At 47.1% G+C, this 57,671-nt stretch carries 49 protein-coding genes and 1 pseudogene (1 of these 50 running past the window's edge); 15 read left to right on the forward strand and 35 right to left on the reverse strand.

Going from position 1 to position 57,671, the window contains the following annotated elements; all coding sequences use genetic code 11:
- The 5 genes from LU290_RS05810 to leuC all read right to left on the reverse strand — a co-directional run.
- Positions 1-401 carry the 5' portion of a YbhB/YbcL family Raf kinase inhibitor-like protein gene (locus LU290_RS05810; RefSeq protein WP_277807677.1) on the reverse strand. The gene continues 133 nt to the left of window position 1, outside the view, so only the first 401 of its 534 coding nucleotides appear in the window; its start codon is at positions 399-401; its stop codon lies off the left edge, out of view.
- Between the two features lie 113 nt (positions 402-514).
- Complete coding sequence (locus tag LU290_RS05815; RefSeq protein WP_277807678.1) at positions 515-904, reverse strand: type II toxin-antitoxin system VapC family toxin; 390 nt, start codon at positions 902-904, stop codon at positions 515-517.
- A complete protein-coding gene (locus tag LU290_RS05820) occupies positions 888-1,103 on the reverse strand; it encodes a hypothetical protein (protein ID WP_277807679.1) in 216 nt (71 codons plus the stop codon). Before LU290_RS05820 ends, LU290_RS05815 begins: the two co-directional genes overlap by 17 nt.
- Positions 1,104-1,162: 59 nt before the next feature.
- The gene (locus tag LU290_RS05825) at positions 1,163-1,489 is read right to left on the reverse strand and encodes a hypothetical protein (protein ID WP_277807680.1); all 327 of its coding nucleotides are present in this window, start codon (positions 1,487-1,489) and stop codon (positions 1,163-1,165) included.
- Positions 1,490-2,926 carry a 3-isopropylmalate dehydratase large subunit gene (gene leuC / locus LU290_RS05830; RefSeq protein ID WP_277807681.1) on the reverse strand — a complete coding sequence of 479 codons (1,437 nt, stop codon included), beginning with the start codon at positions 2,924-2,926 and terminating at the stop codon, positions 1,490-1,492.
- Positions 2,927-3,176: 250 nt separating this feature from the next.
- On the opposite strand from leuC, the gene LU290_RS05835 reads away from it, so the two are divergent.
- Positions 3,177-4,049, forward strand: coding sequence for a LysR family transcriptional regulator (locus tag LU290_RS05835; RefSeq protein ID WP_277807682.1), 873 nt, complete (start codon positions 3,177-3,179; stop codon positions 4,047-4,049).
- A gap of 52 nt (positions 4,050-4,101) precedes the next feature.
- On the opposite strand, the gene ruvA is transcribed toward LU290_RS05835, so the two are convergent.
- The 4 genes from ruvA to LU290_RS05855 form a co-directional block, all read right to left on the reverse strand.
- Positions 4,102-4,728: a Holliday junction branch migration protein RuvA gene (gene ruvA, locus LU290_RS05840; protein WP_277807683.1), complete on the reverse strand. Its 627-nt coding sequence runs from the start codon at positions 4,726-4,728 to the stop codon at positions 4,102-4,104.
- Positions 4,729-4,822: 94 nt separating this feature from the next.
- Positions 4,823-5,860 carry a class II fructose-bisphosphate aldolase gene (gene fba, locus LU290_RS05845; RefSeq protein WP_277807684.1) on the reverse strand — a complete coding sequence of 346 codons (1,038 nt, stop codon included), beginning with the start codon at positions 5,858-5,860 and terminating at the stop codon, positions 4,823-4,825.
- A 152-nt stretch (positions 5,861-6,012) separates the two neighbouring features.
- A complete protein-coding gene (locus tag LU290_RS05850; protein WP_277807685.1) occupies positions 6,013-6,321 on the reverse strand; it encodes an entericidin in 309 nt (102 codons plus the stop codon).
- 192 nt (positions 6,322-6,513) lie between these two features.
- Entirely contained in the window at positions 6,514-7,719 is a 1,206-nt protein-coding gene (locus tag LU290_RS05855) for a phosphoglycerate kinase (protein ID WP_277807686.1), read from the reverse strand.
- Between the two features lie 316 nt (positions 7,720-8,035).
- Here LU290_RS05855 and LU290_RS05860 point away from each other — a divergent pair, with 316 nt between their 5' ends.
- Positions 8,036-8,413, forward strand: coding sequence for a septal ring lytic transglycosylase RlpA family protein (locus LU290_RS05860; RefSeq protein ID WP_277807687.1), 378 nt, complete (start codon positions 8,036-8,038; stop codon positions 8,411-8,413).
- 238 nt (positions 8,414-8,651) lie between these two features.
- Positions 8,652-9,407 (forward strand): MipA/OmpV family protein, encoded by a 756-nt coding sequence (locus tag LU290_RS05865; protein WP_277807688.1) that lies wholly within the window; start codon positions 8,652-8,654, stop codon positions 9,405-9,407.
- Between the two features lie 38 nt (positions 9,408-9,445).
- Here the strand turns inward: LU290_RS05865 and yghU are convergent, their stop codons facing one another.
- The 8 genes from yghU to LU290_RS05905 all read right to left on the reverse strand — a co-directional run bounded on the left by yghU (position 9,446) and on the right by LU290_RS05905 (position 18,022).
- Positions 9,446-10,246 carry a glutathione-dependent disulfide-bond oxidoreductase gene (yghU, locus tag LU290_RS05870; RefSeq protein ID WP_277807689.1) on the reverse strand — a complete coding sequence of 267 codons (801 nt, stop codon included), beginning with the start codon at positions 10,244-10,246 and terminating at the stop codon, positions 9,446-9,448.
- A gap of 98 nt (positions 10,247-10,344) precedes the next feature.
- Positions 10,345-10,818 carry a hypothetical protein gene (locus LU290_RS05875; protein ID WP_277807690.1) on the reverse strand — a complete coding sequence of 158 codons (474 nt, stop codon included), beginning with the start codon at positions 10,816-10,818 and terminating at the stop codon, positions 10,345-10,347.
- Between the two features lie 27 nt (positions 10,819-10,845).
- On the reverse strand, positions 10,846-11,385 hold the full coding sequence (locus LU290_RS05880; protein ID WP_277807691.1) for a hypothetical protein: 540 nt from the start codon (positions 11,383-11,385) through the stop codon (positions 10,846-10,848).
- 152 nt (positions 11,386-11,537) lie between these two features.
- Entirely contained in the window at positions 11,538-13,223 is a 1,686-nt protein-coding gene (locus tag LU290_RS05885; RefSeq protein ID WP_277809567.1) for a dihydrolipoyllysine-residue acetyltransferase, read from the reverse strand.
- Positions 13,224-13,248: 25 nt separating this feature from the next.
- Positions 13,249-16,077 carry a pyruvate dehydrogenase (acetyl-transferring), homodimeric type gene (aceE, locus tag LU290_RS05890; RefSeq protein WP_277807692.1) on the reverse strand — a complete coding sequence of 943 codons (2,829 nt, stop codon included), beginning with the start codon at positions 16,075-16,077 and terminating at the stop codon, positions 13,249-13,251.
- Between the two features lie 317 nt (positions 16,078-16,394).
- Positions 16,395-16,868 (reverse strand): bacterioferritin, encoded by a 474-nt coding sequence (gene bfr / locus LU290_RS05895; protein ID WP_277809568.1) that lies wholly within the window; start codon positions 16,866-16,868, stop codon positions 16,395-16,397.
- Between the two features lie 36 nt (positions 16,869-16,904).
- Positions 16,905-17,399, reverse strand: a complete 495-nt coding sequence (bfr, locus tag LU290_RS05900; protein ID WP_277807693.1) for a bacterioferritin — start codon at positions 17,397-17,399, stop codon at positions 16,905-16,907.
- Between the two features lie 428 nt (positions 17,400-17,827).
- A complete protein-coding gene (locus LU290_RS05905) occupies positions 17,828-18,022 on the reverse strand; it encodes a (2Fe-2S)-binding protein (RefSeq protein WP_277807694.1) in 195 nt (64 codons plus the stop codon).
- Positions 18,023-18,331: 309 nt separating this feature from the next.
- Between LU290_RS05905 and LU290_RS05910 the strand changes: the two genes are divergently transcribed.
- On the forward strand, positions 18,332-19,744 hold the full coding sequence (locus LU290_RS05910; RefSeq protein ID WP_277807695.1) for an L-serine ammonia-lyase: 1,413 nt from the start codon (positions 18,332-18,334) through the stop codon (positions 19,742-19,744).
- Positions 19,745-19,947: 203 nt separating this feature from the next.
- Here the strand turns inward: LU290_RS05910 and mqo are convergent.
- The 3 genes and pseudogenes from mqo to argJ all read right to left on the reverse strand — a co-directional run.
- A pseudogene (mqo, locus tag LU290_RS05915) lies at positions 19,948-21,555 on the reverse strand (malate dehydrogenase (quinone)); the annotation flags it as partial.
- A 205-nt stretch (positions 21,556-21,760) separates the two neighbouring features.
- A complete protein-coding gene (locus tag LU290_RS05920) occupies positions 21,761-21,943 on the reverse strand; it encodes an NF038104 family lipoprotein (protein WP_277809569.1) in 183 nt (60 codons plus the stop codon).
- A gap of 106 nt (positions 21,944-22,049) precedes the next feature.
- Positions 22,050-23,264: a bifunctional glutamate N-acetyltransferase/amino-acid acetyltransferase ArgJ gene (argJ, locus tag LU290_RS05925; protein ID WP_277807696.1), complete on the reverse strand. Its 1,215-nt coding sequence runs from the start codon at positions 23,262-23,264 to the stop codon at positions 22,050-22,052.
- A 371-nt stretch (positions 23,265-23,635) separates the two neighbouring features.
- Between argJ and LU290_RS05930 the strand changes: the two genes are divergently transcribed.
- Together LU290_RS05930 and LU290_RS05935 are read left to right on the forward strand one after the other, a co-directional pair.
- Positions 23,636-24,889, forward strand: a complete 1,254-nt coding sequence (locus LU290_RS05930) for an NRAMP family divalent metal transporter (RefSeq protein WP_277807697.1) — start codon at positions 23,636-23,638, stop codon at positions 24,887-24,889.
- Positions 24,890-25,295: 406 nt separating this feature from the next.
- The gene (locus tag LU290_RS05935) at positions 25,296-26,297 is read left to right on the forward strand and encodes an IS110 family RNA-guided transposase (protein ID WP_277807698.1); all 1,002 of its coding nucleotides are present in this window, start codon (positions 25,296-25,298) and stop codon (positions 26,295-26,297) included.
- Positions 26,298-26,370: 73 nt separating this feature from the next.
- Here the strand turns inward: LU290_RS05935 and LU290_RS05940 are convergent, their stop codons facing one another.
- Positions 26,371-27,543 carry a S1C family serine protease gene (locus LU290_RS05940; protein ID WP_277807699.1) on the reverse strand — a complete coding sequence of 391 codons (1,173 nt, stop codon included), beginning with the start codon at positions 27,541-27,543 and terminating at the stop codon, positions 26,371-26,373.
- 299 nt (positions 27,544-27,842) lie between these two features.
- Here LU290_RS05940 and LU290_RS05945 point away from each other — a divergent pair, with 299 nt between their 5' ends.
- Positions 27,843-28,604, forward strand: coding sequence for a Nif3-like dinuclear metal center hexameric protein (locus LU290_RS05945; RefSeq protein ID WP_277807700.1), 762 nt, complete (start codon positions 27,843-27,845; stop codon positions 28,602-28,604).
- A 965-nt stretch (positions 28,605-29,569) separates the two neighbouring features.
- Here the strand turns inward: LU290_RS05945 and LU290_RS05950 are convergent.
- The 3 genes from LU290_RS05950 to LU290_RS05960 form a co-directional block, all read right to left on the reverse strand.
- Positions 29,570-32,338, reverse strand: a complete 2,769-nt coding sequence (locus tag LU290_RS05950) for a LysM peptidoglycan-binding domain-containing protein (RefSeq protein WP_277807701.1) — start codon at positions 32,336-32,338, stop codon at positions 29,570-29,572.
- A 390-nt stretch (positions 32,339-32,728) separates the two neighbouring features.
- Positions 32,729-33,286: a DUF4440 domain-containing protein gene (locus LU290_RS05955; protein WP_277807702.1), complete on the reverse strand. Its 558-nt coding sequence runs from the start codon at positions 33,284-33,286 to the stop codon at positions 32,729-32,731.
- Positions 33,287-33,488: 202 nt separating this feature from the next.
- Positions 33,489-34,655 carry a CNNM domain-containing protein gene (locus tag LU290_RS05960; protein ID WP_277807703.1) on the reverse strand — a complete coding sequence of 389 codons (1,167 nt, stop codon included), beginning with the start codon at positions 34,653-34,655 and terminating at the stop codon, positions 33,489-33,491.
- Between the two features lie 238 nt (positions 34,656-34,893).
- Between LU290_RS05960 and yajC the strand changes: the two genes are divergently transcribed.
- The 7 genes from yajC to accC all read left to right on the forward strand — a co-directional run bounded on the left by yajC (position 34,894) and on the right by accC (position 42,482).
- The gene (gene yajC, locus LU290_RS05965; RefSeq protein WP_277809570.1) at positions 34,894-35,223 is read left to right on the forward strand and encodes a preprotein translocase subunit YajC; all 330 of its coding nucleotides are present in this window, start codon (positions 34,894-34,896) and stop codon (positions 35,221-35,223) included.
- Positions 35,224-35,351: 128 nt separating this feature from the next.
- On the forward strand, positions 35,352-37,229 hold the full coding sequence (gene secD, locus LU290_RS05970) for a protein translocase subunit SecD (RefSeq protein ID WP_277807704.1): 1,878 nt from the start codon (positions 35,352-35,354) through the stop codon (positions 37,227-37,229).
- A gap of 9 nt (positions 37,230-37,238) precedes the next feature.
- Positions 37,239-38,375 carry a protein translocase subunit SecF gene (gene secF, locus LU290_RS05975; RefSeq protein WP_277807705.1) on the forward strand — a complete coding sequence of 379 codons (1,137 nt, stop codon included), beginning with the start codon at positions 37,239-37,241 and terminating at the stop codon, positions 38,373-38,375.
- Between the two features lie 413 nt (positions 38,376-38,788).
- Positions 38,789-39,697, forward strand: coding sequence for a DMT family transporter (locus LU290_RS05980; protein ID WP_277807706.1), 909 nt, complete (start codon positions 38,789-38,791; stop codon positions 39,695-39,697).
- 54 nt (positions 39,698-39,751) lie between these two features.
- Entirely contained in the window at positions 39,752-40,366 is a 615-nt protein-coding gene (locus LU290_RS05985) for an LOG family protein (protein ID WP_277807707.1), read from the forward strand.
- Positions 40,367-40,694: 328 nt separating this feature from the next.
- Positions 40,695-41,120: an acetyl-CoA carboxylase biotin carboxyl carrier protein gene (gene accB / locus LU290_RS05990; protein WP_277807708.1), complete on the forward strand. Its 426-nt coding sequence runs from the start codon at positions 40,695-40,697 to the stop codon at positions 41,118-41,120.
- A gap of 15 nt (positions 41,121-41,135) precedes the next feature.
- A complete protein-coding gene (gene accC, locus LU290_RS05995; RefSeq protein WP_277807709.1) occupies positions 41,136-42,482 on the forward strand; it encodes an acetyl-CoA carboxylase biotin carboxylase subunit in 1,347 nt (448 codons plus the stop codon).
- Positions 42,483-42,571: 89 nt separating this feature from the next.
- Here accC and LU290_RS06000 read toward each other — a convergent pair whose 3' ends face one another.
- The 11 genes from LU290_RS06000 to prfA all read right to left on the reverse strand — a co-directional run bounded on the left by LU290_RS06000 (position 42,572) and on the right by prfA (position 56,872).
- Positions 42,572-42,775 carry a hypothetical protein gene (locus LU290_RS06000; RefSeq protein WP_277807710.1) on the reverse strand — a complete coding sequence of 68 codons (204 nt, stop codon included), beginning with the start codon at positions 42,773-42,775 and terminating at the stop codon, positions 42,572-42,574.
- Entirely contained in the window at positions 42,772-44,427 is a 1,656-nt protein-coding gene (locus LU290_RS06005; protein ID WP_277807711.1) for a hypothetical protein, read from the reverse strand. Before LU290_RS06005 ends, LU290_RS06000 begins: the two co-directional genes overlap by 4 nt.
- Positions 44,428-44,436: 9 nt before the next feature.
- Positions 44,437-46,848: a hypothetical protein gene (locus LU290_RS06010; protein WP_277807712.1), complete on the reverse strand. Its 2,412-nt coding sequence runs from the start codon at positions 46,846-46,848 to the stop codon at positions 44,437-44,439.
- A gap of 138 nt (positions 46,849-46,986) precedes the next feature.
- Positions 46,987-47,859 carry a LysR family transcriptional regulator gene (locus LU290_RS06015; protein ID WP_277807713.1) on the reverse strand — a complete coding sequence of 291 codons (873 nt, stop codon included), beginning with the start codon at positions 47,857-47,859 and terminating at the stop codon, positions 46,987-46,989.
- A gap of 311 nt (positions 47,860-48,170) precedes the next feature.
- Positions 48,171-50,312 (reverse strand): DNA polymerase III subunit gamma/tau, encoded by a 2,142-nt coding sequence (gene dnaX / locus LU290_RS06020; RefSeq protein ID WP_277809571.1) that lies wholly within the window; start codon positions 50,310-50,312, stop codon positions 48,171-48,173.
- A gap of 196 nt (positions 50,313-50,508) precedes the next feature.
- Positions 50,509-51,288, reverse strand: coding sequence for an NRDE family protein (locus LU290_RS06025; protein WP_277807714.1), 780 nt, complete (start codon positions 51,286-51,288; stop codon positions 50,509-50,511).
- A 148-nt stretch (positions 51,289-51,436) separates the two neighbouring features.
- Positions 51,437-53,116 (reverse strand): fatty acid--CoA ligase, encoded by a 1,680-nt coding sequence (locus LU290_RS06030; RefSeq protein WP_277807715.1) that lies wholly within the window; start codon positions 53,114-53,116, stop codon positions 51,437-51,439.
- A gap of 212 nt (positions 53,117-53,328) precedes the next feature.
- Positions 53,329-54,846, reverse strand: a complete 1,518-nt coding sequence (lysS, locus tag LU290_RS06035; protein ID WP_277807716.1) for a lysine--tRNA ligase — start codon at positions 54,844-54,846, stop codon at positions 53,329-53,331.
- A 153-nt stretch (positions 54,847-54,999) separates the two neighbouring features.
- The gene (locus tag LU290_RS06040) at positions 55,000-55,428 is read right to left on the reverse strand and encodes a hypothetical protein (protein ID WP_277807717.1); all 429 of its coding nucleotides are present in this window, start codon (positions 55,426-55,428) and stop codon (positions 55,000-55,002) included.
- Between the two features lies 1 nt (position 55,429).
- The gene (locus LU290_RS06045) at positions 55,430-55,795 is read right to left on the reverse strand and encodes a hypothetical protein (protein WP_277807718.1); all 366 of its coding nucleotides are present in this window, start codon (positions 55,793-55,795) and stop codon (positions 55,430-55,432) included.
- A complete protein-coding gene (gene prfA / locus LU290_RS06050) occupies positions 55,796-56,872 on the reverse strand; it encodes a peptide chain release factor 1 (RefSeq protein ID WP_277807719.1) in 1,077 nt (358 codons plus the stop codon).
- Positions 56,873-57,011: 139 nt separating this feature from the next.
- On the opposite strand from prfA, the gene LU290_RS06055 reads away from it, so the two are divergent.
- Positions 57,012-57,659: a putative quorum-sensing-regulated virulence factor gene (locus LU290_RS06055; protein WP_277807720.1), complete on the forward strand. Its 648-nt coding sequence runs from the start codon at positions 57,012-57,014 to the stop codon at positions 57,657-57,659.
- Positions 57,660-57,671: the final 12 nt, after the last annotated feature.

Raw genomic sequence — 57,671 nt, forward strand, 5'->3', positions numbered from 1 at the left:
CGGTGCGGTTTATCGCCCTGCGGGGGAAATGCCCCAATAAAGCCGTCAAGAGAAGCATCATTTTTTAATTCCAAAATGCCATTGCCAAACTCATTGGATTTGCCTTTTGGTAATTCATTCCAATCGGCTGGAATATTAAACGCATTCCAATGCCAAAAACCACAGCCTGTTGGGGCGTCAGGGTCGTACATTGTTAGCACAAAACTTTTGGTATCTTTTGGAGCGTTTTGCCATTTAAGGTTTGGGCTTATGTTATTGCCTGCATACCCCCAAATATTGGCGACATAATCATTAGACAGTGTACTGTTTGGGGCAATCTCATCGCACGATAAAGTCATTTCGCCTTGTGGTTGGGCGGGCTGGCGGACTTCTAAATAGGGGTTTTGGGCTAAATCATTCATAAAATTTTCCTTTTAACAATTAAATTCATCAATTTCTATGGGGTCGGCGATTAGGGTTGTGATAAGCTCGGAATAATTCAGCATTTAAAATCATACAAGTTTTAATGAAAAGTTTACCAAACACAATGTTTATAATGTTTAGTCAAGTTTTCATCTTTGCTGATTAAAACGCTGTTATCTAGCATTGCGTGAGCGACAATTAAACGGTCAAACGCATCACGGGTAAAATCACAAGTTAAAGCAACATTGACAATATCTAGCCAATTCTTTTGGCAAATATTTAAATGCAAAACTTGCTTTAATGAATTTATCACTTGGTCAGGCGGAGCATTTACTCGCTTTTTATCGTAAAGATACTGCAATTCCAATTTAACCATTGGCGAAATTAGCAAATAATTATGCTGTAATATTTGCAACACCTGGTTTGAAAATTTATGCAGTTCTTTGGCATAAAGCCAAACCACTGCGTGCGTATCCAAATAAATACTATCGTGGGAAATCAAGATTTAATTCCTTTTCCCAATTTAAATTTACCAAGTCATCAGAATTACCATTCACATAATTTGGGTGAGCGGTTAATTTGGATAAATCATTTAACGGTTTTTTTGCAATTGATTTTTGTAATTGCTCAATGATTTGCATTTGATGACTAGCATCTAATTGCTGTGCCATTGTAACAATTTGGGCAACTGTAACAGGCATCGCTTACTCCTTTTATTTAATTGAGATTTTGTGAATTTAAAATATTTTACCAATACTAATCAAGTCCACATTGTCCAACGCACATCAATTAGGCGTTTTAGCATTTCATTTTCCAATTCATTATTTTCCCAATTTGGTAAATTTTTAACTTCTTCACTATTGTATTTTTGCCACCAATCATATAAAAACAACATTTCTTGTTTGGCAAGTTTACGATTTTCATCTTCTTCCCAATCAATAAAATCTTCAATATCTTTATTGATAAAGCTGGTTTCTTCGTGAATAAAATTAACGAGCAGTTGAAAACAGGCGTGCAATAACACGCCGTCTTTATCATACCATTCTTGATTGAGCGTATCAATCTTTAAAAGGTTGCTCGGTTTCAATTACGCCACCGTTCTGACATCCACAAAATGCCCATAAATCGCCGCCGCTGCTGCCATTGCAGGGCTAACCAAGTGCGTGCGACCGCCATTACCTTGACGACCTTCAAAGTTACGGTTTGATGTACTGGCACAATGCTCGCCTGATTGCAGTTTATCGGCATTCATCGCAAGGCACATTGAGCAACCTGGTTCACGCCATTCAAAACCTGCGTCCAAGAAAATCTTGTCCAAACCTTCTCGTTCAGCTTGTTTTTTAACCTGTCCAGAACCTGCCACTACCATTGCTTGCTTGATGGTTGGAGCGACTTTTTTGCCCTTGGCGATGGCTGCCGCCTCACGCAAATCTTCAATACGAGAGTTGGTACAAGAACCAATAAAAACTCGATCAAGGGTAATGTCAGACAATGATTGACCTGCCGTCAAGCCCATATATTGATAGGCACGCGTCCAGTCATTTTTTTGCACATCGTCGCGCGCCATATCAAGTGTTGGCACATTGGCGGACACAGGAATGACCATTTCAGGCGAAGTTCCCCACGAAATTTGTGGTTCAATTTCATCACCATTTAGCACCACCACCGCATCAAAATGAGCGTCATCATCAGAATGCAAAGTGTTCCAATAGGCAACGGCTTTATCCCAGTTCTCGCCTGTCGGAGCATACGGACGACCTTTGACATAGTCAATGGTCTTGTCATCAACCGCCACAAGCCCCACCCTTGCACCGCCTTCAATCGCCATATTGCAGACGGTCATACGCCCTTCAATGGACATATCACGGAACACTTGTCCACCAAATTCAATGGCATAGCCCGTCCCACCTGCCGTGCCGATTTTGCCAATAATCGCCAAAATCACATCTTTGGGCGTAACGCCTTTGCCAAGTTTGCCGTCCACACGCACGAGCATATTTTTCATTTTCTTTTGCACAAGGCATTGCGTGGCAAGCACGTGTTCTACTTCACTGGTGCCAATGCCGTGAGCCAAACAGCCCAAAGCCCCATGCGTGGCGGTATGACTGTCGCCACACACCACCGTCATACCTGGTAAAGTCAGCCCCTGCTCAGGCCCAACAACGTGGACAATGCCTTGACGCTCGTCATTGATGCCAAATTGCACGACATTAAAGGTTTTGCAGTTGTCGTCCAAAGTTTTGACTTGAATGCGAGAAGTGTCGTCTTCAATGCCCGAAATGCCCTCTGAACGCTCCTTTGTGGAAGTCGGCACATTGTGGTCAGGTGTGGCGATGTTCGCCGACAGTCGCCAAGGGTTACGCCCGGCAAGTTGCAGACCTTCAAAGGCTTGCGGGCTGGTGACTTCATGCAATAATTGACGGTCAATATAAATAAGCGATGAACCATCATCACGCTGTTTAACCAAATGGTCGTCCCAAAGTTTGTCGTAAAGGGTTTTGCCAGTTGTTTGAGTGCCTGCCATTATAATTCTCCGCTGTTTAAAATTAACTTAAATGGTCTGGGTAAAATTTTCATCATTATATCATAAAATTTTGATAAAAATAGTTTATAATTTTTATCACTTAGAAAAACGATTGGTAATAAATAAAAATGCAGCCAAACCTTTTTTCATGGGATTATTTTGTAACAATAAATAAAAAAATAAAATATTTATTTATTTCCAAACTTTTTTTTATTAAAATAAGCAACATTCAATTTTATGGAAATGACTTATGAACACCATCAATCTCACGACTTTCGCCACGGTCATGCAGACTGGCAGCATTTCTGGTGCGGCTGAAAAGCTGTTCATCACTCAGCCTGCGGTAAGTAAGCGCATCAAAAACCTAGAAAGTGAGTTTGGCGTGACGCTATTTGACACGGTCGGTCGAGGCATCATCGCCACCCCTGCGGCACATGAGCTGCTGCCCTATGCCAAAAAATGGCTTGATGATTATGAATCTTGCCGTGCAAGCTTGCAGCACTCCAAAGAGACCGCCAGCGGCAAGCTTGTCATCGGCACCAGTCATCACATCGGCTTGCACCATCTCGCCCCAGTGCTAAAGCGCTTTATCCAGACTTATCCTGCGGTGCAGCTTGAAGTGCAATTCATGGACTCAGAAGAGGCGCATAAAGCGGTGCTTGATGGCGATGTCAGCTTGGCGTTTTTAACCCTGCCGCCCACTTATGATTTGCGTCTAAATTATCACACGCTATGGAGCGATCCTTTGTACTTTGTGACAGGGACATTAAGCTCACTGGCTCAAAAAAACAATGTCACCCTGCTCCAACTGGCGCATCACCCTGCCATCTTACCTGCGGCGAATACCTTCACGAGTCAAATTACACTTGCCGAATTTAACCGCCACAATCTGCGCCCCTACGCCACCATGACCACCAACCCTTTGGAGTCCATCAGAATGCTTGTTTCCATTGGGCTGGGCTGGTCGGTGCTGCCTGAGACATTGATCAATCAAGATTTGGTGAAAATCGACATGGCAGAAGATTTTGAGCTGCAAAGACATCTGGGCGTAGTTGTCAATCCAAACCTCACACGCTCAGCCAGCACGCAAGCCTTGATGGACATGCTGTCTATCGCAGAATGACGATGAGCGGGCAAGGACTGCGCCCCCTTGCCCAAAAATTACCGCAAGGTCATCAAAAGCCCGACAGCTGTTTTAAGGCGGCTTTTAATAATGCAGAGGTATTGATCTCTTCTAAGTCAACTTGGGCTTTTTTGATGGCAGATTGCGCCTCTTTTTCCTTATAACCCAGCCCAATCAAAGCACTTTCCACCTCGGCGATGGCGTGCATTTGGTTGCTTTGGCTGACATTGGTATCAAAAAACTCGCCCTGTCCGCCAAACTCCACCATGCTGCCGAACTCGCCAAGCTTGCCTTTAAGCTCTATGATGAGTCGTTGGGCGGTTTTTTTGCCAATGCCTGGAATGCGCACCAAAGCAGAATCATCTTCTTGCTCTACCGCACGCTTAAGCTCGCTGGCGGACAATGCAGAGAGCATGGCAAGTGCCATTTTTGCGCCCACGCCATTAATTTTGATGAGTTTTCTAAACACATCACGGTCTTGTTTGTCGACAAAGCCATACAAAAGCTGTGCATCTTCTCGCACATGCAGGTGCGTATGAATCAACACTTCGCCATTTAATGACAACTGACAAAAGGCAGGAATGGGCAATTCAATCTCATAGCCCACACCACTTGCCGTCATCACACACGCCATCGGTGCATTGAGCTGACACACCAAGCCTTTAACCATTCCAATCATTTCACACTCCCAATTCTTACCACGCCACCACAGAACAATAACAACCACAAAATAAGGGCGTAAACTCTTACGCCCTTATGTCATTAGCAATGAATTATTTGTAATATTCTACCATTTTTTCAAGTGAAATTGGGCGAATCTTACTGGCATTACCTGCCGCACCGAAAGCTTCATAACGAGCCACGCAGATCTCTTCCATCGCTTTCATCGATGCCGCCAGATATTTGCGTGGGTCAAATTCTGCTGGATGGTCATTTAAGAATTTACGGATCGCACCCGTGCTTGCCAAACGCAAATCGGTGTCAATGTTAATCTTGCGCACGCCGTGCTTGATGGCATCAACCAGCTGCTCAACTGGCACACCATAAGTTTCGCCGATTTGACCGCCGTTTTCGTTGATGATTTGTAGCCATTCTTGTGGCACAGAGCTTGAGCCGTGCATCACAAGGTGCGTGTTTGGCAAAGCTTCATGAATCTCTTTAATGCGGTCGATTGCTAGAATGTCGCCAGTAGGCGGACGAGTGAATTTGTACGCACCGTGCGAAGTACCCACCGCAATGGCGAGTGCATCGACATTGGTATCAGCGACAAACTGGCGAGCTTCTTCCACCGAAGTCAAAAGCTGGCTGTGATCTAGCACGCCTTCTGCACCCACACCATCTTCTTCGCCTGCCATGCCAGTCTCAAGACTGCCCAAACAGCCGATTTCGCCTTCAACAGACACGCCACAAGCATGCGCCATTTTGACGACTTCACGAGTCACTGACACATTGTAGTCGTAGTCGGCTGGCGTTTTGCCGTCTTCTTTTAAAGAGCCGTCCATCATTACCGAGCTAAAGCCAAGCTGGATTGAGCGCTGGCAAACGGCTGGGCTGGTGCCGTGGTCTTGGTGCATGACGACAGGAATGTGCGGCCACTCTTCAATGGCTGACAAAATCAAATGACGCAAAAAGGGCGCGCCTGCGTACTTTCTTGCGCCTGCCGATGCTTGTACGATCACAGGCGAATCGGTCTTGTCTGCTGCCATCATGATGGCACGCATTTGTTCTAGGTTATTGACATTAAATGCAGGTAAACCATAAGCATGCTCGCCTGCGTGGTCAAGTAGCTGACGAAGTGATACTAATGCCATAAAAAAGCTCCTAAATGCTCGTTATAAAGTTATAAATAAATACCTTTGGAGGATTATAACAAAAATTTAAGAATTTATCAGCATAAATCCGATAAATTCATCAAAAAAGCCCGACAAAATCTTGCGGGCTTTTGGGTGAGTGTACCATAGAATCAGTACTTTTGCTCTTCAGGCACTTGAGATTCGGCGCTGTTTGGGTTGGTGGCGGCATCTGCTCTGGCACCCACTTCTTTGGCAACCTCAGAAGTCGTATCGGCGGCTGCTTGCACGGCATTTTTGGTAGTTTCAGCAGCACTTTGAGCGGCTGACTCTGCCTCTTTGGCGACTTGACTGGTATTGGCTGCGATGTCAGTCTTAGCGGCTTCCACAGTTTCACTAGCCTTATCTTTAGTTTGTTGGCTGCACGCCGACAAAACAGCCAAAATGCCAATGGTAGATGCGGCGATGAGTAGTTTTTTCATAATGACAGCTCTCAAATTTTAATCTTATACGGTCTTATACGACCTATAACCATTTGCTAATCGCACAAAATGGATGTAGCGCATCGCCCATCCATTTTGTGCTTAATTGCTATTAGTTTAGCTTTGTCAATGAAAATTTACAAGACCTAATCTAAAAAATGCAACAAAATTTAACAAAATAGTTTGAATGAGTTAGGCATTTGCGTCATCAAGCGCCTTGATGGCGGGCAATACCTTGCCTTCAACAAATTCCAAGAACGCCCCGCCGCCTGTCGATAGATAGCTGACATCATCCGCCACGCCATATTTGTCGATGGCAGCCAAGGTATCACCGCCACCTGCAATGCTAAATCCTGCGCTGTCTTTGACCGCCTTTGACAAAATCTCGGTGCCTGTGCCAAATTTATCCACCTCAAACACGCCCACAGGACCATTCCAAAGGATCGTTTTGGCAGCCTTGATGGCGTCAGCAATCTGATGGGCGCTGTCTTCTGCGACATCCAAGATCATCTCGTCATCAGCGATGTCATTGACCGATTTGACGATGGCATCGGCGTTTTCAAGCGAGCCTAAGAAATCATCGAAGTTGATTTGAGATTTTTTGGCGACGACGACCTCGCTTGGTAGCAAGATATTGGTTTTTTGCATGATGGTTTTGGCGGTGTCGATGAGATCAGGCTCATAAAGTGACGCACCGACATTCACGCCTGTCGCTGCCAAGAAAGTATTGGCAATGCCGCCGCCCACCACGATGCTGTCGCAAAGATTGGCAAGGCTTAATAGCACATCAAGCTTGGTTGAGACCTTCGAGCCACCCACGATGGCAAGTACTGGCGCCTCAGGATTATCCAGTGCACGAGACAAAGCATCAAGCTCATCCGCCAACAGATTGCCAGCGCACACCGATTTGCCCTGTTGAGCGGCGGCACGAATCACACCCTCAGTCGATGCTTGCGCTCGGTGCGCCGTGCCAAAAGCATCCATCACAAACACATCGCACAGATCGGCGTATTGCTCGGACAATTCGGCTGAATTTTTCTTCTCACCTTGGTTAAAGCGCACATTTTCAAGCAGTACGACCTCGCCTGCTTTGGCATCAACGCCATTATCAAGGTAATCTTTAGAAAAATGCACCGTACAGCCCAACGCTTTTGCCAAATAATCAGCAATCGGCGCCAATGAATATTTCTCCTCAGGCTCGCCTTCGGTCGGACGACCCAAATGCGAGCAGACGATGACCGCCGCACCTTGGCTGAGCGCATCTTTAATGGTAGGCAAAGCCGCTTGCAATCGCACATCGCTGGTGATGACGCCGTCCTTGATCGGCACATTCAAATCCTCACGGATCAGTACACGCTTTCCTGATAAATCCAGATCTTTCATGGCTAAGATTGTCATTTTTTCACCCTCTTATTAAAGATTAAACTTGATTCAAAATTCAATGAACAATTAAATTAAAACTGTCAAATCCAAACATTAAATGAGTTTTATTATAAACAAAACAAAAGAATTAGGCAACCTCTGCCAAGCCACTCATGCAGGCGGCAGTCAGCCATAAAATTATCAAGGCAATATAACAAATAACAATATAATAAACCAAACTCATCTGCATCGTTAGTTTTTTGTAACTTTACAATGTAATGACGTCCAAACTATGGCGTTTTGCTATTGAATGGATTATACTGAGCGCTCATTCTAACCAAATAGGTACTTAATGCGAAATTATATCGGTGCTTTATTATTGACTGCCATTGCAGCACAAGCCGCCCACGCCAACACCACTGCCTCTTACTATGCGGATAAATTCAACGGTCGTAAGACAGCAAGCGGGGAAGTTTTTAGCAATCAAGGCATGACCTGCGCCTTAAATAACTACGCCCTAGGCACTCATGTTGAAGTGACGAATGTCAAAACAGGACAATCCATCATTTGCAAAGTCAATGACCGCATCGGTAAAAAAGGTCGTATTGATTTGAGCAAAAAAGCTTTCTCGCAGCTTGCGCCCTTATCACAGGGTCTGGCGAAGGTGAGTGTACAGCCTGTCAGCAAACAAAAAGCAGATGAAAAAATCAGCTTGGCTTATAGCGAATAAACTATCAGCAAAAAAGCCAAACAAATAAAAAGCCCTAACAATGAAGTTGGGGCTTTTTAGTGATTGCCTCCAATTAATTTGACGCCGCCTACAATAGTAGAAATTAAATAATGTCGTTGAGCCAACGAAACCCACAGATAACTGATATTATCGTGCATCATAATCTACAATCACCACAAGGCATTTGTGAATTTTATGGTATAATAGCAAATACTTTACACCAACATTCAAAAATACTATGAACAAGACTTATTTTTTAATGGCGGCTGTTGGCGCGCTGTCTGTACAAGCCCATGCCGAACGCCTACCTGTTGATACAACTGCCCAGCTCAAACTAGGCTTAAACCTCAGTCATTCCAATGACGCTTACAAATCCGACAGTGCTTTGGCGGTTGCGCCACACGGTTTTTATGACAATCATCGCTGGTACATTGAAGGCGGTGAAGCAGGATATTATCCCTATAAAGACAATCAGCATCACGCCCGCCTTGGCATCGCTTATGATGGCACATCGTTTGACCCTGATGACGCGCATTTGGACATCAAGGGCTTAGATGAGCGCAAAGCCTCTGTCATGGCGCATGCCAGCTATATGTATGTCAGCCCCATTGGCGGATTTAAGGCAAAAATCGCCACCGACGCCCTGTCTCGTCATGACGGTACAGTCGTCACTTTGTCGCACATCAGCCGCTTTAAAAAAGATAAATTCACCATTTATCCATCATTTGGCGTGGCGTGGCAAGACAAGCACTACAACAACTACTACTACGGCGTATCGGCTGGCGAAAGCGTGCGCACAGGCGTGTCAGAATATAAAGCAGGCGACGGCATCAGCCCTTTTGCCTCGGTAATGGTTAATTATGACATGAACGACCGCATCTCTGTATTTGCCAATCAGCGCATCGAATGGCTGTCATCAGCCCAAAAAGACAGCCCAATGACCGATGATAAACTTGCCAGTACGACACGACTTGGGGTAAGTTATCAGTTTTGATAAAAAAATCCGCTGACAACTCATCAGCGGACTTTTTATTATTTAATCGGACTTAGCACAAGGCTCTCGGCACGCTGTACCGCAGGACGCTCGGCAATGTGTCTTGCCCAGCGCTGCACCTCTGGGTAGTCATCAACGCTCAAAAACTTAGCCGCATCATAGTCATCACCGACATACAATTTGCCCAGCACCAGCCAGCCATACCACGGATAAATCGCCATGTCTGCTACGGTGTATTCATCGCAGGCGATGTAGCTGCGGTGCGCCAAGTGTTGATTCAGCACATCCAGCTGACGCTTGGTTTCCATCGTATAGCGATTGATGGCATACTCGATCGGCTCTGGCGCATAAGCATAAAAATGCCCAAATCCCCCGCCAACAAAAGGCGCAGACCCCATCTGCCACATGAGCCAAGACAGCGTTTTGGCGTTTTTGGCGGTATCTGTTGGCAAAAATTTGTGATATTTTTGCGCAAGATGCAACAAAATCGCCCCACTTTCAAAGACATTGACAGGCGCATCACCAGTGTGATCCACCAGCGCAGGAATCTTAGAATTTGGATTGATCGTCACAAAGTCTGAGCCAAACTGATCGCCCGCCATGATGTCAATTTTATAAGCATCAAAATCAAGCAGCCCTTCTGCTTTTAATTCCTCCAAGATGATGTTGACCTTGACACCATTTGGGGTGTTTAGGCTGTACAGCTGATAGGGTTTGTCGCCTTGGGGCAGTCCAAGTTCGTGGCGTGCGCCTGCGGTTGGGCGGTTGGTGCTGCCAAATTTACCGCCCATATTAACGGCGTTGATGCCCCAGACTTTAGGTGGTGTGTATTTGCTCATAATATCACTTGTTGAGTTGGTTAAAAAAATTAGGTATAGTAGGTACAGAATTTATAATTACATTATGTATATTTAGTAAATACAATTCTTACAAAAAATCATTTTAATCGTCGACAATCACCCGTAAAGCCATCTGTAAAGCGATAGCGGTGCTTGTCCTTGCCATCAAATTCAAGATGGTGCCAGTTATTTTCTTGAAAGCTTGCAAGTACAGTGCTTTGTATTGCTGCGGTGGTGGCATCGTCCATTTTTACCAAGCCATTTGGCGTAAATTCATAAAATTCGTAGAAATCCATACTCATCTGGCTCATGTGCAACTCATCGCCCTTTAACTGCCAACGATAACGAGATGCAAGCAAGGCAAGCGATGCATAAGAATTTTCTTGCATGATGGTTTCAGAAAACTCTTCTGCCGTACCATCAGCATGGTAACGCAATAAGCCCGGCTGTTGATAGCCCTCATCTTTTGCCTGACACAGCCAATCGCCCACCAAATCCTCACGGGTAAAGTTCGCCGCATCAGCTGGCAGTACAGACAAGGATAGCATCAAAGGCAATAGTAATTTTTTCATGATTGATTCCGTATTTAAAAACACCTTTTAGCCGTCAAGCCTTGTGCAGTATTGCCGATCTGCTGACATGAAATCCTCGCCAACATCCGCCCAAGTGTAAGTATTTTTGTCAATAAATTTAATATGAGCTGGTAACTCATCCGTCATTACCGCTTCAATTTCTGCACGCCCATAAATCGTTTGCAGCAGCACAAAAGCATCTTTTGACACACCCATGCTTTGCTCATCATAATTTGGCACATCCACTTTATAATGACGAATGATGGTGTCATATGAAGTCATGACATCATCGTCAAGTCGCCATTTTGCCAAAGCATGAACCTGATCAATTTGATAAAACTCAAAATCTTCATCATCCAGATACATGGTGGAATTTTCGCTTTGTGTGCCATCAGCACGGGTTTCCACGACAGATTCGCTGCGAAATTTTAGCTCTGGGTCGTCTGTGTGACAGCGCCATTTGCCAACCAAATCATCTTTGGCAAAAGGTATGTCAGCATGAGCAATACCACCCAAACAAAGAATAGCCAATAGTGAAATTTGATAACAACCTGTATTAAACCGCATTAAACCGCCCTATTTTTAAGCCTCATTGACATGGATGAATGCACTATTAGCGTTCAGTATAGCCAAGTTGCTGGGATTTTACAATGATTTGACAATAAAAAAGACGGCTTATTTCACCGTCTTTTTTGTGTGATTTTGTTGTGATTATTGGATTACAACAAAATCTTGCGTGGATCAGCAAGCAGCTTGGCAATATAGCGGGTAAAAACGGCAGCATCGGCACCGTTGATGGTGCGGTGGTCGTATGACAGCGACAACGGCAACATCAAGCGTGGCTCAAACTCTTTACCATTCCAGCGTGGCTGATAGGTCGATTCAGAGATACCCAAAATCGCCACTTGCGGGTGATTGACCAGCGGCGTGAAGTAAGTACCGCCCATATTGCCCTGCGATGAGATGGTGAATGACGCACCTTGTAGCTCTTTGGCAGTCAGTTTCTTATCACGGGCTTTTTTGGCAAGTTCGCCAATCTCAATGGCAAGCTGACGAATGCCTTTGGCTTGAGCATCACGAATCACAGGCACGATCAAACCGTCATCGGTCGCAACCGCAATGCCCATATGCACCGATTTACGGATGATCATTTGGGTGTTGTCGTCAGAAACATGGCTGTTGAATTTCGGGTGCTGAGTCAGTGCATACGCCACCGCCTTGACGATGAATGCCAAGATGGTCAAGCCAATGCCTTGAGCCTTAAATTCGCCCTTCAATTCATTACGCATCGCTTCGGTATCGGTAATGTCCGCTAGGTCAAACTGCGTTACCTGTGGCAATAGCGTATTTAGGTTCAGTTGTGGAATTGATACTTTTTGTAGGCGTGTCAAATCCACCGTCTCAATCTCGCCCCAGATTTCTTTATTGCTCATGTCTGGCAATGGTGGCAAGCTGATCGCCGAACCTGCATTGGTGCTTGGTGCAGCTTTTGGTGCAGCCGCCACCCCTGTCATGACAGATTTGACATAGCCAAATAAGTCTTCTTTTAGGATACGACCGTGCGCCGCTGTGCCTGTGACGGCGCCGATGTCCACACCCAATTCACGAGCCAACTTACGCACGGCAGGACCCGCATGGACATTGCGTGCTTTTTCATTGACGATGTTTTCTGGCAATTTGTTGCCTTGTGCCAAGCTTTGAGCTTGTGGTTTGGCAGCTTGTGGCTCTGCTTTGGTTTCAACTTTCGCTTCGCCCTTTTGCTCAGCTTTTTGCTCAGTTTTGACAGGCTCGCTCGCTGCCGATGGTGCCGCACCTGCACCTGCGATGGTGATGAAGGCCTGACCATTCGACACGCTGTCGCCTGCTTTTAGCAAAATCGCCTCTACCACACCGCCAACTGGCGCTGGCACTTCCACCGACGCTTTGTCAGACTCTACCAAAAGTAGCGGCTGACCTTCTTCGACGCTGTCGCCAACATTGACCATCAGCTCAGCGACCTCAGCACTGTCCACGCCCAGATCAGGCAGGTTGTAAGTTTGGCTGCCTGTGTTGGCAGACGCAGCTTGCGTTTGAGCACTTTGGTCTTCTGACTTGCTTTCTTCTGGTTTATTTTCTTCGGCTTTGACTTCTTGAACCGCTTGGGCAGGCTCAGACTTGGCATCATCAGAAGCGCCTGCATCTGCCGCCTCGACGCTCATCAAAACACTGCCTTCACTCACACTGTCGCCCACATTGATGGCGATGGCGGTGACTTTTCCAGAGACTGGCGACGGTATTTCTACCGACGCTTTGTCAGACTCGACCAAGACGATGTTGTCATTTTCGCTGATGACATCGCCAACTTTGACCATAATCTCGGCGACTTCGGCGCTGTCCACACCCAAATCGGGGGCTTTGATTTCCATCATATTCTCCTATTATTTGGGTTATTTATTTGCTTGATTCTTGAATGTGGCTGTCATTGAGCAATGCCGCATCAGCCTTATCTTCGCTGCGACCTTCTTGGTCGATGGCATCATCACTTTCTTCAATCAGCTCAGGCACAGGTTTTGGTGCTTGAGTGACTTTCGGTGCTGGCGCATCTGGGAAGAAGTCATACTGTGGCTGTGGCTGCCATGCTGGTGGCTGATCGGCATCAATTTCAAAGCTGTTGATGGCATCTTGCACCAAGCGCACATCGATCTCGCCCTCATCGGCAAGTTTTTTCAAGGTAGCGACCACGATGTGCTCAGCATTGACATTAAAGAAACTGCGCAGCTTAGCACGGCTGTCCGAACGACCAAAGCCATCAGTACCTAGCGTTACATATGGGCGTGCGTCTGGTAGCCAGCCACGGATCTGCTCTGAGTAGTTACGCATGTAGTCGGTGGCAGCCACGACGATGCCTTTGTGCGGTGCCAACTGCTGAGTGACCCACGGCGTCTTTTGCTCGGCGGTTGGGTGTAGGCGGTTGTAGTCATCGCACGCCATGCCGTCACGAGTCAGCTCGTTAAAGCTTGTCACGCTCCACACATTGGCGCTGATGCCAAACTCATCTTTTAAGATGCGCGCAGCTTTTTGAACTTCACGCAAAATCACGCCAGAGCCAAGCAGCTGCACTTGGCTTGCGCCGTTGTCTTCTAGTAGGTACATACCACGCTTGATGCCTTCTTCTACGCCCTCTGGCATGGCAGCGTGCTCGTAGTTTTCATTCATCAAGGTGATGTAGTAATACACTCGTTCGCCCTCGCCATACATGCGGCGCAGACCGTCGTGCATGACGACTGCAAGCTCGTAGCCATAGCATGGATCGTAGGTGACACAGTTTGGTACGGTGCCAAATAAGATGTGGCTGTGACCGTCTTGGTGCTGCAAGCCTTCACCGTTTAGTGTCGTACGACCTGCTGTCGCACCGAACAAGAAACCTTGTGCTTGGCAGTCGCCCGCCGCCCACGCCAAGTCACCGATGCGCTGGAAGCCAAACATTGAGTAATAGATGTACATCGGAATCATCGGCAAGGCGTTCACAGAGTAACTGGTTGCCAGCGCAATCCACGCACTCATCGCCCCTGCCTCGTTGATGCCCTCTTCTAGCATGTGACCATCTTTTGCCTCACGGTAGCCCATGAGAGCCTCAGCATCTTCGGCGACATAGTTTTGACCTGCTGATGAATAAATGCCCAGCTGACGGAACATGCCTTCTAGACCAAAGGTACGCGCCTCGTCTGGTACGATTGGCACGACAAATTTATTCAGTGATTTGTCTTTTAATAGTGCTGACAACAGACGCACAAAGACCATCGTCGTTGATTGCTCTTTGCCTTTTGAGCCTTGCAGCACTTGATCAAAAATAGACAGCTCAGGAATCGGCAGCGGAATGTGACCGCTACGACGAGATGGCAAGTGACCACCCAATGACTCACGACGACCCATCAAATATTTGTACTCAGGGCTGTCCTCGCTTGGGCGATAAAATGGCAAGTCTTTGAGCTGCTCATCCGTCAATGGCAAATCAAAACGATCACGGAAATATTTCAAGCCGCTTTCGTCAATTTTCTTGATTTGGTGCGCTTTGTTCACCGATTGGATTTGGTTTGACAGACCATAGCCTTTAACCGTCTTAACAAGGATAACCGTTGGCTGACCCTTGGTTTTCATCGCCTCGGCATAAGCAGCATAGACTTTCTTAGGATCGTGACCGCCACGGTTTAGGTGCATGATCTCTTCGTCGGTCAAGTCTTTTGCCATCTCTTCAAGCTCTGGATATTTACCAAAGAACTCTTTACGCACAAAAGCACCATCACGAGCGGTGTACAGCTGATATTCACCATCCACCACTTCTTCCATGCGTTTTTTTAAGGCGCCAGAGGTGTCTTTGGCAAGTAGGCTGTCCCAGTGATCGCCCCAGATGACTTTAATGACACGCCAGCCTGCACCACGGAATACCGATTCTAGCTCTTGTATGATTTTACCATTACCACGCACAGGACCGTCTAGGCGTTGTAAGTTACAGTTGATGACCCAGATAAGATTATCCAGCTTTTCACGACCTGCCATCGAGATGGCGCCCAAGCTTTCTGGCTCGTCCGTCTCGCCATCACCCAAGAACGCCCACACTTTACGGTCTTCGTCTTTGATCAGACCACGGTTGGTCAGGTATTTTTGGTTACGGGCTTGGTAGATTGACATCAATGGACCAAGACCCATTGAGACGGTTGGAAATTGCCAATAATCAGGCATCAAATATGGGTGCGGATAGCTCGACAGACCCTTGCCATCGACTTCACGGCGGAAATTCACCAGCTGCTCTTCGGTCAGACGACCTTCAAGAAACGAGCGTGCGTACATGCCCGGCGCACCATGACCTTGATAATAAATCATGTCGCCACCGTGGTTTTCGCTCGGTGCACGCCAAAAATGGTTAAAACCCGTCTCATAAAGGGTCGCACTCGATGCAAAAGTCGCCAAATGCCCGCCCAAATCATCGCTGTTTTGGTTGGCACGCATGACCATGGCAAGCGCATTATAGCGAATCAAGGCACGCAATTTGCGCTCCATGAACAAATCGCCCGGATAAGTGGGCTCATCTTCGACAGGAATGGTGTTGATGTAGGCGGTATCTAGGCGGTTGAATGGCAGCCCCTCTTGCACAGCCATATTGTACAGTGATTTTAATAAAAATTGCGCACGATCTTTGTCGGCGTTTTTGATGACCGATTCAAAAGCATCGAGCCACTCTTGGGTTTCGATGTGATCGGGATCTTTATAGTAAGTTGTCATAAAGTTATCCTAGTTGAAGTTTTGCCAAAATTGGCGACGAAATAAAAGGTGCTGCCAAACTGCCACGCTTTGATGACAAATGGCACGGCTGTGCACTTTAAATACCTACCGAGTATTATAAAGGCTTTTTTGCAAAATGTTTATTGCTTTTAGAAAATACCAAAATTATGACTATTTTTTAAAAAAATACTCTTTGCAAATCAGCCTATTATAGCACATTTTTTGATTTTTAAATAAGAATTATCCTTATTTAAAAGATTTTTTTCAAACAAAAACCGACAAGCAGTAACACTTGTCGGCGTTTGGCAATCATCGTATTATTCATCGCCCACTTGCGATTGAATGTAGTTTTGAATGCCGATGGATTCGATTTTTTCTTGCTGAGTTTCTAGCCAGTCAATGTACTCTTCGTTGCCGTCTTTGAGCTTGGTCAAAATTTCACGAGAGACAAAATCTCGCTTTTGTTCGCACAAAGCAATGGCATCGAGCAAGACATCGTGCTTGCGCTCCTCTAGTTTTAGGTCGCAAGACAAAATCTCCTCTACGGTTTCACCAATCAACAGCTTGCCCAACTCTTGTAGATTTGGCAAGCCTTCAAGCAGCAAAATACGCTCAATCAGCTCATCAGACCATTTCATCTCTTGGATAGACTGCTTATAAAATGCGTCATTGAGCTCTTCGACGCCCCAGTTTTTGACAATGCGTGCGTGCAAAAAATATTGGTTGATGGCAATCAATGACTGACCAAGTACGGCGTTTAACGCACGGATGACTTCTTTATCGCCTTTCATCATTTATCCCCTTAATTATTCAGATTGACCATCAGATCAGTGAGCAGCGCCGACCATATTTGGCTCGGCAGTTTGACTTTGTAGGTAGTTTTGCAGACCCATCAAGTCAATCAGGCGAAGCTGTTTTTCTAGCCAATGAGCGTGGTCTTGCTCGGTATCTTCTAGCTGGCTAACCAGCATATCACGAGTGACATAGTCACGCTCTGCTTCGCACAAAGCAATGCCTTCTTTAAGGTGTTCTTGTACCGCATATTCTAGGTCAAGATCGCTTTTTAGCATGGCTGGCACATCAGCGCCGATGTTGATCTCGCCCACTTGCATGTTTGGCGTACCGCCCAGCATGATGATGCGGTTGATGATTAGGCGTGCGTGCAGCGTTTCGTCTTCCATCTCATGATAGATGCGGTCGTGCAATTTGCCCAGCTCCCACTCAGCGTACATTTGTGAGTGAATGAAATACTGATCACGCGCGCCAAGCTCACCTGCCAGTAGGAAATTTAGATAATCAATGACTTTTTGAGATGATTTCATGGACAGCTCCAACTTTGTGTAAAAATGACGATTGGCAAACTTCACCAATCCAGATGGAGATATATTAACACAAAAACGACAAAAGTCACGGCAAGTTTTGTATCGCTAACGAACTGATAACGAAATGCAATCTGCGAATGGGTCTTAAATTGAGAAAAGCTATGAATTAGCGCAAAGGGATTAACAAAAGAAAGTGATTCTTAATCAATTATATGTAACTAATTGATTTTATTGGTAATTTATATAAAGCAATGGATTGCAAAAGCAAGTATGTATCATTTGCAAGATGATTTTTTAAATTTTTGTTTGATTAAATTGTTAATCAATATTGATTGACAGCATCAATCAATAAGAATGATTGTCAGGTGCGCAAGGTGTGCTGGTAATCAGTAACAATCAAGCAACACATCTGATCGTCAAGCAGCCATTTAGCTTGCCATCACATCAATCGCCACAAAGTTGGCTTGATGTTCATCGATCAAATCCTGCACCATCGGCACGCAGCAGCCACAGCAAGTGCCTACCGACAGGCAATCTTGCAAACCTTTCATGCCGTCTACGCCTTGCTGCAAAGCAGTCTTGATCTGGGTGTCTTTGACATCGTGGCAGATACATACATACATGACTCATCTCCTGTACACGCTGATTGCATGGCAAAAAACTCGCTATTCATCAATCAGCCGAATTTAGCGCTTACTATAACAGCAATAATTCTTATTTGCAACACTTTTTGAGAATTTTTCTTATTTGATAAGGAAAATAAATAACAATCTGCTTAATGATTAAGAAAACCAAACATTCCTGAGTAAACCAGTCGGATATGATTCTTGGTGCGGTTTTATTTTTAAAATATCCTTAAATTTTCACCAAGATGATAAAAAAGGTCGATTTTGTGGCATAATACGCAATAATGAATAACAAAAGGAATGTTCATGATCAGTGTTTTTGATTTATTTAAAATTGGCATCGGTCCATCAAGCTCACACACGGTAGGTCCGATGGTGGCAGCGAACCGCTTTTTGGCACTGCTTGGCGACAAGGTGCATCAAGTGGTGCGAGTGCGTATTGATTTGTATGGCTCACTGTCCGCCACTGGCAAGGGTCATGCCACCGATACGGCGACGATATTGGGCTTGCTTGGGCACACTCCACGCACCATCGACACCACAAAAACCGACGAATACCTAGCACCTGCACTACAAGAAGGTCGCATGAAGTTGGGCGGTGTGCAAGACATTGAATTTAACTATGATCAAGACATCGTATGGTATGACGAGGTGACTTTGCCTTTTCACCCAAATGGCATGACGCTAAACGCCGTGCTTAACGATGGCGAGACGATCAGCCAGACTTATTATTCAGTGGGTGGCGGCTTTGTCATGGATAGCCAAGAAATCAATGCCGAAGCGACGGCTGATAATACTCATGACTTCCCCTATCCTTTTACGCTGGCGTCTGAATTGTCCGCCATCTGCGAGGCAAAGTCTTTAAACATCGCCGAGCTGATGCTAGTCAATGAAACTGCCATTCGCAGCGAAGAGGAAGTCAAAGACTATCTGACCGAAGTCTGGGAGGTCATGCAGGCGTGCGTCACCCAAGGGTGTAAGACTGACGGTATTTTGCCCGGCGGCTTAAATGTCAAACGCCGTGCCAAAGCCCTGTATGACCAGCTTTCCAAAGAATACGGCAAATCATCAGACGGCGGACTGCTTGCGATGGACTGGGTGGATTTGTACGCCCTTGCGGTCAATGAAGAAAATGCCGCTGGTGGTAAAGTCGTCACCGCCCCGACCAACGGTGCGGCAGGCATCATTCCTGCGGTTTTGCATTATTATCGTGGTTTTATTCCGTCATTTAGCTATCAAGGCGTGCGAGAATTTTTGCTTGTCGCTGGGGCGGTGGGTGCACTCATCAAGCAAAATGCATCCATCTCTGGGGCGGAAGTCGGCTGTCAAGGCGAGGTTGGCTCAGCGTGTGCGATGGCAGCGGCAGGTCTGGCTCATGTCATGGGTGGTAGTGTGGCGCAGTGCCTAAATGCTGCCGAGATTGGGCTTGAGCATAATTTGGGCTTAACCTGTGATCCGATTGCAGGATTGGTGCAAGTGCCTTGCATTGAGCGAAATGCGATGGCGTCGGTCAAGGCGATCAACGCTGCCCGTCTTGCCTTGCGTGGCGATGGCTCGCACCATGTGTCGCTGGATAAGGCGATTTTGACGATGAAAGAGACTGGGCGAGACATGATGGATAAATACAAAGAAACCGCTCGTGGCGGACTTGCCATCTATGCGGACAATCGCATTCCCACAGCCAGTGTGGGCGTGGTGGTTGGATTTAGCCAGTGCTAGCATCCTAAAATACGACTTTACATTAAATACAAACACCGCCTTAACAAAAAAAGAGCAATATTACATTGCTCTTTTTTATGGCTTATATGCGTCAAGTGCGCTTATGCGGCAGGTTTTTGAGTATTTGGCTCAACCACGATCACCGGCTTTTTGGCATCCGGTGATGGCGTAAACTTCGTCGGTGATGGCACAGTGACTGCGTCTTTTGGCGGAGGCAGCGTGTTGTTCTTTGAGGTATAAACCAAACCCAAAGTACGGCTGGTCTCGGTACGCACTTGGTCTAGCAGTAACGGATCTTTTGCCAAATCTTGCCCATAAGATGGGATGATTTGCGCCAGTTTGCCATTCCACTTGCCTGCCACTTCTTGCGGGAATGCCTTGCTCAGTAGTTCAAGCATCATATAAGGCGAGGTAGAGGCACCTGGAGACGCACCGAGCAGTGCGCTGACAGACGCATCTTCTGAAACAAAAATCTCTGTACCAAACTGCAATTTGGTCGGCTCATTTGGCAAAGTCTTGATGATTTGCACACGCTGACCGCCTTGCGCCTCTGTCCAGTCTTCCCATTTGGCATCTGGGTAGTATTTTTGTAGCTCGGCTAGTTTTTGTTGGTCAGACAGCGACACTTGGCTGATCAGATATTTCACCAGATCCAAATTTTCAAGACCTGATTTTGCCATCGGAATGGCGTTATCTTTGGTGGCTGCTGCCATCAAGTCGGTTTGCGAGCCGTTTTTCAAGAATTTATTAGAATAAGTGGCAAACGGTCCAAACAGCACATATTTTTTGCCATCGATATAGCGAGTGTCAATATGCGGCACAGACATCGGCGGCGCACCAAGCTCAGCACGACCATAGACTTTGGCAGTGTGTGCATTGACAATCTCAGGCTTGTCTGTCATCAAGAACAGACCGCCCACAGGGAAACCTGCATAATATTTGCTCTCTGGCAAGCCAGTCATTTGTAGCAGTTTGATTGCTGCACCGCCAGCACCGATGAACACATGACGAGCTTTGGTGTGCGTGGTTGTGCCGTCTTTTAAGTTTTTGACACTCACCGTCCAAGTGTTGTCATCATTACGGCTGATACCAGTAACTTCTGAGCTGACTGACAGCTTGAAGTTTTGGTTTTTGTTCAGGTGATCGACAAGCTGGGTGGTGATTGCCCCATAATTGACATCTGTACCAATGTCCATGCGAGTGGCGGCAATCTTTTGAGCCTCATCACGACCTTGCATGACAAGCGGTGCCCAGCTGCCCACCACAGCTTTATCTTCGGTATAAACCATGTCGCTAAACAGTGGTGACTGAATCATCGCTTGATGACGGCGTTTTAGAAAATCAACGCTGTCGCCCCACACGAAAGCAATGTGCGGCACTGGATTGATGAAAGTGGTTGGCTCGCCCAAAGCGCCTGCTTTGACTTGGTGCGACCAAAATTGCTTAGAGACTTCAAACTGAGCTGCGATTTTCTCGGCACGCTCAATAGAAATGCTGCCGTCTTTTTCTTCGGCGGTGTAGTTCATTTCCATAAAGCCTGAATGCCCCGTGCCAGCATTGTTCAGACCATTTGAGCTTTCTTGAGCCACTTGATCTAAGCGCTCATACATACGCACTTGCCAATCTGGCTCAAGTTCGGTCAAATAAGTACCCAGCGTGGCAGACATGATACCACCGCCGATCAACACGACATCAACCGTCTCGCCATCAGCATTCACCGCTTTTGACGCGACAGGACGATATAAAAAAGCGAGAATGGCGACCAAAATGATCGCAAGCAAAATCGCTACCGTAATGAGGATTTTTTTCATAAACAAACCTAAATGATGAGTGGCCTTGGTCTCCTAGCCTTCAAGCATCAGGCAATCTTAGCCACAAAAAAAGACTTGACCTTCTAAGTCAAGTCCATAAACTAAAAAATCAGGGGCGCTATTATAAAGCAAATCTATCAAAAAGTCTTAACTTTATTGCCCCATTCTGACGCAATGTGACAAAAATACAACAACCAAAAGCAAATCAGTCGTCTTTTTTGTCTTTTTTGTCTTTTTTGCTGTCGCCTGGCACCACAGCACGCACCACGGCAGCCGTGCCTTTTGCCACGCCTTTGGTGGTCTTGTAGGCAACTTTGACAGGCGTGGTGACGATTTTATGCACGCAACCTGTCAGCACCAAGCTGCCTAACAATACCGCAACAATCATGATGTTTTTCTTGGCAAAAGTCGCCAAAATGCGATGAAAACCAGTGATGAAAGTCATAAAAACCCCAATGAATAAAAAAATAAATCAACAATGGATAACGATGCAATCAGCTGCGATAATCGGCATTGATACTGACATATTCATGCGACAAATCGCAAGTATATACAGTGTCCGTACAGTCGCCCTGCCCCAAGTCAATCAGCACCGTAATTTCAGGGCGACTCATGACCGCCTGCCCCATCTCTTCGGTGTAGCCGTCCGCCAAACCGCCACGCTGACAAATCAGTACTTCGTCCAAAGACACATTCACTTGCGTCTGATCAATGGCAACGCCAGCATAGCCCACCGCTGCCAAGATGCGCCCCCAGTTTGGATCAGATGCAAAAAACGCCGTCTTAACCAATGGCGAATGCGCCACCGCATAAGCAACTTTGGTACAGTCTTCGGTAGACTTCCCGCCTTTGACCGTCACCGTGATGAATTTGCTCGCCCCTTCGCCATCACGCACGATGAGCTGAGCGATGGTCAACATGACTTCTTTGATGGCTTGATACACCGCTTGATAATGCGGATGCGTGTCGCTGTCAATCAGCTCGCCCGCCTTGCCAGTGGCGATCAGCGTACAGCAGTCATTGGTAGAAGTATCGCCATCAATGGTGATGCGGTTGAAACTTTGGTTGGTCAAATCGCTTAGGATGGTTTGTAATAAGCCTTGCTCAATGTGAGCGTCTGTCGCCACAAAGCCAAGCATGGTCGCCATGTTTGGGCGAATCATGCCTGCGCCTTTACTAATGCCAGTTATCGTATAAGTCGTGCCATCAACGGTGGTCTGGACGCTGTGTCCTTTTGGTGTGGTGTCGGTAGTCATGATGGCGTGAGCGGCATTTAGCCAGTTATCCGCCTGCAAATCCGCCAAAGCACCGTCCAGCCCTGCAATGATACGCTCGCTGGGCAATGTCTCGCCAATCACGCCAGTAGAATACGGCAAAACCTGCTCAGTCTTAACGCCTACTTTTTGTGCAAGTGCCTGACAAGTGGCATAGGCTCGATCCAAGCCGTCCTGCCCTGTGGCGGCATTGGCATTGCCAGTATTGATCAGTAGATGGCGTGGGCTGTCTGCCACAATGTGCTGACGAAGTAGCTGTACAGGGGCGGCAGCAAAGCCATTTTGGGTGGTGACGACCGCAGTATTCGCCCCTTCGGCAATTTCAAATACCGTCAAATCACGGCGATTTTCGTAGCGGACGGCGGCTTGAGTAATGCCAATTTTTACGCCATCAATCGGCAACAATGGCACCAAAGTTACATTTCCAACTGGCATAAAGCACCTTTTTTTTTGTCAATTTATCATGACATCTTAAAACTCTATCGCTTTAAGATTATTTTTAAAATTTTTTTAGACAGTCTTTACAAAACAGATGCCAGCAGCCATATCGATCACACGCAGGCATCTTTTGGCATAATTTACCACAAAACACTCATAAAATAAACGCACAATGAATGAAAAACCACCCAAACCTTCACCACCGCCCATCACAATAAATCAACACAGCCATGACAATCAAAATACTTTCATAACTATTTCATAACCATTGGATATATATAGCATGAATAAAATTCATCATTATTGTGATGGCATTTCTTACGCTTTTGTTTTAGTATGTGAATTTTTATGAATCCTTTGGTGAATTTATGACTGATTTATCACACATCGGCACAAGCAAAAAGCTAGATTGGAAGGCATTTGGACCCGGTATTTTGATGGCATCGGCGGCGATCGGTGGTTCGCACTTGATTTCATCGACGCAAGCAGGCGCACTGTACGGCTGGCAGCTGGCAATCATGATCATTCTTGCCAACCTGTTCAAATACCCATTTTATCGCTTTGGCACGGAGTATGCGTACAGCACTGGCAACAGCCTAGTTGCAGGCTACGCCAAAAAATCAAGAGTCTATCTGTGGGTGTTTTTCATTCTGTGCATCATCTCAGGCATCATCAGCACAGGCGCGGTGTCTTTATTGTGCGCCGTGATCTTAGGTCACATGCTGCCATTGGAGATGAGTACCATGACGCTGTCTGCCATCGTCATGATTTCATCTTGGGTTTTGTTGATCGCAGGTCACTATAAAGCACTGGACAACATCACCAAATGGATCATCGCAGCCCTTACCATCGCCACCATCATCGCTGTATTCATCGCAGCTGGCAAGCCTTCGGTAGTCACCCCTGACTTCATCGAAGCCTCACCTTGGAATCTGGCAGCACTTGGCTTTATCATCGCTTTGATGGGGTGGATGCCAGCACCGCTTGAATTTTCGGCCATCACCTCAGTCTGGACCGCCAAAAAAATCAAAACCGACCACACCAGCCGCTATCAAGGCATGATTGATTTTAATGTGGGCTACTTGGTGTCAGCCGTGCTGGCGCTGTTCTTTTTGGCGCTTGGCGTGTTCGTACAGTATGGCTCAGGACAAGAAATCGCCATGCAAGGCGGTGCTTATGTCGGTCAGCTCATCGAAATGTACACACAGACCATCGGCTCATGGTCAAAGCTGCTTGTGACTTTCGTGGCATTCTTGTGTATGTTTGGCACAGTAATCACCTGCATGGACGGCTACGGACGCACCAACGCCGAAAGCCAATCTTTGATCAAATCTGGCACCACCGAGTTTACCGAAAACTATGTCAAGCTGTGGACGACTTTTACTGGTGTGTGCGCTTATATCTTGATCGCATTTTTCCTAGGACAAATGGCAGCACTGCTTAAATTTGCCATGATCAGTGCCTTTGTGACCGCACCGATTTTTGCTTATTTGAACTACTCACTCATCAAATCCGAAGGCCAATTAACCAGCTTTATGAAATACTTTGCCATCGCAGGCATCATTTTCCTAAGTGGCTTTTCGGTGCTGTTTTTGTTGCAGTTTTTTAAGATCATCGGTTAAGCATTCAGTCTTAAATGAAAGCTTAAAAATAAAAATAAACCTGTCATCTGACAGGTTTATTTTTTGGTTTTGAAAATACTCCAACCGAATGGCAAAATTGCTACAAAATCGTACGGTCATGTAAGGTGGGACTAGCCTGTCGTTTTGATGCAACTTATTGATTTCGTTGGGTTTCGCTCCCAAACCCAACCTTGTATCTCACCACCAAGACTAGCTATCTTGGTGATGGCATGGTAGATTATACCATCACCCTAAGTTACTTGGTAGTTTCTACCCAACCTGAGTACTTTGATGCTGTCTCGTAGATTAAACCCAAGTAGCTTTCTTATCATCGTACAATCTGAATGGTATCCAAGCGCTTGATTGATTTTCAATCATGACGCTGAATGAACAAGGCTAGATGACAATGACTTATTATGTTGGTATTGATGTTAGCAAGCACAAGCTGGATGTGGCTTGGCTTAAAGAGTTAAGTACAATGAAAGTCAAAACCAAAGTCTTTAATAATCACTTTGATGACTTTGAACACATCATTCATTGGCTTAAAACCAATCTTGGTGCAAGTGTCAGCTTTAACGACATTCATCTTATTATGGAAGCCACAGGGGTATATCACGAACCTTTGGCGTATTATTTACACGATTTAGGCTTTAAAGTCTCTATCATCAATCCTGCCTTTGTCAAACACTATGCGGACAGTTTAGGCGTAAGACAAAAGACAGATAAAAAAGACAGTATTGTCCTTGCCAGATATGGCAGAGCCACCCACCCTGATGCTTGGATTGCCCCAAGTATTGAAGCTCGTCATTTAAAGTCTTTGCTTTCTCGTCTTGATGCTCTAAATGAAGACTTACAGCGAGAAGAAAACCGCAAAGAAAAAGCAGAAGTGGCAGACACAACCCCCATTGTTAAACAATCCATTGACGAGATGATTGTGGCATTAAAATTGGCAATCAGCAAATTAAACGATGACATTGACACTCATATCAACAACCACCCCAAACTTAAAGAAGAGCAAACACTCTTACAAAGCATCAAAGGAGTGGGACAGGTGGTGTCAAGACAAATGCTTAGTTTGTTTAATACCAAACAATTTAACAATGCCAAACAAGTCTCTGCTTTTTTAGGGTTGATTCCCAAACAACAAGAATCAGGATTGTTTAAAGGCAGATCAAGACTTGCCAAAACAGGCAATGCTCAATTAAGAGCTAAGCTGTATATGGCAGCAGTCGTTGCCACCAAGTACAATCCAGACATTAAAGACCAATACGAACGCTTACAACAAAATGGCAAATGCAAAATGCAAGCTTTATGTGCTTGTATGCGTAAATTGGTGCAAATCTGCTTTGGTGTGATCAAACACCAAACTCCCTACACCCCACAAGTTAGGATAGATAATATGGCTTGACAAGGGGTGGGGAGAGATGGTATCTACGCTCAGAACGAATTTTGTGGTAGTTTTAAAGTTGTTTGGGTATAAATCAGCGGCTGCGGCTGGGTCTTTCACCCAGTGTCACGCTCAGAGTCAAAGGCTTGCCATCTCGCAGGATTTGCGCCTCCAAGGTGGTGTTTGGGGCGTGCTTGGCGATGATGCCTGTCAGCGTATTGGCGGTGTCGGTGGGTACGCCATTAAGACTTACGATGACATCACCCGCCTGAATGCCTGCTTGGGCGGCAGGCGTGCCTTCCCAGACCTGAGACACCAGCACGCCTTGGCTGGATTCTAGGCTGATGGGATTATTTGCCGTCTGAGCGATGCCCACTCCAAGCCAGCCACGGCTGACCTTGCCGTTTGTGATGAGTGCATTCATGACCTGCTCGATGATGCTGGTCGGAATGGCAAAGCCAATGCCCATCGAGCCGCCCGAGCGTGAATAAATGACCGTGTTAATGCCAATCAAAGCACCATCAGCATCGACCAGCGCGCCGCCTGAGTTGCCAGGGTTGATGGCGGCGTCAGTTTGGATAAAGTCCTCAAAGCTGCTCACCCCAAGCCCTGCTCGCCCTGTGGCAGAGATGATGCCTTGGGTGACAGTCTGCCCCACGCCAAAGGGGTTGCCAATGGCGAGCGCCACATCACCCACGCTGATGGGCTGACTGCGAAAAGCAAGCGGCTCTAAGTCGTCCAGCTCCACCTTAATCACCGCCAAATCACTGTCCTCATCACTGCCCACCACCTTGGCACGGGTCTTTCTGCCATCGCTGAGTGCCACGATGATCTCATCGGCCTGGCTGACGACATGAGCATTGGTGACAATATAGCCATCTTTTGAGACGATCACGCCTGAGCCAAGGTTTGCGCCCTGCTGCGCACTTTGCCCGCCATAATAACGCTCAAAAAGCTCTCTTAAAGCAGGGTCATCCATATAAGGATGCTTGATGGTCTGCGTGGTGTAGATATTGACCACAGATTTGGCGGCACGCGCCACCGCCTCTTTATACGAGCTGACGACAGGCGCTGATGTTGTGGGCGGTTCGGCGGTGGGCGGTGTCCACGCTTGGCTTTGAGTGACAGGCTCGCTCACCTCTTTGGCAGGCGTGTGCTGAAAAAACATCCAATACAAAGCCGCCGCCAACACTGCTGCGATGAGCCACGGCAAAATCACCCAAAAGCTGGCGCCTTTTTGACTGGTAAATCTGGCAAGCTGATTCATGTTCGATCCTTAAAAATAACAACTCTCAGACGAATGAAAGTTCGGCTGATTATATGATACAGCACCAATATTGGGGCAGTTTTGCAAGGATAAAGTGATTGATGGTATTTTTTTATCAAATCTGACCGAGCGCTTACAAGTTTTGCGCAAGTCTATATCAGTTTGCACAAATGACAAAAAGTCGTTAAAATGCCACTTTATATGATCAAGTTAATACGATCACAACGCCGCCTGCTTTGCACTGGGCGGATTTGGCGTATGATTTTAAACCCCTTTTTATTTTTAAATTAAGGCACACCATGACTACGATTCACCCAGCCCAACTGGCTCAATTTTGTGACGACTATTTATCCGCCAGCGAATTTGACGACTATTGCCCAAACGGGCTGCAAGTCGATGCAGACACCCCCATCACCAAAATCATCACTGGCGTCACTGCTTGCCAAGCGCTGATCGATGCCGCCATCGCTGAAAAAGCCCAAGCCATCGTCGTGCATCATGGCTACTTTTGGAAAGGCGAGCCTTCGCCGTTGGTCGGCATGAAAGGTCGTCGTGTGCGCACGCTCATGCAGCATGGCATCTCGCTCATCGCTTATCATCTGCCACTCGACGCCCACCCCACCATCGGCAATAACGCCCTACTTGCCCAAGGCCTAGATCTGCACATCGAAGGTGCGCTGCACCCCCATCAAAAACACCCTGTGGGCAACATCGCCACCTGCTCGCCCATCAGCCCTGCTAAGCTTGCCCAAAAAATCAGCGACAAACTTGGGCGAGCACCGCTACACATCGCCAGCGGTAAAGAAACCCTAACCAAAATCGCCTTGTGCACTGGTGGCGCTCAGGACATGATCGAGCAAGCCGCCAAGATGGGCTGCGATGCGTTCATCTCAGGTGAAATCTCAGAGCGCACCACGCACGCTGCCCGTGAGCTTGGGCTGGACTACTTTGCCGCAGGTCATCACGCCACCGAACGCTATGGCGCGCGTGCCTTGGGTGAGGTCTTGGCGGCGCATTTTGGCATCGAGGTGAAATTTGTGGACATTGATAATCCTGCTTGATTGACCGAAAATGCACTCTGACCCATGCTCATTTTGGCAAATATAGTAGGCTTACAGGAAAATAATCCATGAAACAAGCTCATGCATCACGGTATCGTGATTTGATGGCATTAAGATTAAAAGTCTTTTTTTTATGCCGCTTGCGCTACTCATATTTGCCGCATTTTTGATCAATATGGGAGTGCATATTGTGATCGTGACGGCTATGGTGGCAGGCTGTCTGTATTTTGCAATGTTTTATTTTCTAAGCAAAAACATCTGTCCTTGGTGCAAGGGATGCTTTTTTAGTTTTAGTGGATTGCATGATCAGAAGCTTGCCAATGTCATTTTCGCCAAAAAATGTCAGCACTGCGGCAAGCCTAATGCAGAGGATTTATAGGTGGTGTGGGTATGGGTGGATGACGAACAACCCACCCTAGATGGCGTAAGTGTTGGATTTGTTGGTTTCTAGACAAGGCTTAATCTGGTTTGCCACAGTTGATGCATTTGGTTTGGGTAAATATGTTAAAGCTAATGTCTCGTGAACCATCTTTTTTATTCAAAAAGAATGAGTTTTTACAAAATGGGCATATGTTGATTTTTCTAAACCAAGCATCTATCAAGCCAGCTATAATTACACCAACCATAACTATCATTATTGGATTTGTGATATTAAAAAAAACCAATAATAGAGAAGTGGATAGCTAAGCTAATCGGTGGAGATACAAAAAATATTGTATTTTTTCTAGATATGAGTTTATTGTATGCTAGTTTTGTTTCTGCTTCCATCTCTTTCTTTCCTCTTCTTCTTTCTTGCGTTTATAACCACCATCTTCAAAAACATCAGCATGTAGATTGGACTGAGAACAACCCAACCATCCACCCCCAACCCATTGAATTTATTAAGTTTTATAAAACCCAATCCACAGGCTGATATATCAGCAAAAAACCACACGAAATGCCGTGTGGTTTTTATTGTGCCATGATTATTTGTTTGGCACTGTCAGGGTCTGCCCAATGCGAAGGTTGGCATTGGTTTCCAGATTATTCATCTTTGCCAGTTCATCGACGCTAATGCCATAGCGGCGAGCCAAAGAGATGAGACCATCGCCAGACTTGACACGATAGGTGGTGGTCAGCTTAGGCAGCTTGATGGTCTGACCTTGGCGCAGCTGAGCATTGGTAGCAAGCCCGTTGAGCTTGGCAAGGTCTGCCAAAGATACGCCATGCTTTCTGGCAAGCTGCGTTAGGTTATCGCCACTTTGCACGGTGTAGTTTTCAGTCGCTGTTGAGTTGGTCGCTGCCGTAGTGCTGGCAGTGCTTGTGCGTGTAGGCGCTTGATTTGTGCGTGCAGGCGCTTGGGCTGGCTCGGCTTTGGCGGCTGGTGCTGCCGTCTTGGTGCCAGCAGCAGGAATGGTGATGGTCGTGCCAAGCAGTAGGTTGGCGGTGCGAGTCAGATTGTTTGCCGCTGCAAGCTCATCGATGCTGATGCCGTGTCTTGATGCCACGGAAGTCAAGCTGTCGCCTGCCTTGACGGTGTATTTGACTGGCTGATTATTAAGCTTACGAGTGACGGCTGTGCTTGTGGCTGGTACTTTGATGGTTCGCCCTGCGATGAGATTTGCATTTGCCGAGAAGTCGTTCAAAGCAGCGATGGCAGCAGGCGTCACTCCCAGACTGTTTGCGATGCCTGTTAGAGTGTCGCCCGCTTTGACGGTGTAATTGGATGTATTTGCCGCAGCAGCACTGTCTGTACGCTGAGTATTGGTCGTGCGTGCAGAGGTGGTGCTGGCGGTATTTGTCGATGCACTGGCAGATGCTTTGGCGACTGGGACTTTTAGGCTTTGACCGATGAACAGCCCTTGGGTCGGCTCAATATTATTTAAGGCTGCCAATTCTTGAATGCTGATCTCATGTCTGCGAGCCAGCATGGTCAAGCTCTCCCCTACTTGCACTCTGTGCGTGGTGGTCTTGATGGCAGGTGCGCTGGTGGTTCTGGTGGGGGCGGCTGCCGTCTGAGTAGGCTGAGGCTGAACAGGCTGAGCCTTGACTTTGCCCGGAACGAGCCACAGCTTTTGTCCACGCTGTACATAGGCATTGGTTGCAAGGTTGTTGTAGCTTGCCAACTGACTGACCGTCAGACCATTCGCTGCGGCGATGCCCGTTAAGGTATCGCCTGCCTTGACAGTGTAGCTTTCAGGTTTTGATACAGGCTTTGGCGCTGGGGTCTGTGCTGCACGGGCAGGCGTGCTGACGACTGGCGCAGGCTCAGGCACGGCAGGCATCGGGGTTGGCATGGTGTAGTCCACGCTTGGAGCGGGCTGAGTCTGGCTAGGTACTGGCGCAGAAGTCTGGGCAGCACTGGTATTCGATGGGCCTGTGTAGCTGAGCGTCTTAGTCTGACCACGAGATTCCAAAACCGACTGGGCGGTTTGTAAGGCATCTAGCTGAATGTTGCCATCATTAGGGTTGACCGCTTGCACCACTTCGTTGGTGCTCGACTGAATCTGAGCGGCAATGAAATTGCGCTCTTCTTGGGTGATCGCAGGCTCTTGGACGATGGTGTTGTATGAGGTGACCTGTGCGATGGTCGTCGGCAGTGTGTTTGACTGCATCAGCTCTCTTTGTGAGCTGGCGTTGGTCTGCACACCAGACTTTGGCAAGACATATTGCGTGGTCTGCGCAGGTGCAGTGGCAATAAAATCGCCGCCGTAGCCATAGCCTGTCAGTGCTGAGATTCGCTCATCCACAGAGGCGGTTAGGCTGTCAGGAATGACGATGCGGTTTGGACCTGCTGTATCGACGACAAAATTTGTCAAAGCAGGGTTGAGCAGACGCAGCTCATCAAAAGGCACGCCTGTCACAGAGGCGATCTCTTGTAGGCTCACACCATAATTGGCAGGTACGGTTCTAAAATGCGAATGGTTGGCGATGGCAGGCAAATTGACACCATAGCTTGATGGCGAAGCGACAATCTGGGAAACGGCAATGAATCTAGGTACATAGTTCATCGTCTCGGTCGGCAGCTTTAATGACCAATAATCGGTCGGTAGCCCTGCCGCCTCATTTGCCTTGATGGCACGAGACACACGACCCGGACCTGCATTATACGCCGCAAGTGCCAGCTCCCATGAGCCAAACTGATTATAAAGACTGGTCAAAAAGTCATAAGCTGCTCGGGTGGACTCAATGACATCACGGCGACCGTCATATGTTGCGCTTTGATTTAGTCCATAAATACGACCTGTACTTGGAATGAACTGCCAAAGACCTGCGGCAGCGGCATTTGAAGTAGCAGAAGGATCATAGGAGCTTTCGATGATTGGCAGTAACGCAAGCTCAGTCGGAATGCCTCGTCTTTCGGCCTCTGTCACGGTGTGATGCAGATAACGAGACGCACGAGCCGTCAGGCGATCCAAATAGCTTTGGCGGCTATAAAACCATGACTTTTGCGCCTCGATGCGTGCATTGTAGGTGTCGCCCATGCGGTAGCCACGGCGGATTCTGTCCCATAGGTTGCCATAGCGCTGCACACTCAGTGCATCTCCCTCCACCATGCTCATGTCGGTGGCTTGTAAAAGCCCTTCCAATTCATCGAGCATCGCCTCATCTAAGACGCCAGCGTAGCCTGACTGCTGCGTGGCAGGCGTGGTGCGCTGTACGGTAGGCGTGACTGTGCCAGTCGGCGTGGTTCTTGGTGTACTGCTACACGCCGCCAGCACACACGCCGACACCGCCAAGGCAAGTGGTTTCATCAGTCTAATTTTTTCGGTGGCGGGATGAGTTGTTGTCGTGATAAGGTCGCTTTTTGGCGCTAAATGTGGCATGATGAAACCCTTTATACCTATAAATAAAAAATAAATCAAAAAAGCTACGCAATCATTATTCAAAAATTAAAAATCATTGCTAAAAATTGTCAAAATGCTCAGCCTAAGATACTGGCATCGGCAATGGCTTATAATGCCTTATTTTTCATGGATTATCAACCGTCAAAGTGAATTTTTACCCACAAAAAAGCCGTCGGTCATGCTTATTTTACAAAACACAACCGACGGCAAACATTGCGCAAAATTTTGGTGAGACTTAGGATAATTTCTCAGTCATTGTTGATTTTGACTACTTTTGGCTTAGCTGACATTAGTAGCTTAGTTAATGACGACTTGCGCCGACGATCTGAGTAGCACCGTACTTGCGCCAGACTCAGTCAGGGTGACTTTGGAAGTGGTCACCAGTCGCACAGGTTTGCCATCTTCCGTCCAAGTCTCAGTCGTCACAACCTGCGCACGAGCCTGACCACCAACAATCACGACATCACTGATGCGAATGTCGTAGCGATAATTCTTTGATTTTGCCCAGCTTTTTTGTAAATATTGCAAATAAGCGTTTTTACTCAGGTCGGCAGAATTACCATTGCGAGTCATTTTGATGATGGCATCGTCCGAGATGAGACGAGAGATTTGCCCAATGTTTTGGCTGTTGGCGGCTTGATTCATGGCGGCGGCATAAGCTTGTACAGACGACTCGCCGATGGCATAAGCTGGCGTACTGATGAAAGGCGATGCGCCAAGCGCCAAAGCCAAACCCAGCCCCACAGAATGCGACAAAGGCTTGCCAGTCAGTTTGCCTGCGGCACCGATGGCAGCAGTCAAAGCACCGACCATCATGCCTTTTTTGATGAGATGTTTTTTGTTATGTTGAGTCATGATAAACCCTTTTTGTCTTGATCCGTGGATCGTGTGTGTTGGTTAATTAAGACGAATTTGAAATTTAAAACACCAAATCGTCTTAGCATTTAGCCTAAATCCTAAATGTAGCATAGCAAAACGATTTTAAACAATCATGGCTAAATGTAACAAATTGTTGCAATTTTGGGAGAATCCTGTACCAGACGCAGCGAGTTCGCCATTAAGATTCCACTTGTTCAAGCTTGGCACCGATGCGATCCATGCGTCTGTCCATCAGCTGTCTTGCCAAAGTCTGCATGTCATCAACACGGTCAAATTCATCGACGATTTCAAGACCAAGTAAAGTCTCCAAGACATCTTCAAGACTCACCAAACCCTTCACCTCGCCAAACTCACCCACCGCCAAGGCAATATGAATGCGCTGTTTTAGCATCATGTCAAGCAAATCAAACAACTTCATCTTAGCAAACACAAAGGGAATGTCACGGCGAAATTTGCTCAAAGGCGTGTGAATGTCTTGGTTTGCCTTGGCGATGAGCAGGTCGGATTTGAGCACAAAGCCTGTGGCATTATCCAAGTCTTCATTAAAAATCGGAAAGCGAGAAAACGGCAGCTTTGGCAAATTGGCAAACACATCGCCCACCGTCATCTTTTCATCAAATGCCATCATCACCGAACGGGGCGTGACGATGTCCTCGACATTGATCATGCTAAGCGCCAGAGAGTTTTTGATGATGCGTGTTTCAAGCTCGCTCATCTGTCCCAAGCTTTCACCTTGATTGGCAAGGGCGATGAACTCATGGCGGCTGAAAGTCGATTCGGTGTTGCCACGAGTTAAAAGACGAGAGATTTTCTCCGCCACCCAAACGATCGGCATGAGTGTGATATTGATAAAGCGCACATAATACGCCACTGGCATGGCAAAGCGGCGCCAGTAGGTTGTGCCCAGCGTCTTTGGAATGATCTCTGTACCAATCAAAATCACCAAAGTCATCACTGCACTAAACACCCCAAACCAAGCACTACCAAAGACGATGGTCGCCTGAGCGCCCGCACCCAGCGAGCCTAGCGTGTGAGCGATGGTGTTTAAGGTTAAGATGGATGAGATGGACTTTTCGATGTTGTTGATTTTGACATTTTCTAGCAAAGTGGCGGCTTTTGGGTTGTCCTCTTTGAGCGTATCGACATACGATGGCGTCATGGTCAAAAGCGTCGCCTCCGACACCGAACAGATGAACGAAAAAACCAAAGACAGCGAAATAAAAAAAACAAGCAGTGCAATGTTGGTTGCGGTCGGGGCGGTGTCATTAGCCAGTGCGGCAGAAGACAAAGAGATGAGCCCAAAAAAAACTAAAAACTGAATCAAGCGTGTTCGGTGACGGGACATATAAATCTTTCAATAAACGAAGGATTTGTTATATTAAGGCAAAACCGCCCAGACTGCAAGCGTCAAAATGTTGTATTTGGTAACTTGATGAATGTTTGATTCACCATTTGAGCAAAATCCACGCCATGAAAAGTGAAATTACATGGCGAGATTGCGTAATTTTGTGGTATGATATGCGTTATTTTTGCCTTTGGCATCGTCAATTTTAGTTTCTTTTCGCTTAAAGGAGTCTTTTATGTTGGAATTATTCATCACAAATGCACACGCCGCCCCTGCTGCTGGTGCTGAACCGAATGTCTTTTTGCAATTTTTGCCGATGATTGCGATTTTTGCGATTTTTTATTTTTTGGTCATTCGTCCGCAGTCAAAGCAAAGAAAGCAGCACCGTGCGATGGTAGATAGCCTAGCTGTGGGCAATGAAGTCTTGTTCGCGGGCGGTTTGATGGGTAAAATCACCAAAATCGATGGCGACTACGCTACCGTCGCTCTAAATCCCACCAACTCAATCAAAATCCAGCGTGCAAGCGTCATCAGCGTCCTTCCTACTGGCACGATTGACAATCTATAATCACTTTTGCAAAACTTGTCTTGGCAGGTTTTGCTTTTTTCATTGTTTATCTTGCACAAAGCTTATGGCATGAAAAAAGACTGTCGGTCGTTTTGGTGCCATTTGTGCCTTAACCATAAGAATACTCTATGCAATACCCTGCTTGGAAATACATACTCATCGCTGTGGTGTTGGTCATTTCTGGCTTATACGCCCTACCAAATCTTTATCCAGATGAGCCTGCGGTACAGATCACGGGCGCATCTGCTGGCGTACAACTCACCGAAGATGTCTTAACGCAATCACAAGCCCTGCTTGATCAAGCTGGGCTTGCGCACCATGACGGCAGCTTTGCCGATAACAGCGCGTTGGTGCGTCTGTCCACCGCCGAAGACCAATTAAAAGCCCAAGAAGTGCTGCGTCGTGAGCTTGGCGACAACTATGTCGTAGCGCTCAATTTGGCGCAGACGACGCCTGAGTGGCTAAGAAACATCGGCGCCAAACCGATGAAACTGGGTCTTGACCTGCGTGGCGGTGTGCGTTTCGTGCTTGAAGTGGACATGGCAAAAGCGCTTGAACAGCGACTTGCCACCGCAAGCCAAGATGTGCGCCGCATTTTGCGCAGCGAAAAAATCGCCGTCAAAAGCCTACGCACCACCGAAAATGGCATGATGCTCATCTTTGATGGCAATGACGCTCGCGATCGCGCACAAAACCTATTGCAAAGCAATATGGCAAATGACTTTGTGTTGCGCCCCCTAGCGGATGTTGAAGGCGCTGCCTTAGAGATGACCTACACCGAGACTCGTCTTGATGAAATCAATCAATACGCCGTCGGACAAAACTTAACCACCCTACGAAACCGTATCAATGAGCTTGGCGTGGCAGAAGCTTTGGTGCAGTCACAAGGTGCTAACCGCATTGTCGTTGAGCTGCCGGGTGTACAAGACACCGCCGAAGCCAAGCGTGTACTTGGTCGTACCGCAAACCTAGAATTCCGTATGGTGAGCGATGACGCCGACAGCTTTACTGGTGGCATTGCCCCCGCTGGCACAGAAGCCTATCCGTTTGGCGATTTGAATGGTCCGCCCATTTTGCTAAACCGTCAAGCCATCGTCACAGGTGAAAAAGTACAAGGCGCACAAGCAGGCCTAGATGAAAACGGTCGTCCACAAGTATCCATCAATCTAGATGCCGCTGGCGGTCGCCTGATGCAAAACGCCACTCGCACCGCTGTCGGCAAACAAATGGCGGTATTGTTCATCGAAAACAAACAGCGCATCAGCTACGAACAAGACCCTGTCACAGGCGAGACCAAAGAAGTGCGTACGCCTTATGCTGAGACTCGTGTGATCAACCGTGCCACGATTAACGCCGTACTAGGCTCATCTTTTGTCATCACAGGTCTGGATTCAGCGGCAGAAGCTGATGAGCTTGCTCTGCTACTTCGCTCAGGGGCATTGGCAGCGCCGATGTACTTTGTCGAAGAGCGCACCATCGGTCCTTCACTGGGTCAAGACAACATTGACAAAGGTCTGATGGCATCACAAATCGGCTATCTGCTGGTGTTTTTATGGATGGTGGTGTTCTATCGTGCTTGCGGTGTGATCGCCAACATTGCCCTTGCCCTAAACATCGTCATGCTTGCTGCCATCATGTCCATCTTGGGTTCAGCATTGACCCTACCGGGCATTGCAGGTATCGTACTGACCATGGGTATGGCGGTGGATGCCAATGTGCTGATCTTTGAGCGCATTCGTGAAGAGCTCGATGCAGGCGTACGACCTAAGGCTGCGATTGTGGCAGGCTTTGACAGAGCGTTTAGTGCGATTTTTGATGGGCAAATCACCACCTTGCTTGTGGCGTTCATTCTGTTTGCCATCGGTACAGGTCCGATTAAAGGCTTTGCGGTGACGCTTGCCATCGGTATCGTCACTTCCATGTTTACCGCCATCACCGTGACTCGTGCGCTCATGCAGCTATGGTATGGTAATCGCAAAAACTTAACAAAAATCAGCATCGGTTAGGAGTGCATCATGACTAATGAAAATAATCCAATCGAGCAGCCATTAAGCGCCAAAGAAGAGCGTCGTCGCCGTGGTCCACGCCGTGACGGCAAAGGCAGCAACGCCCGAGCCAACGAAGAGGCGCTTGCAGGTCAAGACATCATCACCACAGATGAGGTCGCCGAAAAGGCAGGCGGCGCAAAATTGATCGGCAACCGTCGCATTTTGCCATTCATGAAATTTGAAATACCGATGATGGTGTTTTCCGTCCTTTTGGTCATCGCAAGTATTGCCGCCATCGCATTTAAAGGTCTAAACCTAGGTCTTGATTTCACTGGCGGTGTGTCGGCAGATGTGCGCTATGAGCAGCCTGTCGAGCAAGCGCAGGTGGTCTCCGCTTTGTCAGACAAAGGCTTTGATGATGCGGTGGTGCAGTATCTTGGCACTCGTAGCGAGCTTTTGGTACGCCTACCACCCCAAGACAGCAAAGATCCAGAAGGTCTAAGTCAAGAGCTGTCGGAGGCGCTGAATTTACCATCTAATGCCGCTGCGGTGGATAACATCAGCATCATCGGCAGTCAGGTGGGCAATGAGGTGTATCTGGACGCACTCTTGGCACTGGGGCTGGCACTTGGCTTAATGATGATCTATGTGTCGATCCGCTTTCAGTTTAAGCTTGCCTTGGGTGCGGTGCTGGCACTCTTACACGATGTGATCGTGGTGTGTGGTTTGTTTGCCATCTTTGGTTGGCCGTTTGACCTGACTGTACTTGCCGCTGTGCTTGCCTTGATTGGTTATTCGGTGAACGACACCATCGTCGTTTATGACCGCATCCGTGAAAACTTCCGCCGTGTGCGTGGACTTACGCCCTACCAAGTGGTTGATTTATCACTCACTGAGACGCTGCGCCGTACCATCATGACCGCAGGGACGGTCTTTGTGGTGGTGCTTGCGCTCTTATTCATGGGTGGTGACAGTCTGTTTTGGTTTGCCTTGGCGCAGTTCATCGGTACGATTGCAGGTACTTATTCATCGGTGTACATCGCAAGCTCAATTCCACTGCGCATGGGGATATCAAGAGAAGACTTCGTGGTGCAGGTCAAGCCTGAGTTTGAAGAAGAAGTGGTGGTATTTGCTGATCCCGAGCTTCAAAACAGCAAAGACTAAGAATCAATGTATTGTTGTAACCACAAAAAGCTCCGAGATGACACTCGGGGCTTTTTATTATGCCTTGCTAAAATAATCTTATACCAGCGAACTTTTAAACTTTAAAATGACCACAAAATTTGATTTTGGACGGTAGGGGCGAAACATTTTTCGCCCAATAAAAATAAAGCAATAACAATTTACACCTACAAGCATATTAAAAATCAACCTCTGTGAACTTACGGTCCTAGGTTGGAGCCAATGCAAAAAAAACCAAACAAATTCAATAAATTATGCCATAAACGGTGGGCATAGCCCACCCCACAAAGCTGTATTGCTTTATCAGTTTGGTGGATTAAGACCAACCACCGTTTTTACAATTTTAAGATGAATTGAGTATAATAGACCATTTTTTATTGCCATCATTTGCCATCATGACCACAATCCACCGATTTTTTGAGCATCTTTCCCCAAAAACCCAAGGCTACCTACTCGTGCTATTCACCATGTGTGTATGGGGGAGTTTTAGCCTGCTGTCTCGTGTGACGGTGCGCTGGCAGGTGTCGGTGTGGGATGTGATTGCCATGCGTTTTGCCTTCGCTGCCATAATTTTGTTGCCGATTTTATGGCTTAATAAAGACTGGCGGTTTTTGCTGCATTGGCGAGCTGTCGTGCTTGCCATCATCGGTGGCGTGGGATATAGCTGTTTGGTGTACACTGGCTTTACCTTAGCACCTGTGGTACATGGGGCGGTGTTTTTAAATGGCATGATTCCTGTGGCGACAGCCTTGCTGCTTTGGCTGATTTTTAAAATACGCCCCGATACCGACACCAAAATCGCCCTAATCATCATCAGCCTGACTCTATGCGCCATGGCTGCGATGATTTTGATGGGGGCGTATCATTTTAATGTGGGCGATGTGATTTTTGTCAGCTGTGCCTTTTGTTGGGCGGCGTTTAGTATTTTATTAAAAGAGTGGCAATTTACGCCATGGCAGACCATGTGCAGCAGCGTCATCTGGTCGGCGTTGATCTATTTGCCGATTTATGCGCTGTTTATTGGCTTTTCATCGCCCGATGCCAGTTGGCACCATCTGGCGATTCAGGGTATTTTTCATAGCGTGCTGGTGATGATCGTGGCGACGGTCACTTATGCGATGGCGGTGGCTCGCCTTGGGGCGTTCATGGCAGGTGGACTGTCATCACTTGCACCATTCATCTCAGCGATCCTTGCCGTGCCGCTGCTTGGCGAGCCATTGAACATGGTGATGGTACTTGGTCTCATTGGCATGGGGCTAGGTACGGTACAGCCGTGGCGGTGGCTTGGGCGGCGCAAACATTGACATCGCCTGCCAAGATTTTTACAATAACACAAACCCAAAAGACAGGCTCTCATCATGAAAACTCTCAATAACATTGCCGTATATTGCGGCTCAAATTTTGGCAATACGCCTGATTATTATCATGCCGCCAAGCTCATGGGGCAGACGCTCGCCACACAGCACATCAGGCTCATCTATGGTGGTGGCAATGTCGGCTTGATGGGCACCATCGCCGACAGCGTGCTGGCACATGGTGGTGAAGTCACGGGCGTGATTCCCACTTTTTTAAAACAAAAAGAAGTGGCGCACACCGCTCTTAACGAACTCATCGAGACCGCCGACATGGCGACACGCAAGTACAAAATGATCGAGCTTGCTGACGGCTTCATCGCCATGGCAGGTGGCATCGGCACGCTAGAAGAACTGTACGAAGTGCTATCCTTGTTGCAACTACGCCAGCATGACAAGCCTGTGGGTATTTTAAATACTCATGGATTTTTTGACCCATTCTTGGCAAGTCTGCAAAAATACGCCGATGAAGGCTTTATGCCACAGGCAAACCTAGATCTCATCTGCGTCTCTGACGACCCTGCCGATTTATTAGAACGAATGCGCCATTTTGAATTTGTCGATGCACAAAAATGGGTGCGCCCTGCTTGGCTTGACCAGCAAGACATTCCCACTTGGTGATCGGCAAAATACGCTTGATGACCTCCATACACCAAGCCAAAAGTCACTTGCATTCACTCATCCATGGCATGAAGTTTTTGGCTTGATGACAAATTTGGCAAATTTTTATGAATTTTTGGTAAATTGTAAAAAAATAATACAAAAAACACTTGCAATAAAATAAAACGAATGTACACTATATTCATCAAAAAATGCGTGATGGTTCGTGTTTTTTTAAGTTTCGCAGAATGACATCTTAACTTAGCTTTTGACTAGGCGTTTTTGAAAAAATTTGTTACAATAAACAGATGTTATTCGTTTCTTTATTTTATTTTACAAGGTGGTGGCTATGGACATCAAAAAAATTCGTGAACTGATTGATTTAATGGAAGAAAAAGATTTGGTAAATCTTGAATATGGTCATGACGATAATTATGTCAATCTGACTCGCAATGTCGCCGTCCATACCATCGCCGCAGCCCCTGTTGCCAGCGCACCTGCCGCAGCCCCTGTTGCCAGTGCGCCAAAAGCGCCGAGTGGCAAGGTTGAGACCTCTCCGATGGTGGGCGTGTTTTATTCAGCCCCTAGCCCAAATGATCCGCCTTTTGTCAAAGTGGGTCAAAAAGTACAAGCTGGCGATCAGCTGGGTATCATTGAAGCCATGAAAATCATGAACCCACTAGAAGCCACGCAAAGCGGTATCATTGAAGAGATTTTGGTGAATAATGCCGATGTGGTGCAATTTGGTCAGCCTGTGATTCGTTATAAGGCTTAATTTGGGAAGTTTGTCATGATTAAAAAACTTCTGATTGCCAACCGAGGCGAGATTGCCCTGCGCATCGTGCGAGCGTGCAAACAGCTTGGCATACAGACGGTGGGCGTGTACTCTACGGCAGATAAGGATTTGATGCATTTGCGCTTTGTGGATGAAGCGGTGTGCATTGGCAACGCCCCTTCTGCCCAAAGCTATCTGAACATGAACGCCCTGCTTTCTGCCGCAGAAATCACAGGCGCGGACGCCATTCACCCCGGTTATGGTTTTTTGTCCGAGAATGCTGAATTTGCCGAAAAAGTTGAAGAAGCAGGCTTGACTTTTGTAGGTCCTCACGCTGACCACATTCGCTTGATGGGTAATAAAGTCTCCGCCATCAATGCCATGAAAAAAGCAGGCGTGCCGACCGTGCCTGGTTCTGTGGGTGCGATCACTTTGCACAATGCCGAAGAGCAAGCCAAAAACATCGGCTTTCCGCTGATTGTCAAGGCGGCAGCTGGTGGCGGTGGGCGTGGTATGCGTGTGGTGGAACGCTTTGAAGAGCTGATCAACCAAGTGCAAGCCGCCAAAGCCGAAGCTGAGAGTGCTTTTGGTGATGATACGGTCTATATGGAGCGTTTCTTAAAAAACCCACGCCATGTAGAAGTGCAAGTGCTTGGCGATGGCAATGGCAACGCCCTACACCTGTTTGATCGTGATTGCTCACTACAACGCCGTCATCAAAAGGTGCTAGAAGAAGCTCCTGCCCCTGGCATTCCTGACGACATCAGGCAGCCGATTTTGGACGCTTGTGTGCGTGCGTGCGAGCAGATCAAATATCGTGGTGCGGGTACTTTTGAGTTTTTGTACGAAGATGGTCAGTTTTTCTTTATTGAAATGAACACTCGTGTGCAGGTCGAGCACCCTGTGACTGAGATGATCACAGGCATCGATGTCATCGTCGAGCAGCTAAAAATTGCCGCAGGCTATGGACTGTCCTATCATCAAGACGAGATCACCATCCATGGTCATGCCATCGAATGTCGCATCAACGCCGAAGATCCTAAAACCTTCATGCCGTGCCCTGGTCGCATTGACAATCTGTTTGCCCCAAGTGGCTCAGGCGTGCGCTTTGACAGCCACCTGTATCAAGGGTATAGCATTCCAAGCTACTATGACTCCATGATTGGTAAGCTCATCTGTCACGCTCAGACTCGTCGCCAAGCTGTTGCTAAGATGCTGCATGCGCTTGATGAGCTGGTGATCGAAGGCATTAAGACAAACATTCCTTTGCACCGAGATGTGATTTTGCAAGATGAAAATTTTGCCAACGAAGCGCAAAACATTCACTATCTGGAAAATCATCTTTTAAAACCGCAAAGCTGATGGCAAGTTTTATTGTCATTTTCATAAAAAAAGACGCACCGAATGATGCGTCTTTTTTGTGTGCAAGAACAAGCCAAAAACTAGGTAGCCTAACCTTGACATACACACCCAGAAAGCGTCTTTGACCGCCACTGCCGCTTGATGCAGATGAACCGCCACAGCTGCCGCTGCTTGGCGATGGTGTATTTTTGGCGTGTGGCTTTCTTGGCCAGACGATTGGCACGCAGCTTGGCAGGATGCGGGCGCCTTTTGCGCTTGGTCATGCGTTTATTGGCGATGGTTCTTTTGTTCATTCCTCACCACCTAATTGCAACAAAAGCTGCAAAGGTGTATCAAGTCTATCTGCCATGCGCTCACGCCACTCGTACAGATTGACGCTATTTGTGGCATTTGGGGTGTGATGCTGTGCTGGCAAGCGTTCAAACTCGTGCTTGGCATAGGGCTTGATGACCGTAAACACATCGACAAATGCAGGCGTATTTTTTAAAGTCAGACGAGCAAAAGCACCACCAGACAAATAGTGACGCTCATGCAGCCAGCTGATACGCCCTGCGTGTACGCCATAGTGCTGCACTGGTTCATGGGCGGAGTTGAATGCGCTCTCACCCCCATACAGCTTGGCATAGTAGTCATCAATGCGGTACTTGATGAGCGCCAACAGTCGCTGCATCAGCGCTTTGCTGTTGTATTGAGATGAATCTTCTTCATTGTCATTTTGCGTGGCTGCGTGCGCCAAGATCACCTCAATGTCACCCTCGCCACCAAGCTGATACTGCTGCGGCAGCATCTCTTCGATAAGCTCTGGGTATTTGGCGGTGATGTCTTGATACAGCGTGTCATAAAAAACATAGCGACTGTACGCACGCATCTTTGAGTCTGGGGATTTTTGGATGATGGTGGTGGTATTGGCGATTGTACGCTGCACCCCCTCATCTGTCATCTCAGCAAAATGTGGCAAATCCAGCACACTTTGAGCGCCCACCAGCTGAACACTGCCCTCATCAAGCACTTCAAGGCTCTCAGCCTTAGCATGGGCATAAGCTTTGATGAAATCTTTGGCAAAACCCTTAGGCAAACTGCCATCTTCAAGCGTGATGGCAAGCCACTTGTTTTGCCACTGGTCGCCCAGCTCCTTATCGACCGCTTGGCTATTGATGAATGCCGCATTGTCCGCCCACAGATAAAGCGTGCCTGCCTTCAAATCCACATAAATCGGCTGATTGATGCTTGCTTTTAGATTTTTGCTGTCATAAGTAAACTTTGGCAAGGCTGTCAGCACCCCTGCCAAAGGCTGATAACTGCCAGTGATGGTGGTCTTGCTAGGCTTGATGAGATACTCATTGATGAGCTGAGATTTTTTGACATCTAATGCAGTAGGCATGTCGCTTTGCTCATCTGTTTCGTTGGCGATTTGTGCGCCCACATGTGCCACAAGATCACTTTGCAGGGCTGTACTTAGCGCCTCAGGGCTTAGATTTTTGTTATTTTCATAAAACGCCTCGAAGTCGTAAGGCTGATAGCGACTCACGCCCGTGCGTGCCTCGACACACGCCAGATAGTCTTCTTTGATTGTTAGGGCAATCCCTGTCTTATCATTAGCGACAGTGGCGGCGTGAACGCCTGCTTGCTCGGCTGCCTTTTCTGCACTGAGCATCGCCACATAGGCGGTGTCATGCACGCTTTCACAGCTTTCATCTGGCTGGCTTTGGCTAAGATGATGAGATGGGCCAGATGGGTAAATTGTCGTTTCATAGCCAAAGGAAGTGCGCAGCTGCGACTTGACCGTCTGTTTTAGTGTGTCTTTGGCGCTTTGCTTGGCATCAGAGCTGCTTAAATGCCCACCCAAAGACCCCGTCGTAGTACAGCCCGACAAGACGAGCGCCACCGCCACGCTAAGTACGGCGGCTTTATTATTCAGTGCGTGATTAAACTTACAAAGTTTCATGATCATTCCTTAAAAGTCGGCTCGTTCTTGGTCGGCGGTGTCATATTCGTCCACCTGCTGCTCATCCTCATAGTCATCATAAGCATCATCATAGTAGGCAGCTCGTGCTTGCTTTGCCTTGCTGTTTAGGCGAATACTGCTAAGCCATGCCGTGCCATCAAAGCTGTCATTGGTATTAAAACTTTGCTCAAACTTCGTGGCAAGCGGATGAGAAAAAGGCTTATCAGAATAACGAATCTGCCCAATGCTTTGTGTTATTGCCTGCTGCGTGTGGTCGGTCAAGCTGCCTTTGGACTGAATGCCGACAACATCGCCCTTGGCGTCAAGATACACCTGCATGGCATGATGAATGCCGATCGGCAAGACCCCTTCAATGACTTGCAAAACCTTGCCCACATCACCAGTGCGATGACCTTTTTGAATGAGCGTCAGGTCATTGATGAGTCGTGTCATCGCTTGACCTTGCTCGCCTTGATAAAGACTGGCGTTGGCATCGATGTGCGATTTTAAATCCTTAGTCAGGTGCTTGGCGATGGTGGCGATGATCTGCCCACCTTCATGCGAGCCTAAGTCCAGCTTATATGCTTTATGAGCGCCGATCTGCTTGGCAAAACGGTCTTCACGAATGTCTATGGCGGTGATTTTTTCGTCATTGAGACGAGTAAGCCCTTCAATCAAGCCTCGTCGTGCCGCATCATAGAGCATGGCGGTGGGTAGCTTGCCTTGCCATTCATCGGGCAGACCAAAAGTCATCTCTTGATTTGGTAGATCGTTAGGCAGCATCGCCTCGTTTGGTGCGAGCATCGCCATGAGCGGCAAGAGTGCCGACACATCTGCTTTGAATTGGTCGTTGGTGTAGTCAATCATCACAGGCACTTGGATAGAATAATCCAGCGTCGGTGCGTATGAGTCTAGCGAATACAGCTCTTTACTTTGGCGCACGCTTGGCTGATAATGTCCCAACACCGTCACCACCGTGTGGTCGTTTTGGTAGATGTTTTGGGCTTTAAGCTGCTCTGGGGTAAGTTTTAACTGACCAAGCACCATACCCACCATGCCCCCGACAGACGATGGATCGGCAGACACATTATCCGCACCTTCTGCCTTCATGCGCTTATAGGCATCAAAATATTCAGCAGCCTTTGACAGCGGCGTATCAGATGCCACTTGCTGCGGATAAAGGTACGTGGAAATCAAGGCCGCTTGTGATTCTTGCTGTGCGTATGCCGAGGCTAAGGTTTGTACAGGCTTAGGCTGATACGACTCATCAAAAACATCACCAATGACAGCATCCACACACGACACCTGATGAATGAAGTTTTGGGCAAACAGTTCGGCATCTTTGGCATAACTTTTACCTTGTTGTAGCAAATCATGGTTTCGACCATGTGTCGTCATCTGGCACGCTCTTTGCGCCTGAGTATTTTTGAGCTCAAGCTCAGTGGCTATGTCCAGATAATAAAACGGCTCCAAGGACAAGCCTTTGTCATAAATCTGATGACAGCCACGATAATTGACATAAACCAAATCATAGTAATAATAATCATCGCCTTCATAAGACATCTTGTCTCGTGATGCGGACAGAGCTTGACGAATACTGGTATTAAAATCATCCGCACAGACCGCAACCTGCTCAAAGTCTTGGGATACATAACCTCCAAGATGATGCAGTTTTGCCTCATTACCTGCTTTTTTATGGTTTTTAATGAGTTGGTCAAGTGCTAAAAGCTCGGCTTGCACTTGTGCATCGGCGGTGGTGATGGTAGGATTGTCAGCAACCAGACGATCAAGATTGATCGATATTTCCGTGATGTCGCCGTGTAGCCGCGCATTTGCTCCTCGCTGCTCCTCTTGGGCGGCTTGATAAGCGTCGCTCATGCCCTCCGCCCGTGTAAGCCCGCTATCAAAGCCACTGCCTGCCATCTCATCATGATAACGCAGATAAGGCAGACCGCTCACCGACTGCCCAAGATCATCCGCTTGCAGCTGGCTCAAAGCACTCTCTTCGTCCAAGCCCAAATACACCTCTTTGGTACGAAAAACTTCGGTCTGCACTGGCTGATTTTTATAAGCATAAGTCTTGATGGCGCTATTTAGCAAGGTGTCTGCACCCTCATCGATGGTGCCTTCTGTCGTGATGGGCATGACCTTATGATGATGCGTGCCCAGCGAATAACGCTCAGACGCCAGATGACGGCTGATCGCATCGACAAGCTGCGCCTGATTTTGGCGAGCAGGTGATGTCTTAGAGTCGGAAAATAGCTCTCGCACACCCGATGCCTGACTGCTAAGCACATTGGTCTTAGCCAGACTCATCTCTTTGGGGTGTGGCGTGCTTTGACAGGCGGACAGTATGATGGCGCCCACCAAGAAGGCACACGGTTTAAGCAAGGCAGTTTTGGTTTTGATGGTCTGGTGCATGATGAACTCAACGATCCATGAATGATGGCTTAATTATACTAAAATCTGTCCCAATTGCGACTGTTTTTTATAAAAATTTTGCCAGATTTTAACAAAAAAGACCATGCCAACGCACAGTCTTTTTCAATAAATAAAGGCTTATTTGCCAAAGTACGCCGTTAGGATTTCAAGGCACTTTTTGGCTTTGGTGGGTAGTTGATCTTTGGCGACAGCGACAGCGGTCAGGGTCAAAGTTGGCAAGGCGTGGTCGGCAAGCACAGGAACAAGCGTGCCAGATTCGATGTAGGCTTTGGCATTAAGCTCACTCGCCTTGACGATGCCGTAGCCAGATGCCGCCAAAGACAGCGCAATCGACTGGCTGTTGGTGATGAGTCGTGAATTCACTCGGATGCTGAATTTATCGCTGCCTTTTTGAAATTCCAAATGTTCACTCGAACGCTCGCCATGAGCGATGAAAGCATGGCTGGATAAGTCTTTGGGTACGCTGATGGCGTCAAAACGCTGCAAATACTCAGGCGATGCAAGTAGCACCTGACCCACTTTGGTAAGGCTTACGCCCTGTGGGTTTGTCTCCAAGACCAACGCCAAGTCAATGCGGTCTTCGATGATGTCGAGCGCATCACCACGAGAGATGATGTTTAGCGACAGATTTTCATGTTCACTCAGCCACTCACTCAGCGCAGGAATGAGATAAGTACTGGCGATCTCAGGTGAAGTGGCGATGCGCAGACTGCCTGCAATCTCGTCTTTGAGCTGGCTTACACTGTCTCGTCCTTGCTCTGCCGCCTTCACCATCTGCAAAGCCGCATGATACAGGCTCTCCCCCGCCTCACTAAGGCTTAGCTTTCGGGTTGAGCGGTGCAGTAGCGCCACCCCCAAATCCTCTTCAAGCGAGCGAATCTGCTGACTGACTGCACTCGTTGTGATGCCCAATTCCTTGGCAGCACCGCTGAATGACCCGTGACGCACCACACTGGCAAATACCGCCATACCCCGTAATTTTTCTAACATAACACACTCTCTTGTCCGTTGCACTGACCCAAAATCAAAGCCAGGCCATTTGACACACCTCAATCAATCATCCATCTGTCATCGGCGTGCTAAAAGCTTTGATTCAACCCAACAAAATACATTACAACTAATACATTATAACAAATTGGCATGCAGGATTATACAGATAAAATGAATGATTTATATAATTTTTCTGCAAAAACCAAGTTTATTATAGAGCATGACATGGCATTAAGCAAATGTTTCTTGGCATTATTTCAAATGTAAATTTTCTTCATAATATAAATAAATGTTATTTTTGTGTTGTGTTTTTAGGAGTTTAATGTTAATTTACTGCCCGACAAAATGGGATTGCCATCATCGATGATAAAGCCTTGCTGCCAAAGCGCCTGCGTGACAGGGCTTTGGATGAGTTGGTTTTGCGCTCTGATAAGCACGGCAGCTTGGCGCTCTTGTTGCAAGACATAGGGCGTGGCAAGCCTATCAGCATCGCTCAGCAGTGATGGCTCGTCGCCAAGCGTCATCTTTGGCAGGCGTTCACCGATTTTTACTTTGGCGCTGGCAAAGCTTTTGCTGACTTGGGCGTTGTGACTTTCTACATGCAGCGTGCTGACACCGTCGATATCTCCGAGCATTTGGCTATGCATGAGCAGCGCCAGCTCATCGTTATCAAACAGCCCATCTTGACGAGCCTCAGACAGCCAAAAGTCCCATTTTTGTGCATTCCACTCGCCACTCATGTCGGTAGGCGGTGGCAAAAGCTCGGCTTTTAAGGCGCTCTTTTGATCACTGATGGCATCGGCTTGTGTAGGCGGCGCTAAGACTGCATCAGCTTGCACCTGCTCCACCTCTTGAATGGCTAGGCTGGGTGCGTCGCTTGCGGTGGTCGGTGCGTCTTCTTGAATGTTTGGCTGAGCATCTGACGGCTCAGCCATCTCATCGCTTGGTGATGGCTTGCTTGCATCACTGGCGACATTTGGTTGAGCATTGGTTTTGACTTCATCAATTTCATCAATTTCATCAATTTCATCAATTTCATCAATTTCATCAATTTCATCAATTTCATCAATTTCATCAATTTCATCAATTTCATCAATTTCGTTAATTTCGTTAATTTCGTTAATTTCGTTAATTTCGTTAATTTCGTTAATTTCGTTAATTTCGTTAATTTCGTTAATTTCGTTAATTTCGTTAATTTCGTTAATTTCGTTAATTTCGTGAGTTTCGTCGATTTCGGTTTGATTTGATGGCAAATCAGCAGACTCCAATGGCATAGCATTGCTTGCGTCTGTTGGTGCATCGGCTGGCGTCGGCTCGTTTATGGAGTCGGTTTGTATGACGGGGCGTGCCATCTCGCCGACCGCCAAAGGACGAAAGGCAAGCAATCTTAAAACGCCCATTTCTAGCGCCTGCATTGGCGTACTTGCCAGACGCACGCTCTCTCTTGCCCTGATGGCAATCTCATAATACAGCTGCAAGACATCGGCAGGGATTTTTTGTGACAGTTTGGCAAATGCTGCTTTTTGCTCTTCATTTTTATCCATCGACAGTGGCAAATACTGCATCATGGCAAGCTCATGCAAGGCATCGACCAGCTTATCAAGCATCGCCACCGCATCCACCATCTGCTGTCTTAGGCGGGTGATGTGCTCGGCAATGCGGCGAGCATCACCCAAATAAATGTCATCAATCAGCCTAAGCACATCCAAGCCATCGACCAGACCGAGCATCGCATTGACGCTTTCATCGCTGATCTTACCGCCACCAAAGGCGATGGCTTGGTCAGTCAAAGACAGGGCGTCACGCACCGATCCTTTGGCAGACTCGGCAAGCTGCCAAAGCGCCTGCTTGGAAAAACTGACATTTTCTTGATTCAAAATATCCGCCAAATGCTCATGCAGCTGTACCTGTGACATCGGACGCAGCACAAATTGCAAACAGCGGGAGACGATGGTAATGGGCAGTTTTTGCGGGTCGGTGGTGGCTAGGATAAATTTGACATGCTCGGGCGGCTCTTCTAGCGTCTTTAACAATGCATTAAAAGAATGGGTCGAGAGCATATGCACTTCGTCAATCAGATACACCTTGTAGCGCCCTTGCGTGGGAGCATAAGGCACATTTTCAAGCAAATCTCTGGTGTCTTCCACCTTCGTACGACTCGCCGCATCGATCTCAATCAAGTCAATGAATCTGCCAGCATCCACGCTCACACAGGTATCACACACCCCACAAGGCGTACTGGTGATGCCTGTTTCGCAGTTTAGGCATTTGGCAAGGATTCGAGCGATGGTCGTCTTGCCCACACCACGAGTACCTGTGAACAGATAAGCATGGTGCAGCCGCCCTGTGTCAATGGCATTGGCAAGCGCCTGCCAGACATGTTGCTGCCCGAGCAGCTGGCTAAAATCTTTGGGGCGGTATTTTCGGGCTAAGACTTGGTATTGTGACATAATTATTTGGCGCTTTTGCTAAAAGACTTGGTAAAAGACTATTGTAACTTAAAATTCACCAGAATAAAAATTGAATTTATTTTCATACCAAGGAAAGCCACAGGATGAGCATGACTTATCTATTTAGGTTGGATTGGATTGGCATTCAAGTTTTTGGCTATCAATGCTACAAATACCATCATGGCATCGCTCGGCAGTGTCAGTCATTCAAGGCAAAATGCACCGTCTTTATATCTCCCACATCATCGCCCGCTTGGGATTTTTCGTGCCAAGTCAGCGTCTCGTCAGTCATCGCCAGCACATTGGAGACGCAAGTGCCGTAGCCATCTGTCTTAACAAATATCGCCGACAACGCCTTCTCCCATGCCTCATCGATGCCCGTGTTAGGCAGGCGCTCTTGGGTGCGAGCATCTTCCAAGACATCCAAGCCCACCGCCAAAACATCGCCGCCAAGCCTCGTTCCGTCATGCCCGATGAGCGGCAGCAGCTCTTGGGTAAAACGCTTTCGTAAATGCGCCACTTTCGCCCAGTCATCACCCATAAGACCATTAGACAGCACATACACACCGCCATGCAAAGCCTCTGGCGCATGACCTTTGTTGCTCATGTACACCGCCTGCTGCCTATTGCCCACGATGAGATTAAAGCCAGCATAGTCTTGCTGTGTTTTTTGTAGCGCTTTGGCAAACTGCATGGGACTGTCATCAGACTGCAAAAACGCCGTCAAGAGATGCCCACGAGAAGTGGCAAACTTACGCCGATCTCGACCATCTCGATAATTGGTCAGCACCGCCCAGCGTCCAGATTTTGTCACACCAAGCCAAGTTCCCCCTTCTGACAAATCCCTACCTGCATAAAATCTCAAATCCTCTTGATAATCAAGCCCTGCACTTGGTCTGTCATAAAATTCATCACGATTTGAAATCAAAAACAGCGGCACTTGATGACACACTTGCCACGCTAAGGCGACGATACACATGAACAATCCTTATTAAAAACCCAATGATATACTAAGAGTGGAAAACACATCAACCACACGCCACCACACAAAAACAGGGGCGAAAACCTCACCCCTGTCAATCATAGCTACTCGTAGCTGCTCATACTATCTGCGCAGATGACCAAAATCACTCGGCGAACAAACCTTTGGCAAACATGTCTCGCATGACTTTCTTATCAAGCTTGCCGACGCTGGTTTTTGGCAGCTGCTCCAAAAATCTCACTTGGCTTGGTATGCCGTATTTTGGAATCATACCCCGCTCGAATGCCTGCTCAGCCAGCGCCAAAATGTCCTCGGCTTTGGTCTCTTGGCAGTCTGGCTTTTTGACGATGAGTGCCATCGGACGCTCACCCCATTTCTCATCTGGCACGCCGATCACTGCGATGTCTGCCACGCTCGGATGCAGCGACAAAATTGTCTCGATTTCAAGCGACGACACCCACTCGCCACCAGATTTGATGACATCTTTTAGGCGGTCGGTGACTTGCAGATTGCCCTCACGATTTATGTGGGCGATGTCTTGGGTGTGTAGATAGCCGCCCTGCCACAGCTCGTCGCCTGCGTCGTGGTTTTTAAAGTAGCTTTGGGTGAGCCACGGCGCACGCACCACGATCTCGCCAGTAGATTGCTCATCTTGGGCATCGATGCGCTCACCGCCTTGCCACAGCTGAATGTCCACCAGCGCCACAGGCACGCCCGTCTTGGTGCGGCGGATGATGTCTTCATCTTCGCTCAGCACCTCTTTTTGATTGAATGTACTCATCGTGATGACAGGGCAAGTCTCCGACATGCCATAAGCGGTGAACGCCTCCACCCCGTTGGCAACGGCAGTTCTGGCAAGCCCTTCGGTCAGGCGTGAGCCACCGATGATCATCTTTAAGCCATCAAATTTACGCCCACGCTTCGCCATCTCACCCAAAAGCATTTGTAAGATGGTCGGCACGCCATGCGTGAAGGTCACGCCCTTTTGTTCAATCATGTCCACAAGCTTTTCAGGCACATAGCGCCCCGGATAAATCTGCTCGATGCCGATCATCGTTGACATGTATGGCACACCCCAGCCATGCACATGAAACAGCGGCGTCACTGGCATATAGACATCGCCATATCCCAAGCCTTGCTTCTCGGCATTGAGCGCAAAGGCAGTGGTGATGCCAAGCGTGTGCAGCACCAGCTGACGATGGCTGAAAAATACACCCTTTGGATCGCCTGTGGTACCACTGGTATAAAAGGTGGTGGCGATGGTGTTTTCATCAAAATCTGGAAAATCAAAATCTTCGCTGGCAGCAGCAAGCAGTGCCTCGTATTCGCCTGCGCATAAGCTGTGCATGTAGTCAGGAATGGCATTTGGCGCACCATCAAAAGCGCCATCGTCCAGCCAAATGACCTTTTCGACGGACGGCACATCCAAGTGATAATCTTGAATCATCGGCGCAAATTCTGCATTGAGCAGCAGCACCTTAGGCTTGGCATGATTGAGCGTGTACAGCACCTTATCAGGCGACAAGCGAATGTTCACCGTCTGCAAAATGTACTGACTCATCGGCACCGCAAAATAACTCTCCAAATAACGATGCGAATCCCAATCCATCACCGCCACCACATCGCCCGCCTGCAAATCAAGGCTCTTTAAGACATTGGCAAGGCGATTGATGCGCTTGAAAAAGTCAGCATAAGTATAAGTCAGGCGATCAGCATAGTGGATCTTTTGGTCTTTTGATGCGACTTTGGCACGGTTCAAAAGCTGCTTGATGAGTAGCGGATAGGCATAAGCCTCGTGGGCGCTCTGATAGTCTTGATAGTCCATGATATCACTCCTTGATAGTCTTGATGGTAGTTGATGGCGGTCGCTGACCGTTTAGCTACTAGCATAGTGATTTTTCAAAATGTTGTCAATATACATTTCACAAAAAAGCTGTTGCCTTAGGTCGGTACAGTTTTGCCGTCCGCTTGCGACAAGCCCCGCTCATGTCAAAAACATCAAGCGGGGCTATGGCAAATGGTGCGTTTATACGCTCATCACTTATGACGCATATGCGGGAATAAAATCACATCACGAATACTTGGTGCATTAGCAAATAGCATCACCAAACGGTCAATACCAATGCCTTCGCCTGCGGTTGGCGGCAAGCCATATTCAAGGGCTTCAATAAAGTCAGCATCATAATGCATTGCCTCATCATCGCCTGCGTCTTTTTCTGCCACCTGCTGTTTAAAGCGTTCGGCTTGGTCGATTGGGTCATTTAATTCTGAAAAGCCATTGGCAAGTTCTCGTCCGCCAATAAAGAATTCAAAACGGTCGGTAATGTGTGGATTGTCATCATTACGGCGAGCAAGGGGCGAAGTTTCTGCTGGGTATTCAGTAATAAAAGTCGGCTGTCTTAGCTGTGTTTCTACCGTTTCTTCAAACACAATGGTTTGTAATTTACCCAACCCGAACGATGGTTTGACTTCTTCTTTTAACGTATTTTTAACAAAATCCGCCAAGAATTCACGGTCATTGATATTATCCAAAGTCAGATTAGGATTATATTTTAAAATCGCTTCGCTCATTGGGATTTTGGCAAATGGGGCTTTAAAACTAAATACTTCTTCGCCATAAGGGACATCAGTCGTTCCTAAAATATCCATTGCCAATTTTTCAAGCATATTTTCAGTCAATGCCATTAAATCTTTATAATCAGCATAGGCTTGATAAAATTCAATCATCGTAAATTCAGGATTATGACGAGTAGAAACGCCTTCGTTACGGAAGTTACGGTTAATTTCAAATACACGCTCAAAACCGCCAACCACCAAGCGTTTTAAATAAAGCTCTGGGGCAATACGCAAAAACAGCTCCATATCCAAGGCATTATGATGCGTAACAAACGGACGAGCAGATGCACCACCTGGGATAATGTGCATCATTGGCGTTTCAACTTCCATATAGCGTTCATTGGTGAGATATTCACGAATGCCTGCCACCACTTTTGAGCGAATTTCAAAAGTTTTACGGGTTTCTTCGTTCACCATCAAATCTAAATATCGTTGGCGATATTTCACTTCGGTATCGGTCAAACCGTGAAATTTATCAGGAAGTGGGCGCAGTGATTTAGTCAATAATTCAAATTGCTCTAAATGAACATATAAATCGCCTTTGCCAGAACGACCCAAAAAACCTGTGCCAGCTACAATATCGCCCAAATCTAGCGATTTAATCAGCTCCAAAGTATCGGCATCAAGCCCTTTTCTATCGACATAAAGTTGGATACGACCTGTCATATCTTGAATGACGATAAACGAGCCACGATTAAGCATCACTCGTCCTGCGACTTTGGCATACACTTTTTCGCCATTTTCAATGGTTTCTTTATCCACGCCTTCAAATTGGGCTTGTAAATCGCCTGCATAATCTTCACGCTTAAAAGTATTGGGATAAGCGGTTTTGCCATTTTCTTTGGCTTTATTTTCCAAGTCTTTTAATTTGGCGTGGCGTTGGGCGATTAAATCGTTTTCGCTGAGTTGTGTTTCAGGGGTTTGGGTCTCTTTTGACATAATAAAAACCTTTGTTAAATTTTAAAATTAAATGTTTATTTGAATAAGTTCAAGGTATGCGCACACCTTTAAAATCTAAGTTTTTTCAAAAAGATGAGTATATGCACCTTGTGATTTGGTTATTTGGGCTTTGAATGAGATTGATGAATAACATTAATGTACGCACAAAACCCCACTAAACTCGCCTTTATTGACCGTGCCATAACAGCCAAATGGGACATTATTGCTTGGGCAGACACCTGTTGCTTTGGTATTTTCTTTGGCATAATCGTCCACAGAAGCAGTACATCGCCCTGCTTGGCAGTCGCTACCGTCCGTACACACTTTGCCTTTATCGGCAAATTCCACCACGCAAAAATCGTATCCAAGCAAGCCTTGTTTGCTAATTTGTCCGCCTTGTTTTTGGCATTCGGCAATCTCGGCAGGGGTTGCGTATTTGCCCGCTGGGTGTTTGACCATGTTGGCGGTTAAAGTTGTCCCCACGGTCTGTTTTGGTGTGTTATCCACTTTTTGCTTATTGATGGTGTTAGGTGTACAAGCGGTTAATGTGAATACAGTTATCACGCAAAACAATTTTTTCATTTTATTTACGCTCTTTATTTTTCCAAACCGTCTTTGGCAAAAAATAGAATGCAGATAATATTGTACCAATGGGAAATCCTAGCAACATAATTGCAAAAACGATTTCTGAAATTCTGCGGGACAGTTCCAATTTTCTTTTTGCACCTATTGCAAGCAATAAATGAACTGCCATAATAGGCATAAAACCCAACAAACTTTCTACAAATATTTGCCAAGAGCTTCTTTCTTTATATAAGGCTCCCAAAATAGGGTGGTTTCCAAAATAACCAAACGCAGAAACGAGTATAAAATAAAAAACAACAAAGCCAATATGCACTCGCATCAGCCTTAGATGATTATTATTAAAAGTTGTTTCCCATTGTTTCATTTATTCCCCAACACTCGCCATCAAATCCGCCTGATGTTCTCGCAGTAAACTGTCCAATAACTCACCCAAATCCCCTTCCATAATCGCATCTAGCTTATAAAGGGTCAAATTGATACGGTGGTCGGTCATACGCCCTTGTGGGAAATTATAGGTGCGAATGCGTTCCGAGCGGTCGCCAGAGCCGACTAGATTTCGTCTCATATCGCTCGTGGCATCTACTTGGGCTTGAACTTTGGCTTGCTGGATTTTGGCAACCAGCATTTTCATTGCTTTATCTTTGTTGGCGTGCTGAGAGCGTTCTTGCTGACACTCTGCCACCACACCTGTGGGAATGTGCGTGATTCGCACCGCACTGTCGGTCGTATTGACATGCTGACCGCCCGCCCCGCTTGAACGATAGGTGTCAATCCGTAAATCCGCAGGGTTAATCTCCACCGTGTCATCAATCTCAATCTCAGGCATCACGGCAACTGTACACGCCGATGTATGCACACGCCCCTGAGACTCGGTCGCTGGCACTCGCTGAACACGATGAGCCCCGCTTTCAAATTTGAGCCGTCCATAAACGCCCACGCCTGACACACGGCTGATGATTTCTTTATAGCCGCCGTGTTCGCCTTCGTTTGCCGACAGCACTTCCACCTGCCAGCCTTGACTTTGTGCGTATTTTTGGTACATACGAAACAAATCGCCCGAGAATATCGCTGCTTCATCGCCGCCTGTGCCTGCTCGGATTTCCAAAAATGCCGTTGCCTTGTCATTAGGGTCTTTTGGGAGCATGGCGACATTTAGGGTTTCGGTAAGCTCATCAATTTTGGCTTTTGCCGACTCAATTTCGTCTTGGGCAAGCTCACGCATATCAGGGTCGGACAGCATTTCATTGGCGGTTTCAAGGTCGCTTTCGGCTTGGACAAACGCCTGCCACAGCCCCACCAATTCGTCCAACTCGCTATGCTCCATGGACAAGGCACGGAACTTTTTATTGTCCGAAATCACATCTGGATCGGACAACAAATGGGTCACTTCTTCAAATCTGTCCGCCATTTGGTCAAGGCGGTGGCGTAAACTTTCTTTCATTATGATTGACAGGCTTTGTTATTAAACTGGTTATTTTGCCATAAAATGATAAGTTTTGCATTAAGTTTTGCTATAATTAACCACAAAATTAACACGCCATCACATCAGCACGCATCAGAACAAACCTTTGGAAAAAATCATGAACGCAATCATTCTAGACACCGAGACCACAGGCATGAGTATGCCACACGCCACCGAGATTGCATGGATTGAGATTGATGAGCATCTAAACCAAACCAATCTTAGCTTTAATCAGCGTTTCAACCCCCTAAAACCCATCGAGTCTGGGGCAAGTCGGGTCACAGGCATCTATGATGAGGATGTCAAAGATGCGCCGCCACACACCACTTTTGACATGCCAAAGGTGACTTATGTGATTGGGCATAACATTCGCTATGATTTGGGCGTCCTTCAAAACGCAGGTGTCGATTTGTCATCGATCAAGCCGATTTGTACTTGCAATTTGGCAAGAAAATATTTTGGCGAGCTGCCAAGATTTAGCCTTGGCGCGCTTTTGACGCATTTTTATCCTGAGGATAAGGCGGTCTATGAAAATCATGCGCATGGCGCTTATTATGATGTGCTTTTTACCTATAAAGTGCTGATTGCACTAAACCAAAGGATTGGCGCAAGCGACTTTGAGACTTTATTCATCGAAAGCCTGCCCACTAAGATGCCCTTTGGCAAGCACAAAGGCAAGCGTTTTGAGGAAGTGCCAGAGGATTATAAGCGCTGGCTGCTGCGCCAAGACATTGATAATGCCTTAAAAGTGGCGCTGTTTTATTAAGCCATTTTTAAC

Origin of the sequence: Moraxella nasibovis (genome assembly GCF_029581575.1) — a bacterium.
GTDB classification, from domain to species: Bacteria; Pseudomonadota; Gammaproteobacteria; order Pseudomonadales; family Moraxellaceae; genus Moraxella; species Moraxella nasibovis.

Bases quoted from the DNA above. Each gene is read 5' to 3' on its own strand.
- LU290_RS05820 (WP_277807679.1), bottom strand. From the start codon at position 1,103: ATGCCTGTTACAGTTGCCCAAATTGTTACAATGGCACAGCAATTAGAT.
- leuC (WP_277807681.1), bottom strand. From the start codon at position 2,926: ATGGCAGGCACTCAAACAACTGGCAAAACCCTTTACGACAAACTTTGG.
- LU290_RS05835 (WP_277807682.1), top strand. From the start codon at position 3,177: ATGAACACCATCAATCTCACGACTTTCGCCACGGTCATGCAGACTGGC.
- ruvA (WP_277807683.1), bottom strand. From the start codon at position 4,728: ATGATTGGAATGGTTAAAGGCTTGGTGTGTCAGCTCAATGCACCGATG.
- fba (WP_277807684.1), bottom strand. From the start codon at position 5,860: ATGGCATTAGTATCACTTCGTCAGCTACTTGACCACGCAGGCGAGCAT.
- LU290_RS05850 (WP_277807685.1), bottom strand. From the start codon at position 6,321: ATGAAAAAACTACTCATCGCCGCATCTACCATTGGCATTTTGGCTGTT.
- LU290_RS05855 (WP_277807686.1), bottom strand. From the start codon at position 7,719: ATGACAATCTTAGCCATGAAAGATCTGGATTTATCAGGAAAGCGTGTA.
- LU290_RS05860 (WP_277807687.1), top strand. From the start codon at position 8,036: ATGCGAAATTATATCGGTGCTTTATTATTGACTGCCATTGCAGCACAA.
- LU290_RS05865 (WP_277807688.1), top strand. From the start codon at position 8,652: ATGAACAAGACTTATTTTTTAATGGCGGCTGTTGGCGCGCTGTCTGTA.
- yghU (WP_277807689.1), bottom strand. From the start codon at position 10,246: ATGAGCAAATACACACCACCTAAAGTCTGGGGCATCAACGCCGTTAAT.
- LU290_RS05875 (WP_277807690.1), bottom strand. From the start codon at position 10,818: ATGAAAAAATTACTATTGCCTTTGATGCTATCCTTGTCTGTACTGCCA.
- LU290_RS05880 (WP_277807691.1), bottom strand. From the start codon at position 11,385: ATGCGGTTTAATACAGGTTGTTATCAAATTTCACTATTGGCTATTCTT.
- LU290_RS05885 (WP_277809567.1), bottom strand. From the start codon at position 13,223: ATGGAAATCAAAGCCCCCGATTTGGGTGTGGACAGCGCCGAAGTCGCC.
- aceE (WP_277807692.1), bottom strand. From the start codon at position 16,077: ATGACAACTTACTATAAAGATCCCGATCACATCGAAACCCAAGAGTGG.
- bfr (WP_277809568.1), bottom strand. From the start codon at position 16,868: ATGAAAGGCGATAAAGAAGTCATCCGTGCGTTAAACGCCGTACTTGGT.
- bfr (WP_277807693.1), bottom strand. From the start codon at position 17,399: ATGAAATCATCTCAAAAAGTCATTGATTATCTAAATTTCCTACTGGCA.
- LU290_RS05905 (WP_277807694.1), bottom strand. From the start codon at position 18,022: ATGTATGTATGTATCTGCCACGATGTCAAAGACACCCAGATCAAGACT.
- LU290_RS05910 (WP_277807695.1), top strand. From the start codon at position 18,332: ATGATCAGTGTTTTTGATTTATTTAAAATTGGCATCGGTCCATCAAGC.
- LU290_RS05920 (WP_277809569.1), bottom strand. From the start codon at position 21,943: ATGATTGTTGCGGTATTGTTAGGCAGCTTGGTGCTGACAGGTTGCGTG.
- argJ (WP_277807696.1), bottom strand. From the start codon at position 23,264: ATGCCAGTTGGAAATGTAACTTTGGTGCCATTGTTGCCGATTGATGGC.
- LU290_RS05930 (WP_277807697.1), top strand. From the start codon at position 23,636: ATGACTGATTTATCACACATCGGCACAAGCAAAAAGCTAGATTGGAAG.
- LU290_RS05935 (WP_277807698.1), top strand. From the start codon at position 25,296: ATGACTTATTATGTTGGTATTGATGTTAGCAAGCACAAGCTGGATGTG.
- LU290_RS05940 (WP_277807699.1), bottom strand. From the start codon at position 27,543: ATGAATCAGCTTGCCAGATTTACCAGTCAAAAAGGCGCCAGCTTTTGG.
- LU290_RS05945 (WP_277807700.1), top strand. From the start codon at position 27,843: ATGACTACGATTCACCCAGCCCAACTGGCTCAATTTTGTGACGACTAT.
- LU290_RS05950 (WP_277807701.1), bottom strand. From the start codon at position 32,338: ATGAAACCACTTGCCTTGGCGGTGTCGGCGTGTGTGCTGGCGGCGTGT.
- LU290_RS05955 (WP_277807702.1), bottom strand. From the start codon at position 33,286: ATGACTCAACATAACAAAAAACATCTCATCAAAAAAGGCATGATGGTC.
- LU290_RS05960 (WP_277807703.1), bottom strand. From the start codon at position 34,655: ATGTCCCGTCACCGAACACGCTTGATTCAGTTTTTAGTTTTTTTTGGG.
- secD (WP_277807704.1), top strand. From the start codon at position 35,352: ATGCAATACCCTGCTTGGAAATACATACTCATCGCTGTGGTGTTGGTC.
- secF (WP_277807705.1), top strand. From the start codon at position 37,239: ATGACTAATGAAAATAATCCAATCGAGCAGCCATTAAGCGCCAAAGAA.
- LU290_RS05980 (WP_277807706.1), top strand. From the start codon at position 38,789: ATGACCACAATCCACCGATTTTTTGAGCATCTTTCCCCAAAAACCCAA.
- LU290_RS05985 (WP_277807707.1), top strand. From the start codon at position 39,752: ATGAAAACTCTCAATAACATTGCCGTATATTGCGGCTCAAATTTTGGC.
- accB (WP_277807708.1), top strand. From the start codon at position 40,695: ATGGACATCAAAAAAATTCGTGAACTGATTGATTTAATGGAAGAAAAA.
- accC (WP_277807709.1), top strand. From the start codon at position 41,136: ATGATTAAAAAACTTCTGATTGCCAACCGAGGCGAGATTGCCCTGCGC.
- LU290_RS06000 (WP_277807710.1), bottom strand. From the start codon at position 42,775: ATGAACAAAAGAACCATCGCCAATAAACGCATGACCAAGCGCAAAAGG.
- LU290_RS06005 (WP_277807711.1), bottom strand. From the start codon at position 44,427: ATGAAACTTTGTAAGTTTAATCACGCACTGAATAATAAAGCCGCCGTA.
- LU290_RS06010 (WP_277807712.1), bottom strand. From the start codon at position 46,848: ATGCACCAGACCATCAAAACCAAAACTGCCTTGCTTAAACCGTGTGCC.
- LU290_RS06015 (WP_277807713.1), bottom strand. From the start codon at position 47,859: ATGTTAGAAAAATTACGGGGTATGGCGGTATTTGCCAGTGTGGTGCGT.
- LU290_RS06025 (WP_277807714.1), bottom strand. From the start codon at position 51,288: ATGTGTATCGTCGCCTTAGCGTGGCAAGTGTGTCATCAAGTGCCGCTG.
- LU290_RS06030 (WP_277807715.1), bottom strand. From the start codon at position 53,116: ATGGACTATCAAGACTATCAGAGCGCCCACGAGGCTTATGCCTATCCG.
- lysS (WP_277807716.1), bottom strand. From the start codon at position 54,846: ATGTCAAAAGAGACCCAAACCCCTGAAACACAACTCAGCGAAAACGAT.
- LU290_RS06040 (WP_277807717.1), bottom strand. From the start codon at position 55,428: ATGAAAAAATTGTTTTGCGTGATAACTGTATTCACATTAACCGCTTGT.
- LU290_RS06045 (WP_277807718.1), bottom strand. From the start codon at position 55,795: ATGAAACAATGGGAAACAACTTTTAATAATAATCATCTAAGGCTGATG.
- prfA (WP_277807719.1), bottom strand. From the start codon at position 56,872: ATGAAAGAAAGTTTACGCCACCGCCTTGACCAAATGGCGGACAGATTT.
- LU290_RS06055 (WP_277807720.1), top strand. From the start codon at position 57,012: ATGAACGCAATCATTCTAGACACCGAGACCACAGGCATGAGTATGCCA.